The organism is Oceanobacillus sp. M65, from assembly GCF_052246275.1.
In the GTDB taxonomy this organism is placed as follows: Bacteria; Bacillota; Bacilli; order Bacillales; family Amphibacillaceae; genus Oceanobacillus_B; species Oceanobacillus_B jordanicus.
The window spans coordinates 1,153,430-1,211,100 of the sequence record NZ_JBQQCJ010000001.1 but is presented as its reverse complement, the minus strand read 5'-3'; the positions used below and the strand labels follow the sequence as shown (position 1 = coordinate 1,211,100).

Genomic DNA, 57,671 nt, shown 5'->3' with positions numbered 1-57,671 from the left:
TAATGAAAGCATTTATTCAACTAATGGAAGTGAAATTATATCATTCCATTACGGTTAAAGATATTGTAGATCATGCAGATTATAATCGGGCAACCTTTTATCGTCACTTTCCATACAAGGAAGCATTAGTTGAAGAGCTTGAAACGGAATTATTTGATGGACTCGTGACAGCATTTCGTGCCCCTTACCTCAATAAGGACCAATTGAACATGATTCACTTAACCGTCTCTGAAATTCAGTTATTTGACTATATATTAGAGAATGCTCACTTTTATAAACTATGGAATCATTCGGAGGCCATTCCTGGTTTTGAAAACAGGTTCATTCATACAATTATTCAGCTATTTAACGAGGATTTGAAGCTTTTAACACCACAGGAGGACCACATCAATTACCATTTATTTACGACTTTTCGCGCCTATGGAATTTGGGGACTAATTTTGGATTGGATTAAGGATGACTTTACTGCATCCACCACCTATATGTCTCGACAACTCATTCATATTCTGAATTATAAACCACCTAAAATGTATGTAACAAAAGCGCAAGAGCCCGTTTAGAGACGTAATGAGTGGAACGAATCAACTGAGATAAAGGAATCATGCCCCTGTAAAAGGGGAGACTAGGCGACTTCACGTATCGCCCTACGATAAAGAAGACTTGCCGACTGGTGAAGCCAGAGGCCTAGTCGCACTTATGCCTGGGTCTTTTAGCGGTTTATAGTGGGTACTTCAACATTCCAACCACATAATTGCTCCCTAAGCTCTAATTGAAAAGGCCCTGTATGAGAAACTACAGGACCTTTTTGCTAATCGGCACGGTATACTGAATTAATGAACGTCCGTTTAAATGTATTCCCTTGTTTGGTGGTGCCTTCCACTTCTGTGGTAATGACATAGCTTTGATTCTTTTTTTTCAACGGAATTGTCTGTGACAGACTTGTGTTATTTTCATAGGTGGTAACTAGCTCAGGAGCTGCACCAGACTCTTTAACGTAATAGGTTACCTTTACTGTTTCGGCTTTCACATACGTAGGATCAGTTGAGACAGCGAATGGGATATGGCTTGTTTCTACAAGGTTTTCTGCTGACACAGTTACAAAAGTTTTTTCGTCATAATCGGCAATAAGAAGGTACGCATTCGCTTGGGCGCTTTTCAAGCGAAGCTCCCATTCCCCTACCTGTAAATCTTCGAGTGAAAAATGGTGGGCGATTGCGTTGATGAAATATCCTTCCTTGTTCTCCGTTACTTTTGGCTTCACTTGCACTGTTTTACCGGAAGGATTCGTTAGTTCTATGCTAGATAACGGCTCTGCTGTCAGGAGCTGAAACGATGCCTGTTTGATTGTTTCATCCATGAATAGAGGGACCTTTTCCTCCGTCCCATTTTCCAATTCTCCACCTGTAACCCATTGATTGCGGGCTCCATTCGCTTCGATTGCCTCTTCATAAATAGGAGTATTCTGCGTTAGACTGCTCAGGCTGTTCCCTGTAATCACATCTTCAAATATGGGAAATGTTGCGCCAGATCGTACGGTTGTATGGTTCCAGTTACCGATTTCCAGCAATTGCCCTACTGGGAGCTGGCTGCTACTTGTCGTCACTACCCCATCATTGTCCCCATAGCTATTTAAGTACATCCCACCAAACCAGGTAGACGAAAACATAGAGCCCCAATTTGTCCCGCCAATTGTATAATAATCATGGGCTGACGAAGTAGGTTCTGGATCTGTTATCGAACGAAAGTATGCCATATACCCTGTTTCCATTGCTGAGGTTCCTTCCCCTTGAGCGCCAATCAAATCAGCAAGCCAGCCAGCCCAACTACTATCCGCTAGATCTGCAAGCTGTGAACCATGGTGTGGACTAGAAAGGGTAATCACATTTTCCACATATTGCCCAGCACCATAATAGGTAAGAGCCGTCTGTGCATCCACACCACCTTTACTGTACGCAATAATGGTGATTGGTTTATTCGAAAAATGTGCCGCAATTTCTTCAATTTTTTCGGCTAGGAGTTGACCATTGTCCCACATATCCGCGGAAGCCCCACCAGCATCATACAGCTGAATAAATGCGGTCTGATAACCCGCTTCCAAGGCCGTCTGGTACATATCATTATCTTCCCAGAAAATCTGTGCAACATTATTCAGTCCGGGAACGAATAGCAATACAGGAGCATCTGCGATCAGGTTTGTTGGTGTATCACCTGCATACCATTCCCCTGGTATCTCGTCATTTCCATTACTAGCCTTGCCATTTAGAGAATACGCTCCGCCTTCTTCTACTAACACAGGATCTGGGATGGGCTGTTCAAGAGGTTGTGCTTGGATCGTGTCACGAAGTAACCCAATTAACAAAATAAACAATAAGGAAACCGTAATTCTACCAAGTGTTTTCACAAGAGAACCTCCTCATATTTACTTTAGGAAAATGTAAAATCTTAGGCCAAAGTCGACATAGCAAACTTCCAAGTATAAGCACAACGAGTGCATTTACTAAAAGACGAGCAAGTGGGAGTTTTTCTAGAATGCCCTTACTAGTTGATATGAGATAGAAAGCTTATCCTATTACTAAATCGGGACAATTTAACCAGGGATTTACATTGGGTGAATTGAATATTGGATATGACTAGAGATGTTCTGTGGTTCGTTGCAGGCTTGAGGAACAGTTATTCATTTTCTATATGTTTTTTCCTTAACTTATTTAATTCGGGTATACGGTGATATAAAGTTGATATTCTATCTACTACTTCTAGTTTCACTTCGCATCCTCTTCTGTTAGTTGATTAACGACATTTATAGTGTTTTCAAATGTAACCATATGAGAAGTCTTTTCCATTTATAATTCCTTCTATTTCTTGGTAATCGCAGTCCTTATAAGTTACAAAACCAGCCCCTTTTTCTTGGCATTTGCATCTAATGCTGCGCCGATGGCGACACCAAGTCCAACACCAAGTGGTAATCCTATCCCAATATTTTCAAATATAAGGAGCCCAAATACGACACCTAAGCTTGTTCCTATGGGCATATATACGCTGAAATAAAAGCCGCTTGTTATTAAATTGTGTTTTTTCATAAGGTGAGTACTGCTGTTATTTATTTTTTGTTTGTGATGTTTAATATCATCTTCTGTGATCGTGCTGTTCTTTTCCAAAAGGTCCTTAATATGGGACTCTAAGTCAGTAAAATACTGTTCACACTCTTCACATTCATTTGAGAAAGAATCTAATCTGTTTATGATTCGATTAAATTTTTCTAATTCAAGTTCTGTGGCAACCTGTACATCAACATTGTTACTTATTTCTTCAATACTATTTACTACGTTCTTCACTCTTTGACTTTCCATGGAACACCCACCTTTATTGGTTAATTCCCTTCATAACCTAATACGGCTACAAAGTTAAAATGTTTCGAAATTAATCACAATAGGAGGACCAATATTAAAATTTGTCCTCCTAAACCTATTGTTTTTCTAAATCACATGAATCATGGTCTGGATATAGCATTGCACAAGGATATAAAACACAATGGCATACCCCAAATTAAACTTAATCCCATTTTTAAACCCATTCAACCCGTTGGATGCGCTAAGCACAATAACCGGCATAATAAGTGGGGAAAGCAAGATAGAAATAACGCTACCTGATGTTACCGCAAGCACGATGAGTTCTGGTGGATATGGCAGAGCAATGGATTCGAGAATCCCGGCAACTAGAACCATAACGGTCAGGGGACCTAGCCCTAAGAACCCGAGTAAGATAACGATAAATGGTAGCAAATAAAGGAAATTAAGAAACGGAATATGCTGCTGCAAGTAATAAACACCATCTACAATAGATGTGCCGAATCCCGTCTGGTTTAGAGCTGAGATCAGCACACCCGCTCCCAGCATGATACTAAGCTGATAGGATTGTTTCAGCATTCCTTCTTTTGTGTAATGGTGCGCTTCTTCCATGAATTTACCTGGTCGCCGTTTTATTGCGTAATACAACAAGCTCCAAAAGAAAATGACAATGGGGATGGTCATCATTAACTCAAGCCCAAAGAACCCATGCAATGCAAAAATGGTACCGAACAATGTCACGAATAAAAACAAAAATTCCATAACAAGTTTCCGACTAACCTTCTTAGATGAAGCGCTTTGCAAAATCCCAGCGATTTTCCCTTGTAAAACGGTTGTGATGTCAAGGCCATATTTCTTTTCATCCCTGATGGAGAAAACAACTGATATCCCTATACCAAGCGCAGCGATGACCATCCCTTGGATAATGGCAAGCCAAAGCGAAGCCTTCATCGTTTCAACTGCAAATATAAAGCTCGGTATGCTGACAACCCACATGGTAGAAAGGGCAAAAGATCGGAGCACAGCGGTCCCTTTGAAATTTTCCCAGCCCTCCCCTTTTTCGTCCTTTAAAATATCGTTAATAAACTGATACACCATGGGAATGGCTCCAAAAAGTAAGAAATAAGAAATCACCTGCGTAAATACCATGGCAGAAAAATAAAATTTCCTGCTCGTGTTAATCGCATGATGTGCTCGCGAAAGAATTGCCTCCATATAGGCCTCTCCACGCAAAACCCAGCTGATCATTGGAACGATAATAAGCAGTCCAATAATGTCCCGCATTTGTAAAAAGCCAGCATAGATGTCGGAAAGGGTGAAATTGTTTGCATATAAGAGTACAACCAATCCGATAAGAAATAGCATGAGTGGCAGCTTGAAACCCTTCAGTCCAAAATGCAGAAAGGCAAACAATAAAATAGCAAAGCCACTGATAGCTAGGACAGTTAACAGGATGTCTGATGGGAAAAAGTAAGTTAAAAAATGTAAAATAGCATAAATTATTGTGGCGATACGTAGCCCGTAAGCTTTTATTTTCATTAGGCAAACTCCTCTTGTTAGCAATCTATCCATTAATAGCATAGACCTTTTTTAACGTGTTCTCAAGTTGATTTGTGTAGACGTTTGATTGGTGCTCTGGTTTCACTTTGGGGTGCTTTGTTTCACTTTGAGGTGCTCTCGATTCACTTTGGAGTGCTCTTGATTCACTTTGAGGTGCTCTCGATTCACTTTGGGGTGCTTTGGTTTCAGTTTGGGGCGTTGGGGGTTCACTTTGGGGTGCTCTTGATTCACTTTGCTCCAAGTATTTTATATAAACAACTTCTAAAATTCCCCCTCCTACATAGGATAGTAAAGTGTGTTATTAACATCAGGGAGGGACAGCAATGCCGAGTGGAGTTCATCAGCTGGAAGTGGATCTTCCCATTCGTAATACATGGTCGTTTATTAGTAATATTACGAATTGGGCAACCTTGGTTCCGGGTTATGTGGAACATAAAATCCTTAATGAGAGGCAGTCAACGTGGACATTTCGCGGCGATGCAGGCGTGGTACATAAGACGGTGTGCCTTAGAATTGATATTCAGGAATGGCAGGAGCCTGCACGTATCTCCTTTACTCTCAAAGGAATAAACGAGAATTTTTCCGGCGATGGCTATTTCCACGCAGAGGAATTAACAAATTCGACAGTTAAAATGACCGGCTATCTGCACATCACGGCCAAGGGACTAATTGGACCGATGGTGAACACGATGCTACGGACCATGCTACCGCGTACGACAAGGGATTTCACGGAAGCGGTGGTAAGGAAGATGCAGCGAGCAGAGGCTGTTGCACGATAAATTCTTATTTGAAAGATTACCTAGTTGGTAGTCTTTTTTCTTTTGGTAAAAGTCTTTCTAGCGTTGCGCTTTTCTCCCTCCTTCATCTCACGTGTGATTTACTCTCTATCAGCATAATGATAGAATAGATCAGTCATCAGTTTTTTATCCCGGTGCAACCGTCCGTAAGACTCCCACTTCAAAACATGAGACAAAACCGTGGTGCTTAAGTGGGAGAAAACGGACGCTAACACCCCGATTCGTTCAACTAACAATCAGTGGGGGGAAGAATGCCCGCCCCACTGATTGAAGGTTCACTTTATATGAAGGAGATCACTTATGAACATATTACATAAAAACCGTGCGTTGAATGATGCGCTGAAAATTATTATTGGCGCTACACTCGTTGCGTTAAGTTATAATGTCTTTTTATTACCTTCAAAGCTTGCTGCAGGTGGAATTTCAGGGATTAGTACCATCTTATTTGAAATGTATGAATTAAGTCCTGCTTATACACAAATGCTTATCAATATTCCAATTTTTATTATCGGCTGGATTGCGCTTGGGAACAGTTTTAGCTGGAAAACGTTGATTGGTACATTTTGGGTACCGTTTATCATTTGGCTTTCCGCTGATATTCCGTATACCGTTACGAACCCTCTTTTAGGTGCGATTTATGGAGGAATTGTTCTAGGTACAGGTCTTGGCATCGTCTATAAAGGGAACGGCTCTACTGGTGGAACCGCCGCCATTGCCCAAATCGTAAAAAAATTCACCGGGATCTCAAGTGGTTATTCCCAGTTAATTGTCGATGGCTTTGTTGTCACTGCTTCTATTGTTGTGTTCAGCCTTGAGCTCACATTGTTTGCCTTAATGGCAATTTATATTACAAGTAAAACAATTGATATTGTCCAGCTACGTACCTCTGCTACAAAATTAATTATGATTATCACAGAAGAAGAGGAGAAAATTCAGCAAATAATTCGAGATGGAATAGACAGGGGAATTACCAAGGTGCGCTCTGTTGGTGGCTATTCCAATCAGGATAAGACGATGATTCTATGCGTGACAGAGCAGCAGGAAGCTGTACAACTCAAGCGTATCTTGCAAAAAGAAGAGCCCACGACATTCGTTATCTTCATTAATGCTTCCGAAATACTTGGTCGCGGGTTTTCATTGGACAAGTACTATGGACAGAAATTATAGGGTAGTTGAGAGTTAGTCTTAGATACTCGCGCGACTTTTCACTGTTCCTGCGCGACTCTCAGCTGCTCTCGCGCGACTTTTCACTGCTCTCGCGCGACTTTGTGCTGTTCTCGCGCGACTTGCCTCTTCTCCCACGCGACTTGCTCCCACTCCCACGCGACTTCACATTACCTCAAATTTACAACACCCGAAAAGAGACGCCCTCACACTGGAGGACGTCTCTTTTTATGCGGGGTGATGCAGTCTCTCTGCCATATGTTGGATTTTCGCCATGGTGCTGATGTCCATATTGCCACCACTGACGACAACTCCTAGGTGTCTAGACTTGATATGTTGATGGTGTGCAAACAATGCTGCGATGGCGGCAGCTCCTGCGCCCTCCATTAAGGTTTTGTTTCGCTCCAGCATATAAACAATGGCGGAGGCAATTTCCTCATCGGTCACGGTGAGGATATCATCTACGTATTCTCTAATAATAGGTAAGGTTTGCTTGCCGGGTTGTTTAACTGCAATGCCTTCTGCAATGGTATTAACAGATTGCAGCCTAACGTCTTTCCCTTTATAAAAGCTATCATACATGGCAGACGCACCTTCTGCCTGAACGCCGATAATTTTAATATTTCTGTTTACATATTTTGCAGCGACAGCTATGCCACTTATTAACCCGCCCCCGCCAATTGGGACCAGTATGGTATCAAGCCGGTCTTCTTGTTTTAGCATTTCCATGGCGATCGTTCCCTGACCTGCCATGACATCATAATCATCGAAGGGATGAATATAGACAGCTCCTGTTTGCATTTGCCTTTTCAGTGAGGCATCATAGGCTTCCTGAAATGATTCCCCTGTCAAAACAATTTCTGCTCCGTAGTTTTTCGTTGCCTGAACCTTAGCTGAAGGTGTTTTTTCTGCCATAAAAATGGTTGCCTTAATTCCGAGCTTCGCTGCTGCGTAAGCGACTCCTTGGGCATGATTTCCTGCAGACGCAGTGATAACACCCTTGTTTCGTTCCTGCTTCGATAACTGCATCAACTTAAAGGTTGCCCCTCTAAATTTAAATGCCCCTGTTTTTTGCTGGTTTTCCATTTTAAAATAAACGTTTTTTCCTACGATGCGATTTGTAGTTTCTGACGTGATGATCGGTGTTCGATGAACAATAGGACGTAAAATTCCTAATGCGGTATGAACCTTTTCACCTGTTAAGCAATCCCCAATGGTTTCACACTCCTTGAAATTTTTAGACTTGGAATCAGCTATTGCTTTTCGAATGCTACAATCTTCTCCTCGTGGTGCAGGGTTAACGCAATATCATCCCAGCCATTTAATAGCTTCTTTTTATGATATGACGGAATCTCGAAGGATATTTTCTTTCCTGTCCGATCCGTGATGCTTTGCTCTTCCAATACAACCTTTAATACTAATTCGGATTGTTGTGCTTGTGCGAGCCAGGCATCAACTTGATCCTTCTCCATCTGAATCGGTAAAATGCCATTTTTTAATGCATTGTTATAAAAAATATCCGCAAAGCTTGGGGCGATCACAACCTGAAAGCCATAATCCAACAAGGCCCATGGGGCATGCTCACGCGAAGAGCCGCAGCCGAAATTTTCACCAGCCACAAGGATAGAAGCACCATCGTAAGCTGGATCATTTAAGGAAAAATCCTGACGTTTCAGCCCATCATCATCATAGCGCCAATGGTAAAATAAAAACTGCCCAAAACCAGTGCGTTCAATTCGCTTTAAAAATTGCTTCGGTATAATTTGGTCTGTGTCTACATTCGTTCGGTTTAATGGATAGACCAATCCTTCATGCTCCTGTAATGCCTGCATTTCGACCCACCTCCTAGCTCGGTACACTTGTATAGTTTCTGACGTCAACAAAATGACCTTCGATCGCAGCTGCAGCCGCCATTTCTGGACTTACTAGATGAGTACGGGCACCATTTCCTTGTCTACCTTCAAAGTTTCGGTTAGAGGTGGAGGCACATCTTCCGCCTGGTGGCACAACATCATCATTCATTGCCAGGCACATGCTACATCCTGCTTCCCGCCATTCGAATCCAGCTTCTTTAAAGATCGTGTCCAGTCCTTCTTTTTCGGCTTGTAATTTTATGCTGAAGGAACCTGGTACGACGATGGCCCGCACGTTTTCACTTACCTTCTTCCCAGCAACAATCGAAGCCGCTTTTTGTAAATCACTTAACCTAGAGTTCGTACAAGAACCAATGAAAACATGGTCAATGTTAATGGAGGTAATCGGCTGATTTTCTTCGAGTCCCATATAATCCAGGGCACGTGCTACATCTTCTTTGTATTCAACCTGTGTTAAATCAGGTGTCTTACCACTTACTGGAACACACATGCCTGGGTTGGTTCCCCAGGAAACTTGAGGCTCTATCTCATCTGCATGGATGACCACGCGGTGATCATATTCTGCGCCCTCATCTGTAGCTAATGCCAACCAGGAATCTGCCAGCTGATCAAAAGCTTCGCCGTCTGGCACATACTCTTTCCCTCTTAGGAAATTTACTGTTGTTTCATCCGGGCTAATTAGTCCTGCTCTCGCTCCTGCTTCAATCGACATATTGCAAACCGTCATGCGACCTTCCATAGACAAATTACGGATTGCTTCACCGGTATATTCCATCACATGGCCTGTGCCGAAACGAACACCAAACTTCGCGATGATAGCTAGAATCAAATCCTTAGCTGTTACACCAGGACCTAGATCGCCTTCTACATGGACATTTAAGGTCTTTGGTTTTTCTTGCCAAATACTCTGCGTTGCCAGTACATGCTCTACTTCGCTTGTGCCGATTCCAAAGGCCAACGCACCAAATGCACCATGTGTCGAGGTATGGCTATCCCCGCAAACAATGGTTTTACCTGGTTGTGTAAGGCCTAGCTGTGGCCCGATTACGTGCACGATTCCCTGATCAGGATGCTGCATATCAGCAAGTGGGATCCCAAACGCATCACAGTTCTCTTTTAATGTCTGCATTTGTTTTTTTGCAATCTCATCTTTCATGCTGTCCCTGTTTTTAGTTGGGACATTATGATCCATCGTCGCGTACGTTAAATCCGGTCTGCGCACCTTACGTCCATTTAAGCGTAAGCCTTCAAAAGCTTGCGGCGATGTAACTTCATGAACAAGGTGGAGATCAATATATAACAGGTCTGGTCTTCCCTCCTCCTGATGCACAATATGTTTTTGCCAAATTTTTTCAATAATTGTTTTTGGTTTATCCATTATGCCACCTCCTCGACTTAGGCATAGGTACTGCAAATACTATCGGAAACACTTTTTGTCGTGATGTTTTCGACTACAGCCTCTGTCATTTCTTTGGTTCCAACCTGCTTGCCATTTTTTACTGACAGATCTGCTGTATGGTAACCCTGTTCAAGGCATGCTCTAACCGCTTCTTCTATTTCATTTGCCTCTTCTTCCATTTGCAAGGAATGCCTTAGCATTAAAGCAGCGGAAAGAATCATGCCTAACGGGTTTGCGATTCCTTTTCCAGCAATGTCCGGGGCTGACCCGTGAACCGGCTCATATAGCCCGACTCCATCTGAGCGAATGCTCGCTGACGGTAGCATGCCGAGTGATCCTGTTAACACGGATGCTTCATCACTCAAAATATCGCCAAATAGATTCTCCGTTACGATGACATCAAATTGGGTTGGTGCTGTAATCAGCTTCATAGCAGCAGCATCCACAAGCATATGCTCAACTGTTACGTCAGGATATTCCTTGCTTTTCTCATTAACTACTTCTCTCCAAAGTCTACTAGACTCTAAAACATTTGCTTTATCAACAGAGGTAAGGTGTTTACGTCTAAGTCTTGCACATTCAAATGCTTTTTCGACAATCCGTTCCATTTCACTGCGTTCATAATAAAGGGTGTCAACGACTGCCTTCCCGTCTTTGATTCGTTCACTCGGTTTTCCGAAGTAAAGACCACCCGTCAATTCGCGGATAATTAGAATATCACTTCCATTCACCACTTCTTCTTTTAGTGGGGAAGCATGAAGAAGTGGAGCGAACCCTTGAATCGGCCTTAAGTTAGCAAAAAGGCCCAGCTTTTTTCGAATGCCGAGTAAACCTTGCTCTGGTCGGATATTGCCTGGAAGTGCTTCCCATTTCTTCCCACCAACAGCTCCTAGTAAAATAGCATCTGCTTGTTCGCACGCATTGATCGTATCATCCGGTAACGGGGTCCCATACTGATCGATAGCATCCCCGCCAATTGCATGGGAATGGAAGGTAAAACGATGACCAAATTCGCTTGCCACTGTATTTAACACATACTTCGCTGACTCCATAATTTCTTTTCCAATACCATCACCTGGTAGCAGGATAATTTGTTTATTCATACGCTTCTCCTCCATTCTATTTTACGTTTCCGATGCGACCACATTGCTTTCTTGTGAATGCTGTCTGACGATATAACGATTGACCGCGTTCAAAAAGGCGTTGGCAGATGCTTCGATGACATCCTGTGCTGTTCCTCTTCCGTTTACCGCTTGCCCATTCACCTCAAGCTGGACATGTGATTCGGCCAAGGCGTCCTTTCCCCCGCCTACAGAACTAAGTTGATAATCTATAAGTTTAAGATTCTCAGAAATTAACTCATCCAATGTCCGGTATACAGCTTCGACACTTCCCTGTCCGGTGCAAGCTGTTTGAACTGTCCTGCCATCAGGTGTTTGAAGTACAACAGTGGCAGTTGGGATATTCGCTGTACCATATTGAACCTGGAACATTTCGAGCTGGTACTTGTTAACAGAAGTCGTATCTGTTTGAACCTCCATGAGGATTGTAAACAGATCATCATCCGTTACTTCCTTTTTGTGATCGGTTAATTGCTTGAATGCATCGAAGGCACTTTTAAGCTTTTCTTCACTAAGCTCCATGCCGAGCTCTTTAACTTTATCCTTAAACGCATGTCGTCCTGAGTGTTTGCCAAGAACCAGGTTATTTGCTTTTACACCGACCATTTCAGGTGTCATAATTTCATAGGTTGCAGCGTGCTTCAAGACACCGTCTTGGTGGATGCCAGATTCATGAGCAAAGGCGTTGCGTCCCACTACTGCTTTATTTGCCTGCACATACATACCCGTTAATTTTGCTACAAGGTCGCTTGTTCGTTTTGTTTCTTCCAGTTTTAATCCTGTCGTATAAGGATAAAAATCAGAGCGAACCTTTAACGCGACGGCAACTTCTTCTAAGGAGGCATTGCCTGCCCGCTCCCCAATTCCATTGATCGTTCCTTCGATTTGCGTAGCACCATTTTCCACAGCGGCTAGTGAATTGGCAACTGCCATACCGAGGTCGTTATGACAATGACAAGATAGGTGCACTTGGTCAATGTTTGGCACAGTTTCTTTAATATATTGGAACATCCGCCCATATTCAGCTGGTGTCGTATATCCAACTGTATCTGGCAAATTGATCACGGTTGCGCCTGCGTTGATGACACGTTCAATGATTTGCGCCAAAAAATCTAAATCTGATCTGGAAGCATCCTCTGCTGACCATTGAACATCATGGAATTTCGTTTTCGCATATGTGACCATTTCGACTGCCGTATTCATCACCTGTTCTGGAGTCTTTTTCAATTTATACGTCATATGAATCGGGGAAGTAGCCAAGAATAGATGGATGCTTGGATGTTCTGCCCCCTTCAATGCTTCCCATGCTGTATCGACATCTGACTTGACGGTACGAGCTAAAGCTGTAACCGATGTGTTTTTTATCGTGTCAGCAATGGCTTTAACAGCTTGAAAGTCTCCTTTGGAGGAAGCAGGAAACCCTGCCTCCATCCGATCCACTCCAAATCGCTCTAGTTGTTTGGCGATCTCCAGTTTTTCTAGTTGATTCAGATTCACACCAGGTGACTGTTCGCCGTCTCGAAGGGTTGTATCGAAAATTTTAATTCGTGACATGCTCTTTCACATCCTTTTGCTTAGATTGTTTTGCTTGAAGTGGTTGCTTAACAAAAGGCATTAAATCACGTAACTCCTTTCCAACTTTTTCGATTTGGTGGTTGTTTTCTTTTTTATTAATTGCATTGAATTTTGGTCTGTTTGCTTGGTTTTCCAAAATCCACCCTTTGGCAAATTCACCAGTTTGGATGTCTGTAAGAACTTCTTTCATCCGAGCTTTTGTATCCTCATCGACAATTCTTGGCCCAGAAGCAAAATCACCCCATTGTGCTGTGTCAGAGATAGAATAGCGCATGTTTTCAAGTCCACCTTCATAAATCAAGTCCACGATAAGTTTCATTTCGTGCAGACATTCAAAGTAAGCAACTTCTGGCTGATAGCCTGCTTCTGTTAAAGTCTCAAATCCTGCTTTGATTAAGCTTGTAAGGCCACCGCACAATACTGCCTGCTCACCAAACAGATCTGTTTCGGTTTCTTCTTGGAATGTTGTTTCCAGCACACCCGCTCTTGCTGCACCAATGCCTTGGGCGTACGCTAGTGCCAGCTCTGCAGCATTTCCTGTTACGTCCTGATATACACCGAACAATGCTGGAACACCAGCGCCACCCTCATAGGTTCTACGTACGAGATGTCCTGGTCCTTTTGGGGCTACTAAGAAAACATCCACATCTTCTGGAGGGACAATTTGGCTAAAATGAATGTTAAAACCATGGGCAAAAGCAATGGCATTTCCTGGCTGCAGGTTAGATTTAATGCTTTCTGTGTAAACAGCCGTCTGATGTTCGTCAGGCAATAGAACCATTACCACATCTGCCTGGCTAACAGCTTCTGCTACAGAATGGACATCAAAGCCATCTTCCTCTGCTTTTTGTTGTGATTTTCCTGGTCTTAGCCCAACAACGACATCATAGCCGCTTTCTCTTAGGTTTAACGCATGGGCATGCCCCTGTGAGCCATAGCCAACTACCGCGATTTTCTTGTCTTTCAAAACCTCTGTTTGAATATCATTTTCATAGCGTACTTTTGTCATTTTATATTCCTCCTCAAGTTTTTATCCCGTCTTAACTGGCAACTCACCAAATGACGTTTCACTTTAAAATGGTGTGGCATGTAAATCTGTAACAGTTTTAGGTTGATGTCCTCTTAAGAATGCGGTGACGCCTGTTTTGGTCAACTCCTTAATGCCGTAAGGATGGAGTAGCTCAATAAGTGCTTCCACTTTGTCTGGTTTTCCGGTTACCTGTATGGTCATACTTTCCTTGCTTACATCAATTACCGAGGCCCGAAACGGGGAGATGATCCCTTGAATTTCAGCCCGCTGATGTCCATTGCTTCCTACTTTGATGAGGGCAAGCTCTCTGGCAACAATTGCTTTGTCGGTAATATCCGATACTTTGATCACATCGATTTGTTTGTTCAGCTGTTTTGTCAGTTGTTCGAGGTTTTGATGATCACTTACCTCAATAACAAATGTCATTTTCGAAATGCCCTCAGTCTCTGATTTCCCAACTGAGATACTGTCAATATTGAATTGCCGTTTATGCAGCATGCCGGTAATGCGGTTTAGCACCCCGCTCCGGTCTTGCACAGTGGCTGTAATGATGCGCTTCATCTCTTCACCCCAATCATTTCATGGAGCCCTTTTCCTGGTGCAATCATCGGATAGACACATTCCTTTTGGACAACCCGACAATCTACAACTACTGGCCCATTATAGGAGAAAACCTCTTCTAGCATCTCGGGTGCGTCTGTCTCCTTTTCTATTCGTACACCTTTGATTCCGTAGCTTTCCGCAAGTTTTACAAAGTCAGGATTCTCGATGAAAAGTGATTCTGAGTAACGTTCCTCGTAAAAGCTTTCCTGCCACTGTCTTACCATCCCTAATGCCTGGTTGTTTACGATGATGACTTTTACTGGCAGCTGCTGTTCCTTCAAGACGGAAAGCTCTTGTAAGGTCATTTGAAAACCACCATCTCCTACCACTGCTACAACCAATTCATCTGGTGCACCGAGCTGTGCGCCAATTGCTGCTGGGAAACCAAATCCCATCGTGCCAAGTCCGCCTGATGTAACCCACTTGTTTGGCTTATCGAAGGAATAATATTGTGCCGTCCACATTTGATGCTGCCCCACATCTGTTGTAATGATCGCGTCCCCTTCCGAAATTTTGTGAATTTGATCGATAAGCCACTGCGGAGAAAGCAACTCATCTGATCGGTCATACCAGAGTGGAAATGTCAGTTTGTTGTGCTGTAATCCTTTTTGCCAATCTTCATGGTCTGTTTTAATGTCCTTTGTTAATAGTGCTTGTAATGCAGCCTTGGCATCCGCTACGACTGGGATAGCAGTTGGAATATTTTTGCCGATTTCGGCTGGGTCAATGTCAATATGGGCAACCTTGGCATGTGGAGCGAAATGCTGTAAATTCCCAGTCAGTCGGTCATCAAATCGTGCTCCAATGTTTAGCAATACATCACATTCATATAAAGCCATGTTTGCTGCATAGGTTCCATGCATCCCGGCCATTCCAAGCATTTGGGGGTGGGAGCCTGGAAAGCTTCCCAAACCGAGTAATGTATTGGCAACAGGCAGCTCGTATTTTTCAGCGAATTCCTTTAATTCTGCTGAGGCTTTTGAAAAGAGTACTCCTGCCCCTGCTAGGATGAGCGGCTTCTTAGCATGGCTTAAAGCCTCCGCTAGCTTCGTAATTTGTAATGGATTCGGATTCACATTTGGCTGGTAACCTGGCAGTGAAAAAGTGTTCGGATAAGACCCAGCCGTTACTTCAGCTGATATGTTTTTTGGAATATCCACTACTACAGGACCGGGACGGCCAGTAGAAGCGATATGAAAAGCTTCTTTGACAACTCGTGGTAATTCCTCGATCGTTTTCACCTGATAGTTGTATTTCGTTATTGGTGTTGTAATTCCCAGTACATCTGCCTCCTGAAATGCATCCGTTCCAATAACACCACTGGCCACCTGTCCGGTAAAAATAACGAGTGGTAAGGAATCCATCATGGCATCCGTTATCCCCGTAATAAGATTTGTTGCGCCAGGCCCGGAAGTTGCAATCACAACACCTGGCCTCCCTGTTACTCTCGCGTATCCTTCCGCTGCATGAATGGATCCCTGCTCATGCCGGGAAAGAACGTGTTTAAAAGCTGCCTTACTTCTGTACACCGCATCATAGATTGGCAGAACAGCCCCGCCAGGATATCCGAATATGGTGTCCACTTGTTCATCAACCAAAGTCTGGATGAACAAATCTGCACCTGTCATAAATTCTGTTTCACTTTTCGGTTCCTGTTTTACATCAAGTTTCACTACTACATGCCTCCCCCATTTGCTTTACTATCAAAAAAGGCCCTTCTCTCCCCTAAAACTGCGCAAATTAGCAGAATTATTGGGGAGAAAAGAGCCATCTTTTCACGGTACCACCCAGGTTTTATAGCATTCTCACGAATACTACCTTTAAGACTGATAAACAGTCTAATTGATAACAGGCACATACACTGTACCTGACCGAGCCTACTTGGAATCATTCCGTTCAACGCGGCACTCAGGGAAGATGTCAGAACAAAATGTACTTCTGGGCTTCCAGCAACCCCAGCTCTCTGTGAATACATTGCGTTTGTTCCTTTGCTCCCGTCATCGAGTTAACCTATAGTTTTGTGTTGTTTTGTTTAAAAGTTGATAGTCATTTTGTTGCTTTGTTCAATAAAGTTTGAATATTTGATATTGCGGATAATCATATACCGTTTTAAATCAACAGTCAACAGCTTTTTCGAAGTTTTTTATTTCTTTAGATAACTCTGTTAATTTGAATGCGCTTTCATGCTTGTCAGGTAGGGAAACATCTAGAATGTTACAATTACGTTACATTGCAATATATTGGTTGAATTATTGTGGTTCCGGTTAAAAGTTAAATTTTGTTTAATTAATATATTGCTATTGGTTGTTTTTAGACTTAATGCCGTTATTTGGGGTTATTTGTTTTTATATAGTGATATATCGGTGTGATGATCGTATCTTGTTGGGGGTAGTGTTTGTGTGGGAATCGGAGTTAGTTTGGTTATGGTGCTGGAAGGTGATGTTGCGGTGCTCTCTGTCGATGTTACAACACTCAAGAGCGATGGTGCACACTCTTAGCCAATACCAAGTCGTTCTCAAAAAAAGAAGCTCCTCCCAGCTATTGGGAGGAGCTTCTTATCAAACTATTTATCTAAAAAATCGGTAACGGCACCTTTGGAAGAGCAGGAAACATTGTGGGCATACTTCCCTAGAATTCCTCGCTTGTACAACGGTGGTGCTGTCCAATTGCTCTTCCGTTCTTCAAGTTCTTCAGCACTTACTTCCATGCTAATTTCCTTTTTATCAGAATCGATCGTGACCATGTCGCCCTCCTTGAGGAATGCGATTGGGCCACCAGCCTGGGCTTCAGGTGAGATATGCCCTACGACAAGTCCGTGGGTCCCTCCGGAAAATCTGCCGTCTGTAAGCAGTGCTACTTTTTCACCAAGTCCTTTTCCGACAAGAATAGCAGAAATCGAGAGCATTTCAGGCATGCCTGGCCCACCTTTTGGTCCAACATAGCGGATTACCAAGACATCTCCTTCGTTAATCTGGTTGTCCATAACTGCCGCTGTCGCTTCTTTTTCTGTATCAAAAACGCGTGCTGGCCCTGTATGTCGGTTAACCTTCACGCCAGAAACCTTCGCTACAGCTCCGCTTGGGGACAGATTCCCTTTGAGTACGATGAGCGGACCATCTGCCCTTTTCGGGTTACTAAACGGCATAATAACCTCTTGGCCTTCAGACAACGATGGTGCGTCCTCTAGATTTTCGGCAATGGTTTTTCCGGTAACGGTTAGACAGTCCCCATGCAAGTAGCCATTTTCATGCAACAACTTCATGACAGCTTGTACTCCGCCAACTCTGTGCAGGTCCTGCATAACATATTTTCCACTCGGTCTTAGGTCAGCAAGATGTGGTGTCTTTTCTTGAATTCTATTAAAATCATCAATAGTCAAATCTACTTTCATTGCATGCGCAATAGAGAGCAAATGCAGAATCGCGTTCGTGGAGCCACCTAAAGCCATAACGACAGTGATTGCATTTTCAAATGCTTCTTTTGTCATAATATCTTTCGGGTAAATTCCTTTTTCGAGCAAGTGATAAACAGCTTTTCCAGCATCTTCACAATCTGCATGCTTTTCAGCGGACTCTGCTGGGTTTGAGGAACTTCCTGGAAGACACATTCCCATCGCTTCTACTGCCGAAGCCATCGTGTTGGCAGTATACATCCCACCACAAGCTCCCGCACCAGGACATGCATTACACTCGATGTTATGCAATTCTTTGTCATCAATGGCGTTATTATTATGCTTCCCAACACCTTCAAACACGGAGACAAGGTCAATATTTTTACCGTTATGTCGGCCTGGTGCAATCGTACCTCCGTATACAAAAACGGCTGGTAGCTCAGCATTAGCAATTGCGATCATACAGCCTGGGATATTTTTATCACATCCACCAATCGCGACAAAACCATCGAGATTTTCTGCCCCAACGACTGTTTCAATTGAGTCGGCAATGACATCCCGGCTCGGTAGGGAGTAACGCATCCCCTGAGTCCCCATGGAGATTCCATCCGAAACCGTGATGGTGTTGAAAATGAGGGGGACCCCGCCAGCGTCCCGAGCACCTTTTTTACTGCTCAGCGCTAAATCATTAATATGTATATTACAAGGCGTAACCTCACTCCACGTACTCGCAATCCCAATCATCGGCTTTTTGAAATCCTCTTCGGTCACACCAACTGCACGAAGCATTGCTCTATTTGGTGCTTTCATTGCACCTTCACTGAAAACTTTACTTTTAATTCGCAAATCTTTATCCATCTAGTATCCCTACCTTTCTTTCGAAACATTATATGCCTAATTTTCTAATAGTTCAATGTATTTTTTTGTTTTTGTGAAAGAGAATTTTTTTGATGGTAGAAATAAAATGCTTCAGAGATAGTTTTTGTCGGCAGGTTATTTTCTAATAAATTTCGGGAAAACAAGGTATGGAAATCGAAGAAAAATGAATGGCTTTTAAACATTTCAGACATGATTCGACCTAGAATTTATGAATAAATATTCTTCTACTGTCCAACTTAAGATGGAGGTGAGTTTATGTTAAATCGTGGATTGACGACTGCTTTGTTAGGTATTGGAGCTGCTCAATTTTTAAAAGTCCCCCTTCACTATGTGGAGACAGGACAATGGGATTGGAAAAAAACGTTTGGATCTGGTGACATGCCTAGTTCCCATTCATCTGCTGTTACTTCCCTTACTACATATGTGGGCATGAAGAATGGAGTTTCTTCGATGGATTTTGGGATCTGCAGTATCTTCGGACTAATCGTTATGTACGATGCAATGGGGATTCGCTGGCAAGCTGGGCAAACAGCAATTGCCGTAAATGATTTATACGAACAAGTAGAGCATTTCGCTGACAAACATCCAGATATCAATTACAAAAAACAAGAAAAAGAACTGAAAGAGATGTTGGGTCATATGCCTATTGAAGTTGTTGGCGGTGCTGTATTAGGGGTAGCTCTTGGGGCACTAAGTTACCTGTTGGAAAGTGGAAAGAAAAAGGCATAAAAAGAGCAGGGCACATCTTTGGTATTCACCAGATGTACTCTGCTCTTTTAAGCTGAAAAATTAGATGTTGTCGGGGTTTTTCCCTGTTCGATCATTGCAATCCATCGCATCAATGAGACGCATTTCCTCATCAGTCAACGAAAAGTCAAACACGTCTGCATTGGCTGCAATTCGTTCTGGATTCGTTGATTTAGGAATGGTTATAATGTCATGTTGAATGTCCCAGCGTAAAATAACCTGTGCTGGAGTCTTCCCATATTTATGACCAATCTCCGTAAGAGTTGGATTTTCAAGCAAGCGTCCTCGTTTTAACGGTGCCCATGCTTCGAGTTGAATGGCTTCTTTTTTACAATACGAATGAAGAGCTGTTTGTGTGAGGTGCGGATGGTATTCGACTTGGTTTACAACAGGTTTCACCTCGGCATTTTCGATTAAATGTTCAAGATGTTGTTGATGAAAATTGCTCACACCAATTGCGCGCACCTTCCCTTCGTTATACAATTCCTCCATCGCTTTCCAGGTCTCAGTGTAGAGATCTCTAGCTGGCCAATGAATTAGGTATAAATCCAGGTAATCTAAACCAAGTTTCTGTAGACTTCTCTCAAAGGCTTGCTTCGTTTCATGATAGCCTTGTTCATCATTCCAAACTTTTGATGTAACAAAAATATCCTCTCTCGGTACACCAGATTCTCTTATCGCCTGACCAACGCCCTCTTCATTTTCATAATAGGACGCTGTATCAATACTACGATATCCATGCTGCAATGCCGCCTTCACAGCATCGACCACGGTTTTTCCGTCCTCTACTTTGTATACACCAAGGCCAAATCCCGGCATCTTTACATCATTGTTCAATGTTACGGTATCCTGCAAGCTTGTGATCATGCATATCCTCCTCGAAGATTGTAGTATTCTACCTTCATTGTATAAGAACTAGTCAGAAAATCGCAAACCTTTACCTAAGTGTCAATCCGAATGAAAAAGGGTATAAATAAGTTATTAAAACAACATAGAACATGGAGAGAGCTATGATACAAGAAATTTACAACTCAAATTTATTTATACTTATCGTTTCACTTTTATTAATTTGCAGTATTCTGGCGGTACAATTTTCCGTTAAAGTAAATGCTCCATCTCTTCTGTTTTTTATTTTATTTGGAATGATTGCCGGCAGTGACATACTGGGAATTATAAATTTTAGTAACCCAGAAATTGCACAGCTTGTTGGGATGATGGCCCTCGTCATTATCTTATTTGATGGTGGGATGCAGACACAGTGGAAAACGATTCGACCTGTGGCTGCACCTGCAGTATCTCTCGCTACAGTCGGTGTGCTGTTAACAAGTGCACTTGTCGGTGTGGCAGCATATTTTTTATTTGATTTGAGCTGGGCCGAAGCGTTTCTAATGGGGGCACTTGTTGGCTCTACCGATGCTGCAGCCGTATTCGCCATGCTTGCAGGTAAAAATATTACCAATAGATTGGAAGCTACTTTGGAAGGGGAATCTGGCGCCAATGACCCCATGGCAGTTTTCCTTACTACAGCCTTAATTTCAGTTGTGAACCAGGAAGGAACAGGGCTTCTGGAATTTATTGGGCAATTTATTTTGCAGATGGGCGGAGGCTTACTCATTGGTCTGTTAATTGGGAAAATCGCCAGCAAGTCTCTTTACCGGATCAAACTATCCTCGAGTGGACTATACCCATTACTTGCCATATCCTTTGCATATTTAGCATACAGTATCGGTTCCCTCTTGAATGCGAGTGGTTTACTTGCTGTATATGTAACCGCGCTTGTAATTGGAAATTCGCAATTAAAACAACGAAGTCCGATTTTGCGATTTAATGAGGGCTTTAGCTGGATTGCTCAAATTGGATTGTTCGTCATACTGGGATTGTTTGTTGCACCAAGTGATGTATTCAGCTTTAGTATTATGGTAAAAGGGCTATTTCTGTCCTTGATTTTAATGTTCATTGCCCGGCCCGTAGCCGCCTTCCTCTCTGTTACAGGAATGAAGTTTAAATTCAAAGAGAAACTTTTCTTATCCTGGTCTGGCCTGCGCGGAGCCGTACCAATCGTACTTGCACTTTTTCCTTTACTTGCAGATCTGGAAAACAGTGCCTTGTACTTTAATATTGTTTTCTTTGTTGTGCTGACATCCACACTTATTCAAGGGACTACCATTCCTAAAGTTGCGTCAAAGCTAGGACTTGTGTCAACTCCCAATACGAATCCGATCTACACAATGGATCTCTTGTCTGTTGGGAAAACAGAGCTTGAAGTGGCTGAATACCAAATAACGGAACACAGTAATGCTACAGACAAGAAAATAAAGGACTTACATTTGCCTGAAACAGTCAATATCACGTTGATTCTTCGAGAGGGGAATACGGTTCCACCAAGCGGGAGCTTAACCTTAAAAACTGGTGATACATTGTATATGCTTTTGCAGGATGATGAAATGAAGGCGGTAGAGGAAATTTTCGAAGCTGAAGAAGAGTAAAAATGGGGAGCAGGAACTGGCATGTGAAGCGCGTGCTAGCTATATTTTTCTAAGTAAATGCAGATCCTGACGAAATAGAACCATGAAACCAATGTTGAAAATACGACAATTATACTCCAAAACGCATGTGATCACGCACAAGTATAACTCATCTTTAAAAACTCATATGTACTTCCATTAGTAGCTTGCATAAATGTCTCCATGTCTCTAAAGCCGATTTTTCTATATGCATTAATAGCTCTTTGGTTAAATGTTGCCACAGATAATGTAATTCGGTCAGGGCTATAAGAGCCTTCGACAAATTTTAAACTTGCCTTCAGAAAGGCATCACCCATCCCTTTACCAGTTAAATCAGGCCTCATCCCTAACCCAATATCAACGGAGGACTCGTTTACCTTCTTAACCGAGAAGAAAGCAACTAAGTCCTCCTCCTTTTTCACAGCAAACGTAGAATCCCCACGAGTCTCTGGATTTAAAAACTCTTCCATATCTTCCTCATCTGCTTCCATATCATAAAAAGAATAATCTCCTTCATAATGCCAGTTAAAGGCGATATTTTCGGCTTCTTCTTGTGTCATAACATGAAAAACATATGCCATTTTTTCACCCCTCCTTAATAGCTTCCATTATCTTATCTGTAATCTCCGAAACTGATAACATTCCATCCACAACGACATTTGAATTTGGTTTTACAGACTTTAGCATTTCCATATAACCCATTCTTCCTTGCGATATATAATTTTCCATTTCACTCATAATAGTTGCCGTGGAGCTTGTTTTAAAATCCCGCAACATTCTTCTTGCCATTGCAACATCTAACGGTGTATCAATAAACACCGTAAAGTCAATGACATCACTCATTTTTGCATTTTTATAAGCAAAAGGATAGTCGAGTACAATGTAATTTAGAGGTTCATGTCTTAACTTGTCTACGTCTTTAATTAAAGGAGATAAATCCCAACTTTCATAATTTGCTCCTCTATTTACCCAATCAATTATATCGTCCACGCCGTCAAAATCATAATCATCGAAAAAGAGTATTCTAGAATTTTGTAAATGTCTATGTAAGTAATTCGCGATCGTCGTTTTGCCGCCACCTGAAACTCCTGCAATAGCGATAACTTGTGGCTTCATTCGATTATTCATAGCATTCTCCTAGTTTTTGTAGTATGGAGAGGTCAACTGAAATAAAGACCTTTATTATAATCTAATCCTCTACTCATTTGCTTGGTGCTTATTATTCTTATAAAAGTAGATTGCCAAACCATGAACGATAAAATTTATCAACACCAATACCCACAGTGAATCCCGGTACAACGAATACGAAATATCGAATATAGAGTGCGCAATCTCCAACAGTAGCCAGCCAATTGGAAGAATTGGCACTGTGACTCTATTTGACTTATTTAAAATCTCTTCTCTTCGTTCTCCTTTCCCTTCTTTTCCCCAAGTGAATTTGAAAATAATGTACAGAGAAATAAGGAATAATGGGATTAATAAAACTCCTACTATTAACATTAATTACCCTCCATATCTCCTTCATCAATAATCCCATAATAAACAAGATCTTCATAACGGTCTTCTTTTCTCACATGGTCTTTCAGTATTCCTTCCTGTTTCATCCCTACCTTTTGCAACACTCTTCCTGAGGCTGGATTTGTCCCAAAGTACCGTGCAAAGACTTTATGATAGTGTTTTTCCTCAAAGGCAAATTGGATGATAGCTTGGGCAGCTTCCGTCGCATACCCCTTTCCCCAGAAGGTCTCTCCAATCCAGTAGGCCACTTCCCCATTTTTATGTACGTGATGGTTTGAAAGTGCGATCGCGCCATATAACTGCCCACTTTCCTTATCCGTAACAGCAAACTCATAGGATTTATTCGCCACAAAACGTTCAAGATGAGGTTCCATCCAGGCTAGCGCGTCTTCTAAGGAATACGGGTATGGAAGATATAATGTATTTTGGTAGATGTTTATGTTATTACAAAGCTTTGCTACCACTTCTGCATCAGTCTGTTCAAACAACCTTAGCACAAGCCGCTCTGTCGTAATCGTCCGCAACGCTTGATTATAAAGCATGGATAATCCCCCTCATTGAATCTCTTTTTACTTATAGTGCGTGTTCAAAAAAGAGGATAAAAAGGACCGAGGTCGGCTAAGATCGCAACGTCCTATTGCAACGCCGACACTAACACGTCCTGTGCGTCGAAGTTCGAGAAGTCGTAGCTTTGAGTACCGGGCTTACACAGGATGTGTTGACTTCTGTGTTGTCCACAGGACGTGGACGGTTTTAACAGAAGTTCAGTGAAATCTTTTAATACGTGAGGAACGGAAAAGCAAGCCAACGAGCTTCCACAGGATGTGGTGATTTCGACGTTCGACACAGGACGTGTCGGAATTTAGTCGAAGGTCATCAGTACCGATGCGTCATTTTAACCGATTTTTTTGAACAACCTCTACTATTATTATTACCATAGGACCAGACAGTACTTTCTATTTTTAGGTTGGAACTAAACCTTTCAATCCAAACCTCTTTTGCGTTTAGTAATGCTGTTAATTGAGCAGAATTAAGATGCACTTCTTCGGTCTGTTCTGTTTTTTGAAAAACAAACACAACACATATACAATCTGTTTGATTTGCTGCAACCTCCATTAGTTGGCCTCCTTGTTGATATTTACTGCTTTCGAAGATTTCCACTTCATCGTCATTACCACCCACCAAAAGATCAAGTAACCATAAAGTGCGAGTACAAAAATTGCCATGACGTCGCCTTTCGCTACGTTTTGCAAGAAATACTCCAACTCATTTGACCCTTCAGTTCTTCCAATGAGATAAAACAACGTAGTAATAGGGGTGATAAATGCCATGGCCAATGCAGGATAGGCTAAGTCTTCCAACCGTTTTCTTCTAATACTCCATATTGCCATCACAATTGTTATCAGGAAAAAGAGAAAATACAGGATCGTAAACCAAGGTAGCAGCGTCTCCCACATAAAAATCCCCCTTAAATTTGCTGTTATTTTTACCCTTATCATACCATAATTTGTATTTGTTTGAAAATTAACAATTGCTTATATACAAGCTTCTTGAGGTGAGATTTTTCCATGAAACACAAAAAAGGAAGCAGTCGTATGCTGCCTCCCTTGCTTGTAAACTTATTTATGCCTTCCACTATGTTCTGTTTTAATTAACGTGCTTTCTGTCTTTGTTTCATCATGGACATCGCAATAATATACGACTACTTTGATATGATGGATGATCTGACAGGTGCGCGTATGACGCATAAAATTTTTCCAATAGGTGAATTCATGCTCGCCCCCGTCTACCTTTTCTGTATATGTATCCTGCACTTGCCAATTATGTTCCTTTTCCTCTTTTGGCGTTACTGTTCCATCATCAACTTTTGCATAGGAAATTTCTCCACTTAGGAGGATGAAGAAAATCCCAGCCAGTATCATGCCACGTTTCCACATATCATCAGCCCTTTTTAAAGATTCGGTTACACTTAGTTATTTCCGGACAGAGGAAAAACATACATGGTTAACGCGCCTTAACTGGCAGTAAGACTCCCACCAAATGAAGTTTCCCCCTATTCGAATAAACCGTATTTGGTCTTAAAACGTTTTATAATTTTAATCCAGGCGTTGCTGAACAGAAGCAGGAAAAATACATTTGAAAACGCATGGGCCAAATCAAAATAAAAACTCGCACTGTAATATAAAAGAATCTCTGTCCAACTTATTTGGCTGATCATGCTTACGACGAACCAAAGATTCATAAACCAGCCGAATAGAAAACCGACCCCAAATCCATACACACATCTACCTAGTATATGTTTCATGAACAGCGTGTTGCGCAACAGTCCTGCGGTCAATCCAATCATGCCCCATGCGTACATTTGCCAAGGAGTCCACGGGCCCTGGCCTAAGAAAAGGTTGGAAACAATCGCTGCCAACACACCAATAACGAATCCACTTTGCGGGCCTAAGACAATCGCTGCAACAATGATGACGAATGTGGTTGGCTGAACACTGGGTAGTGAAGCAAATGGCACCCGACTCACCGCTGCAATTGCTCCAAGGATCGCAAGCATGACAAGCTCTCTGCTCGTCAATTTCTGTTTAGAAAAACGGTACATAAAGGGTACAAAGGAAATGCCCATGATAAGCAGACTAACGATCATATAATGTTCTGAAATGATTAAGGGAAAACAACAGAGCAAAAGCAATACAGCGACACTAAGGATAATTAAGGTTTTCTTTGAACGCGCCAATTCTCTTTTGCCTCCTCTAATGTTACAGCTAGCGGTGCTGCGGATTTTCTGGTCATTCGATTCATTACCGTTGTGTAATAGCTATTTCCCTTAAAGAAGGCTTTGGTATCCTCTGTAACGGAAACATCCCCCTGAAAAAGCATACTACAACGCGTTGCATAGTTTGCAGCAAATTCAACATCATGGGTCACCATCACAATTGTCAGCCCTTGTTCTCTGAGATCACCCAACAGTTCACCAAACACGCTTTTCGAATAAGGATCCAGTCCTTTGGTCGGCTCATCAATTAACAAGATCTTTGGGTCCTCGAGCAGTGTGCCGAGTAAAGCTGCCTTTTGTAATTCACCACCACTTAAATCAGCAGGATGCCTTTCCTCAAAACCTTTGAGGCCAAATGTATCTAGCAGTGTATCAATTATCGCTTCTGCATTCTCACGTTGGTGCTTCTTTACGATCTGTCTGTATTCCGCCATTAGCGTATCCTCCAGGAAATAAAGAGCGGGATTCTGCGGTAAATAACGAATAGCCATGTTCACCAGGTTTTTCTGTTTTTTTCCACCATAAAGCATTTTTCCATGTTGCGGTCGTAGAATGCCGGCCATGACTTTAAGTAACGTTGATTTTCCCGTACCATTTGCCCCGAGAATAGCGAGCAATTCTCCTTTGTTCACAGACAGGGATAGATTATGTAGGACAGGTGCTGTGTCTTTGTTATATTGAAAATCGATTTCCTTTAGAGTAAATAAAGGAGTTGCCTCTTGCTCTGCTTCCATATTCGAGTCAGCTGTTATGTTGTTTGCCAAAAGCCAATCTCTACCTTCCTTTACATTGGTAGGGATGCTTTCTGGAGCTGTCTCTGCTTGAAAGTGTAGAAACAATCTAGAAGCACTTGGTAAAAAATAGTTTAAAATAGGATGTGCATGCAACATTGCGACAGCTTCACGGGGCGGAGCATCTATCTTCTTTACCCCTTCTTCTAAAACAAGAACCCTGTCAGCTACAGCAAATAGTTCTTCTAGGCGATGTTCCACCATTAAGATAGTGATGCCAAATTCATGGTTTAACTGTGTTAACGTTTGGATAAACTCTTTGGCTGCAATTGGGTCTAACTGTGCTGTAGGTTCATCAAGCAATAAGAGGTCTGGTTCCAGTAAAAGAACTGACACCAAATTCACTTTTTGCTTTTCCCCTCCTGAAAGCTCACTTGTTTTTTTATCTAGCAGGTGAGTTAGTCCAAAGTAGTGCGTCATCTCGGCAACTTTTTTGCGCATGTCTTCCGTCTGATAGCCTTTATTTTCCATACCAAATAACAGCTCTTCCATAACATTATCCATCACGATCTGATTTTCCGGGTCCTGAAAAACAATGCCAATGTCATCTGGTGGCTTGTTTTGCTTCTCAAGCTGGGTTCCTTTATAAAAAATGCTCCCCTCCAGCTTTCCATGTGGGGCTATTTCTTGTTTAAGAAGATGTAATAAGGTTGTTTTGCCACTACCTGATGCACCGCAAAGCACCACAAACTCTCCTTTATGTATGTGAAAATCCACTTCTTTTAATGCTGGTTTTTCTTCCAGTGGATAGGTGAAACTTATATTTTTTGCAGATAAAATTTCCATTTTGCTACTTCCTTCCCTTCTAACCACAGCGGAAAAGCGAGTAACAGGGTCCAGTTGGCGATAAAGACCCATTCCCTCTGTTCAAGTTGGGATGTCTCAAGGACAGGCAATAGAGACAGGACGCTATCTTCAAGCCACCATCCAAAAACCATGCAAGATCCTGTTACCAGTATAAATGCCAATGCGTACCAATCCTTGTTTTTCATGGTAAAGGCTTGGTAATGGGTGCGTTTTTGCTGACCATATCCCCTTGCTGACATAGAATCAGCCGTTTGGATGGATTGCTCAAGTGAGCCTGTTAACAAGGCCTGTAAAAATAACATGCCGTTTTTTCCTCGCTCTTTTATGCTCCCTTTTGTAACAGAGAATCCCCTTACCTTCTGTATCTCTTCTATTTCCTTTAAACGTTTTTTTAATAACGGCACAAAACGTACAGCAAGCATACTTAACAGCGCCCATTGCGGGGAAATGCGCGCAAATAAGTATAAGAACCGGTCTTGGCTAATGATTTGATTCAGACTTATAAACGCTAGCAGGATACCTACTAATGTTAACGCCAGCATAATCCCTTGTATGATCGCCTCAAGCATGACTTGATTGCCAAATAAATAAAATAAAATATGATTCCCTCTCCGGTTAAATACGGGGGTTAATACAAGAATAAATATTGCCAATGTAAAAATCATAGTTGACCAGGTTTTCAATTGCTTTCCTTTATCGATAAGAAAATGAAAGACAAGCAGAAATCCTACGCCTACTGCCAAAAACACAGGATGTTGGGAGAGCATGAAACCAATTATGACAACAACATAATAGGCAAGCATCACAGCTGGATGAAAGGACCGAACCCCCCTTGTGCTCATCCTCCCGCCCCACTTTCTTCCAGATAATTTGTGGTATAAAACCAGTAGATTACTTGGCCATCCTGTACAGGTGTTGCCCCGGCACTCTGTTTAATCAGCGCGCCATCAAGACGGATCATCCACCCACTATTTTGCCCTTCATCGAATTCATACAAGTTATCAATACCTTGAACATATGCAGTGGAGTTAGAACCCGTTACACTAAATTGGATCCCCTTTTGCTTTAAGACCCTTCTTGTAATATCAAGAATGGTATCCCCTTCCTTCCGTTCCACCCTTGTTTGCGGAACAATTTGGCCTTTTATATCCCTTGCGTCAACTGAGAACGTGACATAGGAAGATGGTTCTTCGGGCTTCTTGGGGGGATCCTGCTTTTCTTCTTTTTCCTTGCTTTTATCAGGTTTCTCTTTCGCTTTTGTTGGTGTCTCATTCTGCTTCGTTTTTTTCGTTTCTTCTTCTACCTTGCTATTCTGCTGTTTCTCTGTAAGAGGCTCTTCTTTCTGAGCAGCAGGTGCTTCTGCTTTGTTGGAAGTTGAACTGGAGTTTGCGTTGGTATCTGTGCTACTTGAACCGCTATCCTGTTTCTCTTCCTGATCCGAAATTTCTTCGGAGGAATCAGCGTTCGTTTGTTTCGATGTCTTTTCCTCTTTTTGCTCGGTTTCCTGCTTCGCTTTGTCTGTTCCTACTGGCTGTTTTTCCTGAAGCATGATTTCCTTTTCTGGTATTTCAGAAGCTGCTACAGGTTGCTCACCATTAGCAGGGGTTACTTCATCCTTTGCACAGCCAAAAGCAATGAAAACGATAAGACCAATCATGAACAACAGACTCGTATATCTTCTCATGCGTTTTTCCCTCCTTGGCTAAACATACAATCGGGTAACCATTCATCGATTACCCGATCTTTTGTCTTACATACTTTCGTTTGCTTGACGTTTTCTCCACATCAAGAAAATGGCTCCCCCAATAAGCAGAAGCACTAAACCACTTGCTAGGAAGTTAAAAGTATTAGTTGATGTATTCGGCAGTTTTTCACCAGATGCATTTGTTTGTTTATCACCCGCGTTTTCAAGTTGCTTTACATGTTCATTTGTTTCATTGTTTTTCCCTTTATCTGAAGTATTGTCTCCCTTTTCAGGTTTCGGATCTTCATCCTTTGGTTCGTTATCTGTTCCTGGCTGATTAGGATCCGCTTCCGGTTTTTCTGTATCTTTCGGATCCTCTGGCTGTTCAGGTTCATTAGGTGGTTCTTCTTCAACTGGTGCGGAGAATTGATAAACCGAACCAGTTCCGTTTACTAGCTTTTGATAAGCGACAAATGCTAATAATGCCTGCTGTGTGGACATATCAGTAGACCCACCATCAAGTAGGTGGCTATATCCGCCATCCTCCTGTTTAAACTTAACCAAATGCTGTAAAAGGTTGCCACCTTCTTTAGTAAACGACGGGGATGTTGGATCTGCTCCAACTGCTGCTAATCCAATGATAGCCTGTGAAACAGACTCACTAGAATCGCCGCCATTGAACGCAATATCATAGCCACCTTCAGCATCCTGACTTTCTGATAGATACGTTACAGCGCGATCAATTGCTGTTTTCACTTTTGGATCCTCTTTATAAGGAGCAAGCGCGGCTAGTGCCATTCCGGTAATGTCTGGACTTGGATTACTTCCAAAGAAAGACCAGCCTCCATCTTCTAGCTCTTTATCTAAAATACTTGTGATTAACATTGTACGGAAATCTTCTGACACAGCAAATTCCGCACTATCTATCGCGAGCAATCCATAGATTGCGGCATTGATTGCCGGATCCCCCTCCTCCATCCAAGAGTGAGTTGCCAGCTTGTCGATTAGATTTATGCCATTTATATCAGTGGCATCTTTTCCAGTAGCACTAAGCGCGATAATTATTTTTTCAAGTTCAAATAGATTACGAAATTCTCCCTCGTTATCTTTCACTAATGCTTCAATGCTTTCTACATAGCTATCAGGGATTTCCCGATTCGTATGGGCAACACCCCAAACCCACCATTCACTACCATAGCTTAGTTCAATAGATGCTGCATCCATGTAGGATAGAATATCATCAACGTTTGCTTGAACCTGCTTCTCGTTGATTGCTGGTGTTTCCTTATCTGCAGGTGTTTTGGATTCATCTTCGGTTTCTTCAGCTGGAGCTTCTTCCTCTGATGGTGTTTCTTCCTCTTTTTCTACATCTTCAGGAGATTCATATGTAGTAACCTGCAATTGAACCTCTTGACCTTCCTGAACTGTGTGGTCAGCAATACTTGTAGAAAGTGCCTCATTATCCACCGCTACATTCCAATAATCATTCGGCCCAAGCTCTGTTTCTCCAACGTTGTTTACAAAAGTAAAATACATATCATCTACGGAAACATCGAGGCTCAGGTCCTCTTGTGCTGCCGCCTGATACAATGCATCATAAGCACCGGACCCTGTCGCAATGGCCACTTCTTTATTTATGATAGCGTTATCATTAATGTCGGTGGCTGTCACATTTATCGACACTTCAGGTGAAAAGTCCTCCAAATCCCTTAATGCAAATAAAACATTATCTCCATTCTCTACTTCGAAAGAGGATGCACCAACATCTGCTGCCTTCCCGTTTACATTGAAGGACCAGGAGTGGGTATCGGTTTCCAGCACATCACCGATGCCAGTTACATAGTTTCCGAAATCATACTCATCATATTGTATTTCCTTGTCTTCTTTCTCGCCGGCTTCCAGTAATACTTCAAAGGCAGTGTCGCCTTCGTCTATTTCTATGGCCGTTAATCCAAACACTTCTTCACCGTTTTCATCAATTGCCTTTATCGTAACCGCATCATCTAAAGTCGCAGCTTGAACTGCTAATGGTTGTATAAATGTTAAATTACCGACGATGAGTAATAAACTAAGTAAAAATGCAGCGTATTTTACCATTCTATTCTTCATATGCCAACCTCCTTATTTTATTGATAAACGTCGCTATCGCCCCTATGAACTCATTAGAAAAACTCGCATTCGCTTGCCCTTTAGGGAATATGTACGTTTTTCTTATACTTGTCACATCAAAATTTCAACTGCGTCGTGTTTGCCTCCTTGCTGAAATTTTATACTTTCTCAATGTACAAAAAAATACACCTCTTCCCGAAGAGATGCATGCGTGACGTAGCGTATTAAACAATTATGTATACAAAACTCTAGCTGTAAAATCCGCTGACACACCTCCCTATCCGCGTAGGTTTGAATGGTGTAAAAAAACAGGCAGGTCTCCTGGCTCATGATCTTCATTTTCTATGACCTTCCCATCAAGTGACAGTGGTATGCAATAGAAAACTCCCATTTACAGTGGCGGGACCGCACCGGAATTGCACCGGACTTCCCTTTTAATGAGCTATACCTCGGTACAGCCCAACCCATCTTTTTCCTATTCAATTACTTTCATGATAATCAACTCTAGGTAACTAGTCAACTTCCGATTTTGATTATTCGCAATAGATAAGTGGAGAATCTGGAAGGACTACTTGGGCTGGAGGCGTGGGATTTAGGAGGTTAGTCACACGAGTTTGCGGTTCCTCGCTCGACTTTGCTGGCTTCTCGTTCGACTTTCCTGGTTCCTCGCTCGACTTTGCTGGCTTCTCGCTCGACTTTGCAGGCTCCTCGCTCGACTTTGCTGGCTTCTCGCTCGACTTTGCTGGTTCCTCGCTCGACTTTGCTGGCTTCTCGCTCGACTTTGCTGCTACTTCAATAGATTTAAAGAGGACTAGCAATGCTAGTCCTCTCCTTCAAAATAAATCCCGCTTTGTTTTCGTGCTGTTTCAGTAATGGCAAGTACTTCTCGGCTAATCGCCTTCATTTCTTCATAGGCTGGTGAATCACCTTCCTGCATACAATCCAAAAACGCTTCAAGTTCATAGGCCATCACATTTTCCCGCTGAGTAGCTCCGTTCCAGATAGATACCACTTTCGAACGCGGCTTGTAATGGATATTAGAAAAGGCGCCAATATCATCAATGCTAATGGTTCCTGCCTCACCCTGAATTTCCGATTCCAAATAGGAGGTAGAAATTTTTGAGCAGAGGATGGTGCACACAAACCCAGGATATGTTAGCACTAAGGTCCCGCTGCCATCCACACCACTAGAAAGCATGACTGGAGTATACTGCACAGCAAGCGGTTTTCCAAACAACGCAACAGCCACTGCAATAGGATAGACACCTAGGTCAACGAGTGCACCACCCGCAAATTTTGCTGAAAAAATGGCTGGTTCCTTTCCTGCTAGTAGTTCATCATAGCGAGAGGAATATTTCATCCGATGAAGGAGCACATTTCGCAGCTGTCCCACATCATCCAACTCTTCTTTTACCTTTTGGAAGTTTGGTGTATAAAGATTGCGCATTGCCTCGAATAAACGCACCCCATTTGCCTCTGCAACACGATGAGCTTCCTCAAATTCTTTTAAACTGGCAAACATCGGCTTTTCACAAATCACATGCTTGCCCTGTTCCAGAAATAACACAGCCTGCTTAAAGTGAAGCGAGTTAGGAGAAGCAAGATATACACAATCCAAATGGTCACTTTCAGCCATTTCCTGTAAATCCGTATAGTAATATGCTGCACCATGTTTTCGGGCAAAGTTTTCAGCTTTTACTTCTGCCCTCGAATGAACAGCACATAGCTCTGCTCCATCGACCTCTTTTATTGCTTCAATAAAGGATTCTGTAATCCAGCTTGTGCCAACTGTTCCGATTCTCATTCCATCCGCTCCTTACCCTATCATTGTGGTAACAGCTCTTTCAGTTGGTCTGCTGCTTCACGCGGGTTTTCTGCCTTGGTAATCGCACTTCCAACAATGACAGTATCTGGTTTTCCTTCTATAATGTCAGGTAATGTCTCTGCATTTATCCCACCAGCTACTGTTACCTCGATATCATGATCTTTAACTAGAGCAAAAAGACTTGTATCAAAACTTCCTTCCTGTTGCTTATCCTTGCCGACATGTAAGCTTACTAAATCGACGCCTAAACAAACCAATTCTTCCACTCTTTCTGCTTTATCGACCTCTAGAAGGTCAACCATAATCCGACTTCCATGCTCTTTTGCTACGCGCAATGTATCGGCAATCGTAAGGTCGCCAGAAAATGCCATAACCGTCGTAATGTCTGCCCCAGCCTCAAATGCCTGTTTTGCCTCGTGTTTGCCAGCATCGCATGTTTTCATGTCTGCCACGATTGTTTTATCAGGATACCTCGCCCTTATCTGACGTACAATTTCCATTCCATATTCTTTAATAACCCCTGTGCCTACCTCAATAATATCAACTGACTCTTTCGTTTCTTCCAGTATTCGAAAGCATTCCTCTCGGCTTAAACGATCTAAAGCAAGCTGTAACTTCATACTCCCCATCCTTTCTAGCGTTCAATTCGTTCAATTTCTCCCATTCTAGCTTGGACATCTTCATAATAAGGCAGCCCTTCATTATCCCCTTTTACACTAACGACCATCGAACCAATCGTTGCCGCAAAGGTAGCAATTTTCTCTAAAGGCCAATCTTGCAGGATTCCATAAAGCATCCCTGCATCAAAACCATCGCCCGCTCCAACGGTGTCCACTACTTTTGAAGCCTTAACTACCGGTGCGTGAATGAGTTCCCCATTGTGATAAACAACTGCTCCTTTATCTCCCTTTTTAACAGCGATGTAGGAGACACCAAGTGTTTTCACCTTTTCAATAATCGTTTCTGGGTCATTCTCTCCCATGATGATTTCCATTTCTTCATCTCCTGCCAGAAGAATATCGACATGTGGCAGAATGGTTGAAAGTGTTTCCCGAGCTTCTTCTTTTGACCACATCCGCAAACGAATATTTGGATCAAATGAAATAAGTACATCGTGCTTCTTTGCTAACTCGATTGCCCGCTCAAAAATCGCCATATTCTTTGGATTTATTGCCGGAAAAATCCCTGTTAAATGGAGAATCCGTGCTGATGCAAAATAGCTTTCATCTAAATCTTCTGGTTCCATTTCTAGTACAGGAGATTTGTCTCTGTAGTAAAAGGTTCGGACATTGCCATCCTCCATTATTTCTTTAAAGTTTAGAGAGGTTGGGTAGCCATCAACAAATCCGATCTGCGATACGTCGATGCCTTCTCCTCTGGCAAAATTGTAGATATATTTTCCAAACTCATCATTTCCGAGCTTACTCATAAAACCTGTTTGGAGTCCAAGACGGGCACAGCCTATCGCTACGTTGAGCTCTGCCCCACCTATATTTTTTTCAAAGCCATTCACAAATTTCATCGGTCCAGTGGAAGATGGATTGAATGCAATCATTGCTTCCCCGATCGTTATAACATCTTTTTTCATTTTTTCTCCCCCTCGACTTACGCATTACGCTTTTGTTAGTACGTCCACCATCCCGGCATGGCCGACCATTACGACGTCCGCCATGTTAATAAAGAGTCCTGTTTCCACCACGCCGACTAACATCTTCAGGTTTTCATGTAGTTCGGCGGGCTTTTCAATGCTTTCAAAATCGCAATCTAATATATAATTCCCATTGTCTGAAATGAATACTTCTCCGTTTTGTTCTCTACGACGCGGGAGACAGCCGTATTCCGCTATCCGTTTACTTGTCGTCTCCCATCCAAATGGTACGACTTCAACTGGCAAGGAGAACGTGCCTAAATAATCCACAACCTTTGTCTCATCAACGATAATGATCAGTCGCTTTGCTAAAATGTCGACGATTTTCTCCCGAACTAGTGAGCCACCGCCTCCTTTAAGCAAATTCAGATGTGGATCTACCTCATCTGCCCCATCTATTGCGAGGTCAATACCATCTACTGAAGAAAAATCTGCTAAAGGAATACCTAGTTCTTTTGCTAGCTTTTCTGTTTTCTGTGAAGTAGGAATGCCTACTATTTCAAGTCCGTCCTTTACCCGCTCTCCCAATGCTTGGAGCATCCAATATACTGTCGAGCCAGAACCAAGTCCCACTGTCATGCCATCCTTAATCTCTTCAACCGCTTTTTCCGCTACTAATTTCTTATTTGTATCCATATCATCGGCTCCTTTTGTTTATCACTGTTTTACTATCTATCAAACTAATGTACCCTGTTATATGGCATATCAACCAGATCGTACTTGTCCAAATTTCTCTATCCCAGTATCGGCATTATTCTAAAACAATGATGGATTAATGAGTTTCGGAATAAAGAATGCAATGTCTGGGAAGAACGCGATAAACACCAGCACGACAAGAACAATAGCAATATACGGTAAAACCGCAACGAAAGAGCGTTCAGTCGACATGTTTCCAATTTTCGCTGCCAGTAATAAACATAATCCATATGGCGGTGTAATGAGCCCGATAGCAAGCGTGATAACCACAATTAATCCTAAGTGAATTGGATCTATTCCAAACTCCACTGCTGTCGGTAGAATAACTGGAACAAACAGGATCATGGCAGGAATTGCATCCATAAACGTACCCACAAATAGGAAGAATGCAATAATGACAACGATAAATAGCCATTTCGCACCGATATTATTTGTGAAAAACTCCTGTGCCATTGTTCCGAGCTGATAGTAGCTCATTAATTCACCAAGAGCGCTTGCTGCAGCTAGTGCAAATAAGGAAAGTGAGCTTAATGCTAATGTATCCATCAGAATTTTCGGTAAATGATTTAGCTTTAATGTTTTATAATAGAACATGCAGATGAAAAGCGTGTAAAGGGAAGCTACTGCTGCCGCCTCTGTTGCTGTGAAAAACCCGGAAATAATGCCACCAATGATAATGATTGGCGTAAAGAGTGCCGGGAGCGCTTCCAAAGCTAGCTTACCAAATGCCTTAAGTTCCGTTTTCTCTGCTTTCGGGTAATTACGTTTTACCGCAATAATGTAGATGAATACCATCATAGATAGACCGATTAAAATCCCTGGTATGATTCCTCCGAGAAAAAGCCCACCAATCGAAGCATTAGTAAGCCCAGCGAATATGATCATCGGAATACTAGGTGGAATGACCACCCCTACTGTAGAAGATGCAGCAGTAACGCCAACCGCAGTCTCCTTGTCATAGCCATTTTTCAACATACTTGGTATAAGGATTTTCCCTACACCTGCCGTATCGGCCTGTGATGCACCGGATACTCCAGCAAACATCATGGATACTAAAATATTTGCGTGAGCAAGTCCACCACGAACTCTTCCTACCATTGCAAGTGCAAGCTGAATTAATTTTTCCGAGATCTTTCCAGAATTCATTAAGTTCGCTGCCAAAATGAATAAAGGTACTGCGAGCAAGACGAAGGAATCGAGTCCATTTACCATCTTCATCGCAACCGTTGCTTCCGGTGTATACGGAATACCGAAAATACCAATTAAGGCGACAATCCCAATAACAAATGCGATTGGAACGCCAATCAACATCAGTACGATAAACATTCCTAATAAAAGAAATCCCATTATTCCGTTACCTCCTTCGCTTTCCATGCTTTCATATGTTCTATCAGATGTGTGATGGAATAAAGCAGCATCGTCCCAGCCATGACAGGGATGGATAGCCATACATATCCCATCTTCATGTCAGGAAGGGTTGCCCATGTGTAATTCCAAAACTCCATGACGATTTGGATACCAAGCAAGAATAAAACGATATGGAATCCAATTAAAACGAGGTCACTAATAATGCTTATAGAAAGTCGTTTTTTTCCTTTTAACTTTGTTCGCAGCATGTCAAAGTTAAAATGCTCTCTCCGATTCACCATGACAGCTGCCCCCATAAATACTGCCCAGATAAACGTATAATTGGCCACCTCTTCCGTCCAGATGACAGATACGCCCATATACCTTGTTGCAATTTGTAGTAAGATCACAAGGAAAAACATGCATAAAAATACGATGCCTAATGTGATTTGTATTTTCTCCAGTGCCTGAACAAAACGTTTCATCTCCAAACCTCCCCACATTTACTCTGCAGCTCTAATTTGTTGTAACAGATCTTCTACCTCAATTTCTTTAGCAAATTTATCTATAATCGGTGTGGCGATATCAATAAATGGTTGTCTATCAATTTCATTCACCGTAGCGCCTTCCTCTATTGCCTTTTCTTTATAATCCACGTCCTGTTGATTTGTCGCTTCTCTTTCCGCCTTAACCGATGCTTCAGCGGCCTTCATAATAATGTCCTGATGCTCTTGTGAGTAGTTATCAAATTTTTCTCCGTTAATTAATAAGAACCTTGTTGTAAAATCATGTGCTGTTTCCGTAATGAATTTCCCATTTGGTGTAGCATGATGGGACTGTTGTACGAAGAATGGGTACGCATTTTCCGAGCCATCTACTACATCCTGTTGTAACCCTTGGTATAGCTCTCCCCAAGAAATACTTGATGGGATTGCGCCAAGTTCTTTCCAGAAGTCGCCAATTACGCCAGATGTCTGCGTTCGGATTGAAACACCTTTTAGGTCTTCCGTAGATTCAATCGGTTTTTTTCCATAAAAATGTCTAACCCCAGCAGACCAATAGCCTAATAGTTTGAAAGAGTTATTGGACTTTTCATTAATTAGTTCACCCATTTGCTGACCAACTTCACCATCCACCACGTTTAACCAATGACCATAATCCTTGAACAGATATGGAGCAGAGAATAGATCGACTTCTCTAATTCCCGTTTGTGTCATGAAACCAGGTGATGCAAGTACCACGTCAGCCGCTCCAAGTTCTAATTTTTCCACAAGCTCTGACTCTTCGGTACCAATCGTGCCCGCATGCACCTCCACCTCAATCGATCCGTTGGAAAGTTCTTCGGCTACTTCTTTGAATTTAAGCATGCCTGTTTGGTATGGGTTTTCTGGTGCCGTTTGGTTATGTGCTGCAATAATTTTTATTTTACCGTCTTCACTACCACTAGCCTCATTTGCACAGCCAGCCAATGTCAAAATGGCAGCGATTACAATTAAGATTAAAAAAGATCTCTTGTTTCGCATTCCATACACCCCTTGTTCATTTAGGGAGAATAGTGTCCACCTTCTGCATTCATGGCACCATTCTCCTGTAGGATTCATACTCTTTTTCCTGAAGAATTTTTAGAATTACGCGCATTCGCTCTTCTTTTAGCAAAATTTTAGCAACGTCTTTACAGCTTCTGGCTAAGATTCCTTACGTAAAACAAATGCTTTCGCCCGTTCCGTCAATTCCGTATAGGCTTCTTCATTTGTTAACGCTTTCGCATTAACTAAATTACTACCAATCCCCACGGCAGCACTTCCATTTGCTAGATATTCGTTCATATTGTCTAGGTTGATTCCCCCTGTTACCATTGCTTCCACATGTGGGAGCGGTCCACGTATATTTTTTATATAGCCCGGTCCGAATGTATCAGCAGGGAAGATTTTCACCATGTTTGCCCCATTCTCATACGCTGTTTGAATTTCAGTAGGGGTTAACACACCTGGTATTGTTTCGATATGATAGCGATTCGTTAATTTCAATGTCTCTACATTTAATGTGGGAGAAACAATAAACTGTGCCCCTGCCATAATGACAGTTCGTGCTGTTTCCGGATCGAGAACGGTACCTGCACCGATGATCATATCATCTGGTCCTTCCTTTACAGCAACCTCGATAATGCGCTGTACATTCGGTGTCTCCGCAGTGATTTCTACTGCAAAAACCCCTCCAGCAGCTAAAGCATTTAGAATTGGAACGATATTTTGTTCATCCGCGTGTCGAATAACCGCTACTATCTTATGTTGTTTGATTTGCTCTAAAATGTTCATACATTCAACCCTCTCTATTCCAAATTGGCGTGCACTTGATTAAGTTTTGTATTATCCTGGCCAGCAGGTTTGTTTTCTAGCAAATAGACGACAATGGCATCAAGCAATAAATGGGCAGATTGATCAAATTGACTTCCAAGCGGCTGGATGGTAGTTGGTTCTTGAGGAAGCCGCTTCTTCGTTGCCGAAGGAATCGTTACGGTCACATCACTTAGCTTTCCTATTGCTGAATCCTTATTTGTCGTAACAAGGGCTACCTGTGCACCTATTTCTTTTGCCTTTTCGCCATATTGCTTTAGGGAACCTGTAGATCCTGAGCCTGATATGAGCAACAAAAGGTCATTTGTGGCAATACTTGGTGTAATTGTTTCGCCAACAACGTAGATCGGGTATTCACTGTGCATCATGCGCATGGCAAACATTTTGCCAACTAGTCCAGAACGACCAGTACCTGCAACAAATATGCGATCAGCCTTTTCCAGATTATCTGCTAATTCCTTCGTTTCTTCTGGACTAACATTCTCTAAAACTGTCTTAATTTCTGTGCCAATCGTTTCGATAATATTTTTCATCCTAAACATCCTCCCAAAAGTTGTTAGCAAGAATCTCGCTGCATTAATAGTGGTTCAAATCGGTATATTTTTGTTTCCTTTTCCTGTGTTTTATTTTGAATCCGATTCAACAATAGCTCGGCCGCCTTTTTCCCCATTTCGAATGCTGGCTGCGCTATCGTAGTTAGGGTTGGACTATAGAAGCTAGCGAATGTGACATCATCAATACCAATCACGCCCAAATCATCAGGTATGCTCAACTTCTTTTCTTTTATATAATGAAGAATCTCAAAGAGCACACGGTCATTCACTGCTAAAATTGCGTCAGGCCCTTGTGGTTGTTGCAACAATTCATCAAGCTTTATTCTGATGTTTTCAATTTCCTCACTGACCAACAAATTCGGATCAAAGTTTTGATTATTGGCTTTTAAGGCCTGCTTGAATCCACTGACCCTTTCCAGTCTCGGGGTAACACTTTCTTCAAGTGGCGGGGTAACCATTCCAATTCGTTGGTACCCTTTTTCCACAAGCAGGTTAACCCCCATTCTGACAGCCTTTTCGTTATCTAGTAACACGGTGTTAACCTCAACTTCTGGGACCATTCTATCAACGAAAACGATGGGATAATTATCTCGCACAAGCTGCTGATATAATGCTAGATTTCCACCAGTCGGAAAAACAATAATGCCATCTACCTGTTTGGCACGCAGCATGTCCATATATTTCTTTTCTTTAATAGGATCGTCATCTGCATTACAGACGATAATATGAAAATTCGCTTCATTACAAAAGTCTTCAATAGCTCGAATAACCTGTGTAGAAAAAACGTGAAGAATGTTGGCAACAATAACGCCGATCGTGGTCGTTGATTTCTGCTTCAAGCTTCTGGCTATAATATTTGGACTATATCCTAATTCTTCTATGGCCTTTTCCACGCGTTCCTTTGTCTTCTCCCCCATGTAATCATAACGTTGATTCACATATTGAGAGACTGTACTCTTGGAAACACCTGCATGTTGAGCAACATCCGCCATCGTTATCGTTTTCATTTTTCATTCTCCTAATTGGTTAATATCTACTAAACCGGTTTACTAAATCGATTTAGGTTTAGTATAAAATAACTGTAAGCGTTTTACAAGCGTTTTTTTAATTTTACGAGAGGATGGGAGATTTACTCGCTGAGGATTGAATTAATCTATTAGCTTGTTAAATACAAAAAAGGAAGATCCTTTATTAAAAGGATCTTCCTTAAACTTAGTTAAAACGAGGGTATACATCAGTACGATTTGCCCATTCATCCCAGATTTTTTTCATCTCTTCCACCAAATCCGGGTAAGTATCCCGGAGGTTATGAAGCTCGGTTCGGTCGTTTTCCATATCGTATAATTCCCAATCCATTTCTTTAATCTTTGATAATTTCCATTTCCCTTTACGAATACCACAGTGTTGCTCATGCTCAAAGCAGAAGATCCGCTCCTCGGCTGCTTCACCATAAAATGCGGGCAACATGCTCTCACCTTCCATAGGGAGGATGTTATGGCCGTTGTACACTTGTGGGTAAGATGCTTCACTAATATCTACAAACGTTGCCATAAAATCAATGAAATGCCCTGGACGATGATCGATTTCACCTATACGAGTTACTTCTTCTGGCCAGTGTGCTATTAGTGGTGTACTGATGCCTCCCTCATGTCCGTAATGTTTGTATAAACGAAGCGGAGTACTACATGCGTTGGCCCAGCCAGATCCGTAACTGTGATAGGAATCTTGCTGCCCCATCCGATCCAAATCCTCTTTGCGATGCAAGAAATTAGAGGTTGATATCCAATCATCAAACCCCCATGGATCCCACTCTGCACAAGCGCCATTATCGGAACAAAATAATATAAGAGTGTTATCCAGTTCTCCCTTTTCCTTTAGATCGTCTATCACTCTTCCTATATTCTGATCCATTCGATCAATCATTGCTGCGTAGATTGCCATTCTTTTTGCCAAGTCCTTCTGTCTGTCTGGGTCTATGGCATCCCAGGCAGGGTTAACACCTTGAATGACACGATCTCGATCCCAATACTCTGAACGAGGTGTCAGTGACGTGTCCGATGAAACAATGCCAAGCTCCTTCATACGAGCTAGACGTGTTTCTCGAATATGGTCCCAGCCTTTTTCATATATCTGTTCATATTTCGCTATATCTTCCTTTGGTGCTTGTAAAGGAAAATGAGGAGCATTGTAAGATAAGTAAAGAAAATATGGCTTTTCATCCTGACGTGCTTCCTGAATAAAATCCAAAGCATGGTCTGTAATAGCATCGGTTGCATAAAATTCATAATCCGAATACTCTCGCTTGGCGCGTCCTTTTGGCAAACGGATGTAATCCGGTTGGTTCCAAAAACTAGTGAAGCCTCCGAACAAACCATAAAATTCATCAAACCCACGTTCAATCGGGCCTCTTTCTCCGACATGCCATTTCCCTGAAAGATACGTATGGTATCCACTGTCTTTTAATACTTCAGCAAGTGTGACACATTGATCCTTTAAATATCCACGGTAGCCTGGTGTTTCTCTGTCTTCATCCATTTCCCCAACACCCGCTTGATGTGGATACAGGCCACTTAGCAGAGAGGCCCTGCTTGGGCAGCAGCGTGCCGAATTATAATATTGTGTAAAACGGAGCCCTCCGGTAGCCAACTGGTCGAGATTGGGTGTCTGAATCTCTCCGCCAAAACAACCAAGATCGGAAAATCCTAAATCATCAGCTAAAATCAGTACAATATTAGGTTTTTTCTTTATCATGCTACGTCCTCCCGTACCTATTATGTTGCATCATTTACTTGCTTAATTTTTTCCATGGCTATTTTCGGTTCCCTGTTTTCCTTTAGCAAGCCATTGATCTCCTGTTGAACATCGGTTGTTTGCGTATAACAGTAGCCACTGATCTTCGGGATAGCTTTTATAGCATCTGTTGTTTCCTTATAGCGCTTCAGAAATTCTTCCTCAGTTGAGACTTGATTCCCGTATCCCCAACCACTTTCATCCTGAAAAGCGATGCCACCATACTCCGTTATCATGACAGGCTGCCCCTTGTATTGATACCCTTCAGCAAACGCGTAGCGATGATTGTTGTGTGGGATCTTGTTTTGTAGAATGGCATCCATATCTTTATATCTCTCATATAATGTCTTTCCTGACTCCTCATAGTCATGGAGAGCAATAATGTCAGAAACAGTGTGTTCCCAACCATCGTTCACGATTACCGGCCGCTCTGCGTCTAATGATTTAGTTAAATAATAGATGGACTCCGTAAATGCTTGTTGTTGTTTATCTTTGAAGATATGCGGAACGCCCCATGACTCATTAAATGGAACCCAAGTTATGATGGAGGGATGATTATAATGTTGCTGCACAATATCCAGCCATTCCTTTGTAAAATTCTCTACCGCTTGATCGGAAAACTCATAGGTGGCAGCCATTTCTGACCATACGAGCAAACCTTTCTTATCACACCAATACAGGAATCGATCATCCTCAATCTTCTGGTGTTTGCGTACTCCGTTATATCCCATCGCAAGCGTCTTATCGATATCTTCAAGTATTGCTTCATCAGAAGGCGGGGTCAGCATAGTATCCGGCCAATACCCTTGATCAAGCAGTAACTTTTGATAGATTGGCACATTATTGAGCAAGACTTTACCGTCTTTAATGGATATCTTACGCATTCCAAAATAGGAATCTACTTCATCCTTTAACACGTCATCCACATATAAACGAAACTTAACATCATAAAGATTCGGGTGCTCTGGTGACCAATGCAGGACTTTCCACTCATGTATATCAGCCGCCAAATCTACTTCAAAGCGAGAAGTGCTTCGATCAAGAACCGCAGTAAACTGTTTGACTTGCTTTCCATTAAAGGAGATCACGGTTTCCAACCTGCTATTCCTTGGTAATTCTCCATGTAATGTATAATCAAATATTACCGAATTGGAATCGACTTTAGGTGTTATCTTCACATGGTTCAAGCTTTTGTCTTCTATAAATTCTAACCATACGGTTTGCCATATTCCTGTATTTTGCACATACCAACACCCAAAATTCTCATTGATCCACCTCTGTTTCCCCCTCGGTTGGACACAACTTTGACTATCTTCAACTTTAACAGTTAGTTCATTCTCGCTCGCACTGTCCACTGCTTTTGTAATATCAAAGGAAAAAGCAGCATTCCCTCCAGTATGCTGACCAATATAGGAACCATTTACCCAGACCTTCGTTATATAATCGGATGCCTGAAATCGTAGAACCGTCCGTTTGCCTATTTCCTCTTCCGGAATCAAAAATGTGCGGCTATACCATACATAAGGATGGAAGGCTTCCTCTCCAATCCCACTTGCTTTTGTTTCATACGTAAACGGTACTATGATTTCCGAAGGGTAGGTGTATTGATCAAACCATCTTCCCTGCTCTCCTTTGTTTTCATCATCAAAAGCAAACTTCCATTTTCCATTTAGATTCATCCACGCATCCCTTTGAAACTGGGGACGGGGATATTCTGTTCGTTGATAAGTTTTTCCTGCCTTCATCGTTGCTTCTTTCATTGTATACACGCTCCTCTTTTTAACCTTTTATTCCTGTAAAGCTAATCCCTTTAACAATTTGTTTTTCAAAAAGCAAAAATGCAATGATAACTGGAATCGAGGCAATTGCATTTGCCGTCATAGGTAAAACATATGCCTGTGAATAGGTAGAATTAAATACTGGTAATCCTACAGGCAATGTATATAACGTTTCAGATAATATGGAAAGGTAAGGCCATAGGAAGTTATTCCAAGAACCAATAAAGGTAAAGATACCAATCGCTGCAATTGCTGGTTTTGCCAATGGAAGGACAATTTTATAAAACAACTTAAAGTAAGAGCATCCATCGATAATAGCACTTTCAATAATTTCTTTAGGCACATTATCAAAAAAACTCTTTAAAATGATTACGCCGAGCGGCGATGCAATCATTGGTAGAATCAGGCCACTATAGGAATCAATTAAGTTCATATTTTTTACTATTTCATAGAGAGGAATAATAGTAGCCTCTCCTGGTATCATCAGACCCAATAAAAAGAAAATAAAGATAAAATTCTTAAATCGGAACTTCATTTGCGAAATAGCAAACGCCGCTAGTGAGGTAATAATTAATGTTAGAATGGTTGTAATAAATGCTACAAAGAAACTATTAAACAACCAGCGCAGTATCAAACTATCCATAATAATCGTAATATAGTTTGAAATGGTATACGGTGGAAGAAACCATTCAATTGGTGTAGATGTAGAAAATCCATCCGGTTTTATCGAAACAAAGAGCATCCATATGATTGGCGCAATAAATAAAATGGAGACAACGATTCCTATCGTTATTTTCCCTTTAAGAAACGGATCTCGATTTCGATCAAGCGCTCTCCTGCTATTTGAGGTAGTCTTTGCAGCCATTTATTTTTCCTCCATTCTCTGGTTTTTTAATTGAATAACCGATAATATAAGCAGGATGAAAAACAGTGCATAAGACATGGTGGCCGCATATCCAAGGTTATTCTGTGTAAAACCTATTTCGTAGATATACTGAATTAGTGGTCGCGTTGCTCCACCTGGCCCTCCTCCGGTTATCAACAGAATTTGAGCAAATACTTTGTACGAGGCAAGGATTTGCAATAAGATTACTACCCGCCCAATTGGTATTAGTTGCGGTAAGGTAATATAGCGGAATTGCTTCCACCTTGATGCTCCATCAATTTCGCTTGCCTCATAGAGGGCATCTGGAATATCCTGCAGGCTGGTAAGGAACAAGATCATATTAAATCCTACAGACCACCAAAGTGTCACCACAACAATACTAACCCAAGCCAGCCCTTTGTCCGCCATCCAAAATGGCTCGGCATCAATCCCTATACTCTGGAGTACGGTATTTACGAGACCGGTATATGGCTGCAGCATAAAGATCGCCAAAAAAGAAATGACGGCAACCGAGAGAATGCTCGGAATGAAAAAAGAGCCACGAAAAAATGTTTTAAGCTTTGTATTTAAATTAGCCAATAGGGACAATCCAAGCGCAAGTAGTACCATGGTAGGAGTTGTCAACATAACAAATAACGTCGTATTCCATAATGTCTGCCAAAAATTTGGATCTTGCACCATCTCCGCGTAATTTTCTAATCCAACAAACTCCATCTTTCGGACGAGATTCCAATCATAAAGACTCATTTCCAGTCCCTTGAAAATAGGGAAAATAGTAAAGATTAAGTAAGCGAGTAAAAACGGAAGTAAAAATGGTATCGCTTTCATATCCTGAATCCATGCTTTTTTGTTCATAGCTAAACCCCCTCATTACACTTCATTTTTCCGCAATGATAATTGGAACGAGCATGAAATTAATCGGCAATTAAATCTTTTACTTCAGTTTCAACAAGTTGGAATCCTTCTTCAGGTGTTACCTCTTTCGTCCAAATTAAATCTAGATTCCGAACCATGATGTCGTTAATTGCTCTTGCATAAATGGTTCGATCCATAAAATTAATGTAGTCCGCAGTCTGTGCGTAATCCTCTCGATAGGGCATCTCCTGAAATGCTTCGGACTCCACTACTGTATCCTTTGCGGGGATATGGCCGGCCTTTGCCCAGATCGCACCTTCATCCGCTGCATAGTTCATAAACTCCAAAGCTCCCTTTTGTTTTACTGGGTCTGTCTCTTCATAGGAAGGAATGACAAGCGTATGGGAACCACCCCATGCTCCTTTCTCACCAAAAATATTTGGGAGTGGCATGGCAGTAATCTCCAAATCCTCTGTATTTTCCCACGTACCAGTTGACCACACGCCTGTCGCAATCGTAGCAGCTTTGCCTGATTGAAAATCGCTATAAAAGTCAGCCAGATTTAATGGAATAACTTCATCTTCATACCAGAATTTAAGCATGTATTCTGCTGCCTCAATTGCTTTCTCAGTATCTAGAGCGTAAGTCGGATTTTCTAGATCTTCTGTCACGATATGTTCCCCACCAAGCTGGCTATAGTACGACCACCAATGGCGAAAGCTATCCACCCCAGCTGTCACAAAGGCAAACGGGAACTTACCCTCAGGCAACTCATTTTTTAATGTATTAAAAAAATCTCGGTAACCAGAAGGTGTTTTGTCCATTTTCAAAGTCCCATCATCATTCAAGAGCCCCGCCTCTCCTACAAGCTCGTTGTTGATGTAGAAGATATGTGGATGTGTATCAATTGGAATTGCATAATGCTGGTTATCAAACATGGTACTTTCCAAAATATTTTTGTTATATTCAGTCCAGTCAATCCCAACCTCTTCTGCCAAACTATCCAACTTTTCCACCACATCCAGATTTACCAACTCTGGCAAGGTATGTGCATGTGATACAGCGATATCGGGCCCCTTCCCTGCACCAAGACTCGTTAGTAATTTTGTATAATATTCTTCATACTCCTGTTGGACGTTATTAATAAAATACGTATCTTGGCTGTTATTGTATTTATCTACAATTTCCTGCATGTATGCGGCATCTCCTCCGGCAAATAAATTCCACATCACAATTTCTGTAGCGCCCTCTGGAACGTCAGCGCTATTCCCACTTACGAGTCTATCTAGACCGGAGCAAGCGGTGATCATTAGTACCATTACGAAAAAACTCAACAATAGGAAAGTCTTTTTTATCATTAAATGCCCTCCTTTCATTAATACATAAATTATGTATTAAACTTGATTTTCTGTAACTTAAGACAAATAATACGCTTACATTTCTGAAAAGTCAATAAATATTTAAAATAATAAATTAGGTTTAGGATTGGATGTTAAAAACTTTCCCACATTAAATTTGTCAATTCAATACACACTTTTGGTTATAAAAAAATCGACTCCTAAAAATAGAGAGTCGATTTTTATTTATATAGAGTATAATGTGTTACACAAAATCAATTTTTAATTTAATATCCTGAGCATAATCGCCAAATTCCTTACCAAAGAGATTCATTCCGCCTTTATGAACGGCGTCTTCTTTTATTCCAACTTTTAACGATAAAAATTCACTTTCTAGCAGTGCAAGGTCTTTTATCCCGCATTCTGATAGATGAAAACTGTCAATCATGGTCTTCGTTTCGGTAATGCTCCAGGTTTTGAGCGTACCGTACTGAGTACTTGTTGTCTCCGTCCAGTAGGCAGGGTTTAACTTTCCAGGTCGGTTCCCATAATCGCCTGGACTTGTCCATGTTCCTATATCTATCCCATTGAGCCATAACGTTATGTCCGATGGCCAATTATGATCATAGTTCGGCGCTTCAGAGCATATCTCCATAGAAATATCCACTGATTTCACCACTGCTCCATGGGGGATAACAATCGGAAACTTATATTCGAAATATCCTTTACGAGTCCACATGATCTGCGCTTTAGAACGTTCAGGACTATAAAAATGAACAGGTTCATCCTCTGGTATAAGAAACGCATCCTGACTTGCCATTCCGCAAGTAGGAGCAACCTGAAAATCTGTATATTGACCAATAGGCATTTCCAGCTCATAACTTTTATTTGTGATATCAAAGCCCGTTTTCTCGTTTAATTGAATATGTATGTCATCGAAGTTCCTCGTACAAACCTTCATTGCCCCTCTGCTGGCAGGTCTTAATTCTGTTTGAATCAATGCGGATTGTTCTAACACCTTCACGTGAGAGGCAGCAGTAGAAACCGGTATGTTAAGTGCTTCGGCCAACTGATGGATATTCATATTACCAGAATTCAGCAAATTTATCATTTGCAATCGAATCTCAGATGATAGTGCGTGCGCCACTATCCTTAACCGTTCAGCTTCGTTGATTGATAATTCCAACATATTATCTTCCCCCCACCCATTCACCTTAGATATTTTGTATTAATACACAAAAACTGTTTTAATATTCTCATCATACTATATTATTTAAAACAATGGTACGATTTCTACTTCATATTCTTAAATAAGGAAAGACAGCCAGGCAGCTGTCTTTTCATCATTCATATATAACCTTGTCTCGATAAAAATAGTTTGGCTTGTTGACGGTGTTGTCAAACGGTTTATGGAAAATATGCGTTGTTGCCGGCGAAAGTGGCGGAATAAGCCAGGCCCATTTTCCTGTAACGGTTCGTCCGGCCTTTTTTTCATTGTTCTCAAACACTTTAAATTGCTTTGCGGCAGTATGGTGATCCACTATCGCTACACCATGTTTTTTATAAGAATCCAATACTGCTACATTTAACTCTACAAGTGCGCGGTCTTTCCATAATGTGTTTAAATGCTTTGTATTCAGACCTAACTGTTTGGCAACATGTGGAAGTAGATTATAGCGGTTCTCATCTGCAAGGTTTCTGGCACCAATCTCTGTTCCCATATACCAGCCATTAAACGGAGCTGCAGGGTACGGAATGCCACCAATTTCTAAAAACATATCTGATATAATGGGTACCGCATACCATTTTACTTCCAAGTGATGAAAGATCGAAAAATCCGGATGGCGAATGGGTACCTCTAATACAAGCTCCTCTGGTATTTCTCTATAGGTTGGTGCTTCATTGCCTATCTGCACCACAATTGGCAATAAATCAAAGGCTGTACCTTCTCCTTGCCAGCCTAACTGCTGACACTTCTCCGTGAAAGCAAGCGACGCAGGATCGCCCACTATTCCATCCTCTGTTTGATACCCTGCATAGCGAAATAATTGGTGATTCCAGATCCGAACGCGGGTTTCCCCATTATGCTCAGGCGGAAAAATAGTAATACGAGGCTTAATCTTGCCGTTATTCGTCGCCTGTTCTATATGGGTAAACAATGCTTGAAAAACAGCATCCTCAGATGTTACATGTCTTGCATCCACAACCTCGAGCTTGTCCCAAAACAACCTTCCAATACAGTGATTGTTGTTTCGCCATGCGATTTTGGCCCCTTGTGCCAGCTCCTCTGTCGTCTGAACATATGTCCCCGTTTCTTTAAGTTCTTGTTGAACCGCAGCCCGGCGCTCCTCTATTTCCTCTTCTGCTTTACCGAGCTCTTTATATACATTAAAAATATAATAGTCAGCTTCCTGCATGCGTTCTGATAGATTCATTTCTGTTCTCCCTTAAGCGATCTCTTTGCTCCATTTTACCAAACGTAGGCGCTTTTTTTGTGACGGGAGTTCGACAATTACGTGTGGGAAACAATCCATTCTGCTTTTCCAGAAATCTGATAGTCTGTCACACCATTTGGCAGGATAAAATGCTCTCCTTTTTCAACTGGGAAGGTTTCACCTTGTATAGTAATTTCCGCTTCCCCCGCTATCACACTGCATTGCAGGAAATCAACGTCCAGTTTCCGCTGTACCTGTCCGTCAAGCTTCCAGTGATACACTGTAAAATACTTCTCCTCTACAAGCTTTGTGGAAAGAAGCCCTTCCTCTTGCTCTTTCTGTTTCGTCAACTCAGGAGTTTTATGAGGAACGGTAGTAACCTGTTTTGCACGTTCTAAATGCAACTCCCTTGTGTCCCCTTTGGCATCCGTTCGGTCGTAATCGTAGACCCGGTATGTGATATCCGAGCTTTGCTGTGTTTCTAGTATTACAATGCCCTTACCGATCGCATGGATTGTCCCACTTGGCACATAGACAAAATCGCCTGCTTTAACGGGTATGTACTGCAGGAGGTTATTCCATTTTCCCTCATCTATCATATCTTCTAGTTCTGCCTTTGTTTTGGCATGATGGCCTAACACTAGTTCAGCGCCTGGCTCTGCCTCTAGCACATACCAGCACTCTGTTTTCCCATAAGGCTCCCCTTCTTCCTCACGAGCAAACCTATCATCTGGATGCACTTGAACAGAAAGGTCGTCATTAGCGTCTAATACTTTTACTAGCAGTGGGTACGCTTCCACATTATCCTGATTTTTATTAAAAAGCTCTCCATGCTTCTCCCAGGCATCTGCAAGTGTTTTTCCCTCTAAAGGTCCATTCCGAATTATACTGGGACCGTTTGGATGGGCAGAAATCACCCACGCCTCTCCTGTCTGTGCAGATGGAAGCTCATATTGATAGAGTTGTTGTAGCTTCTGTCCTCCCCAGATTCTTTCCTGTAAAACGGGTTGTAAAAATAACGGTGCATTATACATCCAAAAACCTCCACTCTCTTATTTTATCTGCATTCATTATAGCAAAGTCAGAATGAAAATATAGAGATAATGTGTGCTCTGTTTGCTTCTTTTCTTTCCATAGCCTTTCAACATATTGGTCGGTGCACGCTCAGAAATAAAAGTTTTTAACGAAATGTATAAAGAAAAGGTTTAAGGAAATTTAAACTGGGGTAAACAACTAGTACTATATATAGTTATTTAGAGGGAAGGTGCCTGAAGTGAAGCGGTTAAATGAGAATGAAGAAAAGTTTTTACAAACAATTATCGAAAAAGATAATGCCCTTTTTAAAATGGAAGGGAAGGTTTATACCATTTCGCTTGTGCAGGAATCAAAGCAGCCATTAAAGGTACCAATGCAACCCTCATCCATTGAAGAAAAGAAGAAAAACATATTAGAAGGCAAAGAATTTTCCATTGATGATGTTGTCGACATGATGGATAGTGGTGTCTTATAAGCATAGTCAAACAGTCCTCATTTTGCTAGGACTGTTTTTTTGTTTTTGATTACTTAAAAAAGGGAACTAACAGGATAGGAACAATTTTAAAGGAGTGAATAATCTTGGCAGATATGATAAAAGTAATGAATCCCGCAACAGGGGAGCTCATTAAAGAAATTAAAAAATTCACGGAAGAGGAAGTAACAGAAGCATTGCGTAAAGGAAAGGAAAGCTTTGCTTCATGGAAAAAAGTTAATGCCCATGAGCGTGCACGTCTCTTAAATGCCTGGGCATCTAAATTACATGAAAACAAGCAAGAAATTGCGGAACTTATGACATTAGAAAACGGAAAGCCTTTAAAAGAGTCAGAAGGAGAAGTAGCCTATGCGGCTAGCTTTATCGAATGGTATGCAGAGGAAGCAAAGCGAATTTATGGACGCACTGTTCCTGCTAACACGGAATCCAAGCGCATTATTGTGCAGAAGGAACCCATTGGTTTAGTTGCAGCCATCACCCCGTGGAACTTCCCGGCGGCAATGATGACGCGAAAAGCTGCGCCTGCTTTAGCAGCTGGCTGTACCTTTGTAGTCAAGCCTGCATCAGAAACTCCGCTATCCGGCATTAAAGTAATTGAGCTTGCACATGAAGCCGGAATCCCGGAGGATGTTATTCAATACGTTTCTGGTTCCGGAAGTGAGATTGGCAAACTGTTTACCGAAAGTGAATATGTGCGCAAAATTACGTTCACTGGCTCCACTTCAGTCGGTAAAAAATTAATCGAGGGTAGTGCCAGCACTGTAAAAAATGCAACAATGGAGCTAGGCGGCCATGCACCTCTTATCGTAGCAAAAGATGCAGATTTAGATCTAGCGGCAAAACAAACCATTGCTACTAAATTCCGTAACGCTGGCCAAACCTGTGTCAGCGCAAATCGGATTATTGTGCATGAAGATGTAGTAGACGAATTTGCTGAAAAACTCGTCGAAGAAACAAGAAAGCTTAAAGTTGGCAATGGTCTAGAAGAAAATGTAGCGATCGGGCCAATTATTAATGAAGATGGCTATGATAAAATCGTGGCCCATGTAAAAGATGCGAAGCAAAAGGGTGCGGAGGTACTACTTGGTGATGAATATGATGCAAACCAAGAGAAAGGCTACTTCTTCGTCCACCCTACTATTTTAAAAAAAGTCACAACCGACATGGATATTATGCATGAGGAAACCTTTGGCCCAGTTGCTCCAATTACTACCTTTAAGCAGATAGACGAAGCCATTGAAATAGCTAACGATACACCATTTGGCCTTGCTGCCTACTACTTCACGAACAATTATAAAACAGGTACGTATCTAAGCGAACAGCTTGAGTATGGTATTCTCGGCTGGAACGATGGTGGCCCATCTGCAGCACATGCCCCATTTGGTGGTATGAAGGAAAGTGGCCTTGGTCGTGAAGGTGGACTTGAAGGAATTGAGCCATACTTGGAAACCAAATATATTTCAATTGGTGATTTTGAATAAGTAGAATCGTGAAGCGAAGCATGGAAGAGGCATTCTGAAGCGTGAACGCTAAAAACTAAAGCGACAGCGCCGCATTCTGAAGCGTGAACGCTAAAACTAAAGCGACAGCGACACACTTGAAGCCACAGGCATGATAGTGAATCATCAGCCAATTTTTAAAAAGTAACTCCAAAACAAAAAACAAGCCTGAGCAACTATCTAGTAGCTCAGGCTTGTTTTTTTAATGTTGCAGGTCAACTACGATTCTAGATGAAAAACCAGGTGTTTCGTAGGCAACGTCTCCATCTACATGTAGCTCTACTACGATGGAATCCTCTTCCGTATAATAATCTATTTGGGACAGCACTGGACTGTTATTTATCTGGATCGTCCCTCCGTTCGGATCTAACTGTCCTTGTATTCCTCCGTACGGAACTTTTATAAACAGGCGATCCTCTCCTCTTTCTATTTCATAATTGGTTGTTGTTTTATTTAGGTCGAGCACAACTCTAGAATAGCCAGACTGGAGACCGAAGCGAATGTTTTCCAACAAAGGCGTTGAAATAACAGCAGTACGTTCTGCTTTTAACTTTTCATAAAAAGCACGTACGATTCCCGACCCATCCTGATCCGCTATAAATGTGCCGTTCTCAATATTGCCGTCCAATCCATCTAGCTCCCAATCCACGTCCTCTTGTGCAATCGTCATCTTTTCTCCGTTTTTATCATAGCCTTTTACTGTTAAATCCACAGGCTCCCCTGGTGCTGCAGTTAAATCAAGTGGAAAGATCCCAAGAACCGCTTGCTTTTTATACGGTTTGGCTCCCTTGGGATAAGGGCCATACATTAAATATCGGTTCCTAACTTCGCTTACCCACTCCTGTTGTTTCTCTTTCCACGATGCCATAATTTCCGATACTGGCATGTCATCTAGAATCATCTGAGGTACTTCCGGATCACCAATTAGATTGGTATAGCTTGCTGTCATTTCAAATTCCTCAGGATTTTGATCTCTCATGGCATCGACTAAATGTAAACCAAGTGCAACCAAATTGATGGAGGACGGATCCGTTATGTGGACCTGTACTCCTGCTACTCGCTCGCCTTCATACTTACCAAACATCGGTGTATAGTATGCTGGGCGGAAATTTACACCAGCTAATTCTCGACTTTTCATTTCCTCAGCAAGCGCTTCAGCATCGATCCACGGTGCACCTACCTGTTCAAATGGTTTGGTAGTGCCAAGACCAGTAGAAAGCGTTGTGTCATCGACAAGTTCAGTTCCAGCATAAAGGTATGCGGATTCTTGTGTTGGAATATTTGGTGATGGGAGTATCCAAGGAAGTCCCGTATCTTCAAAATGCATATCCCGCTTCCAGCCTTTCATTTCAGCAACTTTCAAATCAACGCCCATGCTATACTCATGGTTCCACATTGTTGCCAATTCACCTGGCGTCATTCCGTGTCTGACAGGCAGGAGGAATCTCCCCATAAAACTCACAGCATCCGCTGAACGAAGTGGCCCTTCAACCCTCTCTCCACCAATTGGATTTGGCCTATCAAGTACGATTAATTCTTTATCCATCTCCCCTGCGGCCTCCATGGCAAATCCAAGTGTATAGATATAGGTATATACATTGGAACCAATGTCCTGAATATCAAATAAAAGGACATCTACTTCTTCCAGCATTTCCTCGGTTGGCTTCCAGGTTGATCCATATAAACTGTATACGGGCAGTCCTGTTTCCTCATCAATATAAGACTCAACATATTCGCCTGCCTCCTGGTCCCCTCTTATGCCATGTTCAGCCCCGAATAAGGCGGTTAAATTAACGTCAGGATGTTCGTAAAGTAAGTCAATCGTACTGTTTAATTCATGGTCTACTCCCGTTGGGTTCGTTATGAGGCCAACACGTTTTCCCTCCAGCCAATCTAAATGGTCTTCCATTAACACCTCTACTCCCGGTTTAACACTCGCTTTCTTCTTACTTGTTTGGCTAGCTTCTGCACGATGATTACTCCCTCCCCCAAACAGGCTAAAGAGTAATACAAAACAAAGTACTAAGATATGACGTCGTTTCATAAAAAACACCCCTAACTAATATTAATCAAACTTCTCCATCTCCTTTGTAGCCATCCACTTCTCTACCATTCGCTCCATCCTATCTTGCCTTTTATACAGATATATCATTTCTTCTATAAGTGTTTTTTCCGACATTACGGTCATAAGGTGATCTTGGGCATGTACTAAAATGACAGGGAGAACACCTAACTTTTCTTGTGCATCTTCTTGAATAAAGGATGTTTGCACCTTGTGCGCTTTAAGAAGTTCTTCTGAAGCTTCTTCGAGCAAGTGATCTGTTTCAGAGAAATTTCCACTCCTTGCTTTTTCTAACGCCTCGTGTAAAATTCCCTTGGCGTTCCCTGCATGCAAGATAATTTGCATCGATAAATTATTTATGTTCATCATGTATTCCTCCAAAATGTATGAGCTCAATAGATTCAGAAATAAAGAGGTGCTTCACGTTTTTATCTGTTAGAAGTTCGAGTTCCTTCATCCGTGTCTCGGTGTAACTGCTTCTTTCTAAAAGCCATGTATCCAAAAATGCTGGATGGCACATGATTTCACTCACGCCATCTTCAGTGGAAGTAATGAGATTTTCCAAAAAAGCAGGTTGCACAGTTTCTTCATAAAAATCATAATGCAGATAATCTGTACTTCTCACCTTCTGCCAGCTACTTTTTGAAAAGGACCTCACTGGTAAGCTGTACGCCTCGGCAACCTCGAGTACAGCTTCCAGCGCTTGTGGAATATGCAAATGCTTATGGTGGTGACTGTCAATATGGGTAACATGCGGATACCATTGCCGTAGTAAATCAAGTTGCGCAAGTAATTCCACCTTTATCTCTTCTTTTCTGGCAGAATTGCTTAGAACTTCCCCCTTCAAGAAGTAGCCGCTTGTGTCTACTAGACTTGGGACATGCCGAGAGATTGGTTTCCCGGCATCTAATACAAAATGCAATCCAACACCTAAATTAGGGTGTCCTTTGGCAAGTTCAACAGCCTGTTCGGCAAAAGTGGTGTTCACCATTGTTGTCGTGCTTGTGACTATCCCAAATTGATGTGCATATAAAATGCCCGCTGTCACGCCTGGTGTCATCCCAAAATCATCTGCATTGACGATTACTTGTCTTTTGCTTTGCTGCATTAACGTGTTACGCCTCCTCTTCCTTAGCTGCCGCAGCTGTTTCTTTTCTCTCTTCTTCCTCTTTTAGAAGCTGTTTATCATATAATTTAAAGAACGGGAAGTAGATAAACATCGCTACCGCAATATTCACCAGCATAAGGATACCTCCACGAAAATCACCTGTCGTTAAAATCCCGGATAAAGGTGGTGGCATGGTCCATGGCACTATAACATATGGCTTCCCAACTAAACCGATCGACATGGAGAAATACGTTATGATACCAACTGCGAGCGGTGCTAGAATAAACGGAATGATTAATAACGGGTTCATGACAACCGGTGCACCAAAAATAACTGGCTCACTAATATTAAAAATGCTTGCTCCGATTGATCCTCTTCCAAGTCCTTTAAGATGCTTGGATTTTGCCAGGAACAGAAAGAGCAGTGTAAGTGCCAACGCCATCCCCGAGCCCCCGACTGCCCACCAAATCGCCATATAAGGCTGGCCAACAATGTGTGGAAGTTCTTCTCCTGCTCGTTGTGCTGCAATATTTTCATCTGTTAGGCTATACCAAATTGGTGCCATGACACTTGCTACAACAGAAATCCCATGAATCCCAAAAGACCAAAGCAGGTGGATAAGTAAAATGGCGATCATGGCTCCCCAGAAGCTACCACCAAGCATTTGCAGTGGTTCGCGTAGCACCGCTCCCACAATTCCATGCAATGATAAATCCCAGCTAGATCGAAGTAATAGATCTACGCCCCATACCAAGGTTATGATCACAGCGCCGGGAATGAGCGCTGTAAAGGCTCGCCATACGGAGGGTGGCACAGTGTCTGGCATGCGGATCACAATGTTTCGTTTCTCGAAAAAGCGGAAGATCTCCACTGTGGTAATGGCCAGTAAGATGGCGATAAATAGTCCTTCACTGCCCATTAAGTTAAGCGGAATATTTCCTTCCTCTGTTAAAGGGGTTGCAACAAAAAATGCTGCGGTACTTAACACACCTGCTGAAAGACCATCCATGCCATAACTTTTAGCCAAGTTATAAGCAATGGAAAAGACAGCAATCAAGCCAAGCAACCCGAATGTTGCGTCCACCGGGATGCTAAGCGAAGGTGCAAATGGTGCCATAAATTCTGCCCATGGTTTGTACGGTGGTGAAGAAATAATTAAAAAGATACTACCAATGATCAATAATGGCATAACGGCAATAATCCCATCACGCACCGCTTTTAAATGGCGCTGCTCCGCCAATTTTCCAGCCACAGGCATAAAATAACGTTCCATAAATGCTTGAAACCCTTTCATAG

General features: G+C 41.9%; 54 protein-coding genes and 1 riboswitch (1 of these 55 cut by a window edge). Of the genes, 7 read left to right on the top strand and 47 right to left on the bottom strand.

Translation table 11 applies throughout. The features are described 5' to 3' along the window. A protein-coding gene (locus ACTWPF_RS05700) for a TetR/AcrR family transcriptional regulator (protein WP_443148628.1) crosses the window boundary here: on the top strand, window positions 1-560 show its 3' portion. 52 nt of this gene lie to the left of the window's left edge; the window shows 560 of its 612 coding nt (coding positions 53-612); its start codon lies off the left edge, out of view; it ends in the stop codon at window positions 558-560. A 248-nt stretch (window positions 561-808) separates the two neighbouring features. Here the strand turns inward: ACTWPF_RS05700 and ACTWPF_RS05695 are convergent, their stop codons facing one another. The 3 genes from ACTWPF_RS05695 to ACTWPF_RS05685 all read right to left on the bottom strand — a co-directional run bounded on the left by ACTWPF_RS05695 (window position 809) and on the right by ACTWPF_RS05685 (window position 4,883). Further along, complete coding sequence (locus ACTWPF_RS05695; RefSeq protein ID WP_443148627.1) at window positions 809-2,401, bottom strand: esterase/lipase family protein; 1,593 nt, start codon at window positions 2,399-2,401, stop codon at window positions 809-811. Window positions 2,402-2,882: 481 nt separating this feature from the next. Next, on the bottom strand, window positions 2,883-3,347 hold the full coding sequence (locus tag ACTWPF_RS05690; RefSeq protein WP_443148626.1) for a hypothetical protein: 465 nt from the start codon (window positions 3,345-3,347) through the stop codon (window positions 2,883-2,885). Between the two features lie 126 nt (window positions 3,348-3,473). Next, entirely contained in the window at window positions 3,474-4,883 is a 1,410-nt protein-coding gene (locus ACTWPF_RS05685; RefSeq protein ID WP_443148625.1) for a hypothetical protein, read from the bottom strand. A 344-nt stretch (window positions 4,884-5,227) separates the two neighbouring features. On the opposite strand from ACTWPF_RS05685, the gene ACTWPF_RS05680 reads away from it, so the two are divergent. Beyond that, the gene (locus ACTWPF_RS05680) at window positions 5,228-5,683 is read left to right on the top strand and encodes a CoxG family protein (protein WP_106897508.1); all 456 of its coding nucleotides are present in this window, start codon (window positions 5,228-5,230) and stop codon (window positions 5,681-5,683) included. 318 nt (window positions 5,684-6,001) lie between these two features. Further along, window positions 6,002-6,868 carry a YitT family protein gene (locus tag ACTWPF_RS05675; protein WP_443148624.1) on the top strand — a complete coding sequence of 289 codons (867 nt, stop codon included), beginning with the start codon at window positions 6,002-6,004 and terminating at the stop codon, window positions 6,866-6,868. 225 nt (window positions 6,869-7,093) lie between these two features. Here ACTWPF_RS05675 and ilvA read toward each other — a convergent pair whose 3' ends face one another. The 9 genes from ilvA to ilvD all read right to left on the bottom strand — a co-directional run bounded on the left by ilvA (window position 7,094) and on the right by ilvD (window position 18,716). Next, window positions 7,094-8,080, bottom strand: coding sequence for a threonine ammonia-lyase (gene ilvA, locus ACTWPF_RS05670; RefSeq protein WP_443148862.1), 987 nt, complete (start codon window positions 8,078-8,080; stop codon window positions 7,094-7,096). Between the two features lie 38 nt (window positions 8,081-8,118). Next, window positions 8,119-8,697, bottom strand: coding sequence for a 3-isopropylmalate dehydratase small subunit (gene leuD, locus ACTWPF_RS05665; protein ID WP_161464301.1), 579 nt, complete (start codon window positions 8,695-8,697; stop codon window positions 8,119-8,121). Between the two features lie 13 nt (window positions 8,698-8,710). Continuing rightward, complete coding sequence (gene leuC, locus ACTWPF_RS05660; RefSeq protein WP_161464302.1) at window positions 8,711-10,117, bottom strand: 3-isopropylmalate dehydratase large subunit; 1,407 nt, start codon at window positions 10,115-10,117, stop codon at window positions 8,711-8,713. A 17-nt stretch (window positions 10,118-10,134) separates the two neighbouring features. Next, window positions 10,135-11,241, bottom strand: a complete 1,107-nt coding sequence (gene leuB, locus ACTWPF_RS05655) for a 3-isopropylmalate dehydrogenase (protein ID WP_443148623.1) — start codon at window positions 11,239-11,241, stop codon at window positions 10,135-10,137. Window positions 11,242-11,262: 21 nt separating this feature from the next. After that, window positions 11,263-12,813 carry a 2-isopropylmalate synthase gene (locus tag ACTWPF_RS05650; RefSeq protein ID WP_443148622.1) on the bottom strand — a complete coding sequence of 517 codons (1,551 nt, stop codon included), beginning with the start codon at window positions 12,811-12,813 and terminating at the stop codon, window positions 11,263-11,265. Beyond that, on the bottom strand, window positions 12,800-13,843 hold the full coding sequence (gene ilvC / locus ACTWPF_RS05645; RefSeq protein WP_106897515.1) for a ketol-acid reductoisomerase: 1,044 nt from the start codon (window positions 13,841-13,843) through the stop codon (window positions 12,800-12,802). Before ilvC ends, ACTWPF_RS05650 begins: the two co-directional genes overlap by 14 nt. Window positions 13,844-13,906: 63 nt before the next feature. Next, complete coding sequence (gene ilvN / locus ACTWPF_RS05640; protein ID WP_443148621.1) at window positions 13,907-14,425, bottom strand: acetolactate synthase small subunit; 519 nt, start codon at window positions 14,423-14,425, stop codon at window positions 13,907-13,909. Further along, the gene (gene ilvB / locus ACTWPF_RS05635) at window positions 14,422-16,140 is read right to left on the bottom strand and encodes an acetolactate synthase large subunit (protein WP_106897517.1); all 1,719 of its coding nucleotides are present in this window, start codon (window positions 16,138-16,140) and stop codon (window positions 14,422-14,424) included. Before ilvB ends, ilvN begins: the two co-directional genes overlap by 4 nt. An 890-nt stretch (window positions 16,141-17,030) precedes the next feature. Next, window positions 17,031-18,716: a dihydroxy-acid dehydratase gene (gene ilvD, locus ACTWPF_RS05630; RefSeq protein WP_106897519.1), complete on the bottom strand. Its 1,686-nt coding sequence runs from the start codon at window positions 18,714-18,716 to the stop codon at window positions 17,031-17,033. A gap of 276 nt (window positions 18,717-18,992) precedes the next feature. Between ilvD and ACTWPF_RS05625 the strand changes: the two genes are divergently transcribed. Continuing rightward, entirely contained in the window at window positions 18,993-19,466 is a 474-nt protein-coding gene (locus tag ACTWPF_RS05625; RefSeq protein WP_106897520.1) for a divergent PAP2 family protein, read from the top strand. 60 nt (window positions 19,467-19,526) lie between these two features. Here ACTWPF_RS05625 and ACTWPF_RS05620 read toward each other — a convergent pair whose 3' ends face one another. Next, window positions 19,527-20,351: an aldo/keto reductase gene (locus tag ACTWPF_RS05620; RefSeq protein ID WP_443148620.1), complete on the bottom strand. Its 825-nt coding sequence runs from the start codon at window positions 20,349-20,351 to the stop codon at window positions 19,527-19,529. 143 nt (window positions 20,352-20,494) lie between these two features. Here ACTWPF_RS05620 and ACTWPF_RS05615 point away from each other — a divergent pair, with 143 nt between their 5' ends. Next, window positions 20,495-21,970, top strand: a complete 1,476-nt coding sequence (locus tag ACTWPF_RS05615) for a potassium/proton antiporter (RefSeq protein WP_443148619.1) — start codon at window positions 20,495-20,497, stop codon at window positions 21,968-21,970. Window positions 21,971-22,101: 131 nt separating this feature from the next. Here the strand turns inward: ACTWPF_RS05615 and ACTWPF_RS05610 are convergent, their stop codons facing one another. The 30 genes from ACTWPF_RS05610 to manA form a co-directional block, all read right to left on the bottom strand. After that, window positions 22,102-22,569, bottom strand: a complete 468-nt coding sequence (locus tag ACTWPF_RS05610) for a GNAT family N-acetyltransferase (protein ID WP_443148618.1) — start codon at window positions 22,567-22,569, stop codon at window positions 22,102-22,104. Window positions 22,570-22,573: 4 nt separating this feature from the next. After that, window positions 22,574-23,116 carry a hypothetical protein gene (locus ACTWPF_RS05605; RefSeq protein WP_443148617.1) on the bottom strand — a complete coding sequence of 181 codons (543 nt, stop codon included), beginning with the start codon at window positions 23,114-23,116 and terminating at the stop codon, window positions 22,574-22,576. 69 nt (window positions 23,117-23,185) lie between these two features. Then, window positions 23,186-23,488 (bottom strand): hypothetical protein, encoded by a 303-nt coding sequence (locus ACTWPF_RS05600; RefSeq protein WP_443148616.1) that lies wholly within the window; start codon window positions 23,486-23,488, stop codon window positions 23,186-23,188. Next, window positions 23,488-24,048 (bottom strand): GNAT family N-acetyltransferase, encoded by a 561-nt coding sequence (locus ACTWPF_RS05595; RefSeq protein ID WP_443148615.1) that lies wholly within the window; start codon window positions 24,046-24,048, stop codon window positions 23,488-23,490. The genes ACTWPF_RS05600 and ACTWPF_RS05595 overlap by 1 nt, the downstream gene beginning before the upstream one ends. Before the next feature lie 334 nt (window positions 24,049-24,382). Then, window positions 24,383-24,622, bottom strand: coding sequence for a hypothetical protein (locus tag ACTWPF_RS05590; RefSeq protein WP_443148614.1), 240 nt, complete (start codon window positions 24,620-24,622; stop codon window positions 24,383-24,385). Further along, entirely contained in the window at window positions 24,622-24,963 is a 342-nt protein-coding gene (locus ACTWPF_RS05585; RefSeq protein WP_443148613.1) for a hypothetical protein, read from the bottom strand. The genes ACTWPF_RS05590 and ACTWPF_RS05585 overlap by 1 nt, the downstream gene beginning before the upstream one ends. Before the next feature lie 162 nt (window positions 24,964-25,125). Next, complete coding sequence (locus ACTWPF_RS05580; protein WP_443148612.1) at window positions 25,126-25,443, bottom strand: hypothetical protein; 318 nt, start codon at window positions 25,441-25,443, stop codon at window positions 25,126-25,128. A gap of 116 nt (window positions 25,444-25,559) precedes the next feature. Further along, entirely contained in the window at window positions 25,560-26,243 is a 684-nt protein-coding gene (locus ACTWPF_RS05575) for an ECF transporter S component (protein ID WP_443148611.1), read from the bottom strand. Continuing rightward, a complete protein-coding gene (locus ACTWPF_RS05570) occupies window positions 26,219-27,859 on the bottom strand; it encodes an ABC transporter ATP-binding protein (RefSeq protein WP_443148610.1) in 1,641 nt (546 codons plus the stop codon). Before ACTWPF_RS05570 ends, ACTWPF_RS05575 begins: the two co-directional genes overlap by 25 nt. Beyond that, window positions 27,832-28,722 (bottom strand): energy-coupling factor transporter transmembrane component T, encoded by an 891-nt coding sequence (locus ACTWPF_RS05565; protein ID WP_443148609.1) that lies wholly within the window; start codon window positions 28,720-28,722, stop codon window positions 27,832-27,834. Before ACTWPF_RS05565 ends, ACTWPF_RS05570 begins: the two co-directional genes overlap by 28 nt. Next, a complete protein-coding gene (locus ACTWPF_RS05560; protein ID WP_443148608.1) occupies window positions 28,719-29,564 on the bottom strand; it encodes a DUF4430 domain-containing protein in 846 nt (281 codons plus the stop codon). The genes ACTWPF_RS05565 and ACTWPF_RS05560 overlap by 4 nt, the downstream gene beginning before the upstream one ends. 66 nt (window positions 29,565-29,630) lie before the next feature. Beyond that, window positions 29,631-31,673 carry a DUF4430 domain-containing protein gene (locus ACTWPF_RS05555; protein WP_443148607.1) on the bottom strand — a complete coding sequence of 681 codons (2,043 nt, stop codon included), beginning with the start codon at window positions 31,671-31,673 and terminating at the stop codon, window positions 29,631-29,633. Between the two features lie 294 nt (window positions 31,674-31,967). Beyond that, window positions 31,968-32,156: riboswitch (cobalamin riboswitch) on the bottom strand. 337 nt (window positions 32,157-32,493) lie between these two features. Then, on the bottom strand, window positions 32,494-33,477 hold the full coding sequence (locus ACTWPF_RS05550; RefSeq protein WP_443148606.1) for a Gfo/Idh/MocA family protein: 984 nt from the start codon (window positions 33,475-33,477) through the stop codon (window positions 32,494-32,496). A gap of 20 nt (window positions 33,478-33,497) precedes the next feature. Beyond that, complete coding sequence (gene hxlA, locus ACTWPF_RS05545) at window positions 33,498-34,118, bottom strand: 3-hexulose-6-phosphate synthase (RefSeq protein WP_443148605.1); 621 nt, start codon at window positions 34,116-34,118, stop codon at window positions 33,498-33,500. A 14-nt stretch (window positions 34,119-34,132) separates the two neighbouring features. Beyond that, window positions 34,133-35,086: a sugar kinase gene (locus tag ACTWPF_RS05540; RefSeq protein WP_443148604.1), complete on the bottom strand. Its 954-nt coding sequence runs from the start codon at window positions 35,084-35,086 to the stop codon at window positions 34,133-34,135. Between the two features lie 24 nt (window positions 35,087-35,110). Next, on the bottom strand, window positions 35,111-35,782 hold the full coding sequence (gene rpiA / locus ACTWPF_RS05535) for a ribose-5-phosphate isomerase RpiA (protein WP_443148603.1): 672 nt from the start codon (window positions 35,780-35,782) through the stop codon (window positions 35,111-35,113). Between the two features lie 120 nt (window positions 35,783-35,902). Further along, complete coding sequence (locus ACTWPF_RS05530) at window positions 35,903-37,189, bottom strand: TRAP transporter large permease (RefSeq protein WP_443148602.1); 1,287 nt, start codon at window positions 37,187-37,189, stop codon at window positions 35,903-35,905. Then, on the bottom strand, window positions 37,189-37,674 hold the full coding sequence (locus ACTWPF_RS05525) for a TRAP transporter small permease (protein ID WP_106897539.1): 486 nt from the start codon (window positions 37,672-37,674) through the stop codon (window positions 37,189-37,191). The genes ACTWPF_RS05530 and ACTWPF_RS05525 overlap by 1 nt, the downstream gene beginning before the upstream one ends. An 18-nt stretch (window positions 37,675-37,692) precedes the next feature. Next, entirely contained in the window at window positions 37,693-38,712 is a 1,020-nt protein-coding gene (locus ACTWPF_RS05520) for a TRAP transporter substrate-binding protein (RefSeq protein ID WP_443148601.1), read from the bottom strand. A gap of 162 nt (window positions 38,713-38,874) precedes the next feature. Beyond that, a complete protein-coding gene (locus ACTWPF_RS05515) occupies window positions 38,875-39,504 on the bottom strand; it encodes a bifunctional 4-hydroxy-2-oxoglutarate aldolase/2-dehydro-3-deoxy-phosphogluconate aldolase (RefSeq protein ID WP_443148600.1) in 630 nt (209 codons plus the stop codon). A gap of 14 nt (window positions 39,505-39,518) precedes the next feature. Beyond that, on the bottom strand, window positions 39,519-40,076 hold the full coding sequence (gene hxlB, locus ACTWPF_RS05510) for a 6-phospho-3-hexuloisomerase (protein ID WP_106897542.1): 558 nt from the start codon (window positions 40,074-40,076) through the stop codon (window positions 39,519-39,521). 23 nt (window positions 40,077-40,099) lie between these two features. Beyond that, on the bottom strand, window positions 40,100-41,104 hold the full coding sequence (locus ACTWPF_RS05505) for a LacI family DNA-binding transcriptional regulator (protein WP_443148599.1): 1,005 nt from the start codon (window positions 41,102-41,104) through the stop codon (window positions 40,100-40,102). Between the two features lie 205 nt (window positions 41,105-41,309). After that, entirely contained in the window at window positions 41,310-42,848 is a 1,539-nt protein-coding gene (locus ACTWPF_RS05500) for an arylsulfatase (RefSeq protein WP_443148598.1), read from the bottom strand. A 20-nt stretch (window positions 42,849-42,868) separates the two neighbouring features. Continuing rightward, complete coding sequence (locus ACTWPF_RS05495; protein ID WP_443148597.1) at window positions 42,869-44,647, bottom strand: glycoside hydrolase family 2 protein; 1,779 nt, start codon at window positions 44,645-44,647, stop codon at window positions 42,869-42,871. 19 nt (window positions 44,648-44,666) lie between these two features. Beyond that, window positions 44,667-45,530, bottom strand: coding sequence for a carbohydrate ABC transporter permease (locus ACTWPF_RS05490; RefSeq protein ID WP_443148596.1), 864 nt, complete (start codon window positions 45,528-45,530; stop codon window positions 44,667-44,669). After that, on the bottom strand, window positions 45,531-46,406 hold the full coding sequence (locus ACTWPF_RS05485) for a carbohydrate ABC transporter permease (RefSeq protein WP_443148595.1): 876 nt from the start codon (window positions 46,404-46,406) through the stop codon (window positions 45,531-45,533). 59 nt (window positions 46,407-46,465) lie between these two features. Further along, window positions 46,466-47,764 carry an extracellular solute-binding protein gene (locus ACTWPF_RS05480; protein WP_443148594.1) on the bottom strand — a complete coding sequence of 433 codons (1,299 nt, stop codon included), beginning with the start codon at window positions 47,762-47,764 and terminating at the stop codon, window positions 46,466-46,468. A gap of 244 nt (window positions 47,765-48,008) precedes the next feature. After that, the gene (locus ACTWPF_RS05475; protein ID WP_058950595.1) at window positions 48,009-48,932 is read right to left on the bottom strand and encodes an ArsR/SmtB family transcription factor; all 924 of its coding nucleotides are present in this window, start codon (window positions 48,930-48,932) and stop codon (window positions 48,009-48,011) included. Between the two features lie 154 nt (window positions 48,933-49,086). Beyond that, on the bottom strand, window positions 49,087-50,178 hold the full coding sequence (locus ACTWPF_RS05470; protein ID WP_443148593.1) for a nitric oxide synthase oxygenase: 1,092 nt from the start codon (window positions 50,176-50,178) through the stop codon (window positions 49,087-49,089). Window positions 50,179-50,255: 77 nt separating this feature from the next. After that, the gene (gene manA / locus ACTWPF_RS05465) at window positions 50,256-51,212 is read right to left on the bottom strand and encodes a mannose-6-phosphate isomerase, class I (protein WP_443148592.1); all 957 of its coding nucleotides are present in this window, start codon (window positions 51,210-51,212) and stop codon (window positions 50,256-50,258) included. Between the two features lie 239 nt (window positions 51,213-51,451). On the opposite strand from manA, the gene ACTWPF_RS05460 reads away from it, so the two are divergent. Then, window positions 51,452-51,688 (top strand): hypothetical protein, encoded by a 237-nt coding sequence (locus tag ACTWPF_RS05460; RefSeq protein ID WP_147380280.1) that lies wholly within the window; start codon window positions 51,452-51,454, stop codon window positions 51,686-51,688. 104 nt (window positions 51,689-51,792) lie between these two features. Continuing rightward, window positions 51,793-53,187: an NAD-dependent succinate-semialdehyde dehydrogenase gene (locus tag ACTWPF_RS05455; protein ID WP_443148591.1), complete on the top strand. Its 1,395-nt coding sequence runs from the start codon at window positions 51,793-51,795 to the stop codon at window positions 53,185-53,187. A 220-nt stretch (window positions 53,188-53,407) separates the two neighbouring features. On the opposite strand, the gene ACTWPF_RS05450 is transcribed toward ACTWPF_RS05455, so the two are convergent. Genes ACTWPF_RS05450 through celB form a run of 4 tightly spaced genes read right to left on the bottom strand, consistent with a single transcriptional unit; the run spans window position 53,408 to window position 57,669 of the window. Continuing rightward, the gene (locus ACTWPF_RS05450; RefSeq protein ID WP_443148590.1) at window positions 53,408-55,249 is read right to left on the bottom strand and encodes an exo-beta-N-acetylmuramidase NamZ family protein; all 1,842 of its coding nucleotides are present in this window, start codon (window positions 55,247-55,249) and stop codon (window positions 53,408-53,410) included. 21 nt (window positions 55,250-55,270) lie between these two features. Next, window positions 55,271-55,633 carry a PTS lactose/cellobiose transporter subunit IIA gene (locus tag ACTWPF_RS05445; RefSeq protein WP_443148589.1) on the bottom strand — a complete coding sequence of 121 codons (363 nt, stop codon included), beginning with the start codon at window positions 55,631-55,633 and terminating at the stop codon, window positions 55,271-55,273. Further along, window positions 55,620-56,375 (bottom strand): ChbG/HpnK family deacetylase, encoded by a 756-nt coding sequence (locus ACTWPF_RS05440; RefSeq protein WP_443148588.1) that lies wholly within the window; start codon window positions 56,373-56,375, stop codon window positions 55,620-55,622. Before ACTWPF_RS05440 ends, ACTWPF_RS05445 begins: the two co-directional genes overlap by 14 nt. 7 nt (window positions 56,376-56,382) lie before the next feature. Next, window positions 56,383-57,669 carry a PTS cellobiose transporter subunit IIC gene (gene celB / locus ACTWPF_RS05435; protein ID WP_443148587.1) on the bottom strand — a complete coding sequence of 429 codons (1,287 nt, stop codon included), beginning with the start codon at window positions 57,667-57,669 and terminating at the stop codon, window positions 56,383-56,385. Between the last annotated feature and the right edge of the window lie 2 nt (window positions 57,670-57,671).

Bases quoted from the DNA above. Each gene is read 5' to 3' on its own strand.
- ACTWPF_RS05615 (WP_443148619.1), top strand. From the start codon at position 20,495: ATGATACAAGAAATTTACAACTCAAATTTATTTATACTTATCGTTTCA.
- ACTWPF_RS05470 (WP_443148593.1), bottom strand. From the start codon at position 50,178: ATGAATCTATCAGAACGCATGCAGGAAGCTGACTATTATATTTTTAAT.
- leuC (WP_161464302.1), bottom strand. From the start codon at position 10,117: ATGGATAAACCAAAAACAATTATTGAAAAAATTTGGCAAAAACATATT.
- ACTWPF_RS05680 (WP_106897508.1), top strand. From the start codon at position 5,228: ATGCCGAGTGGAGTTCATCAGCTGGAAGTGGATCTTCCCATTCGTAAT.
- ilvN (WP_443148621.1), bottom strand. From the start codon at position 14,425: ATGAAGCGCATCATTACAGCCACTGTGCAAGACCGGAGCGGGGTGCTA.
- celB (WP_443148587.1), bottom strand. From the start codon at position 57,669: ATGAAAGGGTTTCAAGCATTTATGGAACGTTATTTTATGCCTGTGGCT.
- manA (WP_443148592.1), bottom strand. From the start codon at position 51,212: ATGTATAATGCACCGTTATTTTTACAACCCGTTTTACAGGAAAGAATC.
- ACTWPF_RS05580 (WP_443148612.1), bottom strand. From the start codon at position 25,443: ATGTGGAAACGTGGCATGATACTGGCTGGGATTTTCTTCATCCTCCTA.
- rpiA (WP_443148603.1), bottom strand. From the start codon at position 35,782: ATGGATACAAATAAGAAATTAGTAGCGGAAAAAGCGGTTGAAGAGATT.
- leuB (WP_443148623.1), bottom strand. From the start codon at position 11,241: ATGAATAAACAAATTATCCTGCTACCAGGTGATGGTATTGGAAAAGAA.
- leuD (WP_161464301.1), bottom strand. From the start codon at position 8,697: ATGCAGGCATTACAGGAGCATGAAGGATTGGTCTATCCATTAAACCGA.
- ACTWPF_RS05540 (WP_443148604.1), bottom strand. From the start codon at position 35,086: ATGAAAAAAGATGTTATAACGATCGGGGAAGCAATGATTGCATTCAAT.
- ACTWPF_RS05585 (WP_443148613.1), bottom strand. From the start codon at position 24,963: ATGTGGGAGACGCTGCTACCTTGGTTTACGATCCTGTATTTTCTCTTT.
- ACTWPF_RS05520 (WP_443148601.1), bottom strand. From the start codon at position 38,712: ATGCGAAACAAGAGATCTTTTTTAATCTTAATTGTAATCGCTGCCATT.
- ACTWPF_RS05505 (WP_443148599.1), bottom strand. From the start codon at position 41,104: ATGAAAACGATAACGATGGCGGATGTTGCTCAACATGCAGGTGTTTCC.
- ACTWPF_RS05610 (WP_443148618.1), bottom strand. From the start codon at position 22,569: ATGGCATATGTTTTTCATGTTATGACACAAGAAGAAGCCGAAAATATC.
- ACTWPF_RS05690 (WP_443148626.1), bottom strand. From the start codon at position 3,347: ATGGAAAGTCAAAGAGTGAAGAACGTAGTAAATAGTATTGAAGAAATA.
- ACTWPF_RS05625 (WP_106897520.1), top strand. From the start codon at position 18,993: ATGTTAAATCGTGGATTGACGACTGCTTTGTTAGGTATTGGAGCTGCT.
- ACTWPF_RS05560 (WP_443148608.1), bottom strand. From the start codon at position 29,564: ATGAGAAGATATACGAGTCTGTTGTTCATGATTGGTCTTATCGTTTTC.
- ACTWPF_RS05440 (WP_443148588.1), bottom strand. From the start codon at position 56,375: ATGCAGCAAAGCAAAAGACAAGTAATCGTCAATGCAGATGATTTTGGG.
- ACTWPF_RS05600 (WP_443148616.1), bottom strand. From the start codon at position 23,488: ATGTTAATAGTAGGAGTTTTATTAATCCCATTATTCCTTATTTCTCTG.
- ACTWPF_RS05590 (WP_443148614.1), bottom strand. From the start codon at position 24,622: ATGGAGGTTGCAGCAAATCAAACAGATTGTATATGTGTTGTGTTTGTT.
- ACTWPF_RS05685 (WP_443148625.1), bottom strand. From the start codon at position 4,883: ATGAAAATAAAAGCTTACGGGCTACGTATCGCCACAATAATTTATGCT.
- ACTWPF_RS05515 (WP_443148600.1), bottom strand. From the start codon at position 39,504: ATGAACATTTTAGAGCAAATCAAACAACATAAGATAGTAGCGGTTATT.
- ACTWPF_RS05650 (WP_443148622.1), bottom strand. From the start codon at position 12,813: ATGTCACGAATTAAAATTTTCGATACAACCCTTCGAGACGGCGAACAG.
- ACTWPF_RS05605 (WP_443148617.1), bottom strand. From the start codon at position 23,116: ATGAATAATCGAATGAAGCCACAAGTTATCGCTATTGCAGGAGTTTCA.
- ACTWPF_RS05675 (WP_443148624.1), top strand. From the start codon at position 6,002: ATGAACATATTACATAAAAACCGTGCGTTGAATGATGCGCTGAAAATT.
- ilvD (WP_106897519.1), bottom strand. From the start codon at position 18,716: ATGGATAAAGATTTGCGAATTAAAAGTAAAGTTTTCAGTGAAGGTGCA.
- ACTWPF_RS05445 (WP_443148589.1), bottom strand. From the start codon at position 55,633: ATGAACATAAATAATTTATCGATGCAAATTATCTTGCATGCAGGGAAC.
- ACTWPF_RS05500 (WP_443148598.1), bottom strand. From the start codon at position 42,848: ATGATAAAGAAAAAACCTAATATTGTACTGATTTTAGCTGATGATTTA.
- ACTWPF_RS05525 (WP_106897539.1), bottom strand. From the start codon at position 37,674: ATGAAACGTTTTGTTCAGGCACTGGAGAAAATACAAATCACATTAGGC.
- ACTWPF_RS05530 (WP_443148602.1), bottom strand. From the start codon at position 37,189: ATGGGATTTCTTTTATTAGGAATGTTTATCGTACTGATGTTGATTGGC.
- ACTWPF_RS05490 (WP_443148596.1), bottom strand. From the start codon at position 45,530: ATGGCTGCAAAGACTACCTCAAATAGCAGGAGAGCGCTTGATCGAAAT.
- ACTWPF_RS05595 (WP_443148615.1), bottom strand. From the start codon at position 24,048: ATGCTTTATAATCAAGCGTTGCGGACGATTACGACAGAGCGGCTTGTG.
- ilvC (WP_106897515.1), bottom strand. From the start codon at position 13,843: ATGACAAAAGTACGCTATGAAAATGATATTCAAACAGAGGTTTTGAAA.
- ACTWPF_RS05450 (WP_443148590.1), bottom strand. From the start codon at position 55,249: ATGAAACGACGTCATATCTTAGTACTTTGTTTTGTATTACTCTTTAGC.
- ACTWPF_RS05555 (WP_443148607.1), bottom strand. From the start codon at position 31,673: ATGAAGAATAGAATGGTAAAATACGCTGCATTTTTACTTAGTTTATTA.
- hxlB (WP_106897542.1), bottom strand. From the start codon at position 40,076: ATGAAAAATATTATCGAAACGATTGGCACAGAAATTAAGACAGTTTTA.
- ACTWPF_RS05570 (WP_443148610.1), bottom strand. From the start codon at position 27,859: ATGGAAATTTTATCTGCAAAAAATATAAGTTTCACCTATCCACTGGAA.
- ACTWPF_RS05550 (WP_443148606.1), bottom strand. From the start codon at position 33,477: ATGAGAATCGGAACAGTTGGCACAAGCTGGATTACAGAATCCTTTATT.
- ACTWPF_RS05620 (WP_443148620.1), bottom strand. From the start codon at position 20,351: ATGATCACAAGCTTGCAGGATACCGTAACATTGAACAATGATGTAAAG.
- hxlA (WP_443148605.1), bottom strand. From the start codon at position 34,118: ATGAAGTTACAGCTTGCTTTAGATCGTTTAAGCCGAGAGGAATGCTTT.
- ACTWPF_RS05485 (WP_443148595.1), bottom strand. From the start codon at position 46,406: ATGAACAAAAAAGCATGGATTCAGGATATGAAAGCGATACCATTTTTA.
- ACTWPF_RS05565 (WP_443148609.1), bottom strand. From the start codon at position 28,722: ATGAGCACAAGGGGGGTTCGGTCCTTTCATCCAGCTGTGATGCTTGCC.
- ACTWPF_RS05480 (WP_443148594.1), bottom strand. From the start codon at position 47,764: ATGATAAAAAAGACTTTCCTATTGTTGAGTTTTTTCGTAATGGTACTA.
- ACTWPF_RS05495 (WP_443148597.1), bottom strand. From the start codon at position 44,647: ATGAAAGAAGCAACGATGAAGGCAGGAAAAACTTATCAACGAACAGAA.
- ACTWPF_RS05475 (WP_058950595.1), bottom strand. From the start codon at position 48,932: ATGTTGGAATTATCAATCAACGAAGCTGAACGGTTAAGGATAGTGGCG.